A 44,945-nucleotide genomic window follows, 5' to 3' on the forward strand; every position below is an offset into this window, starting at 1 on the left:
GAGCGGCGTGCTCTCCAATAACAAGGGGATTAACCGCCAGGGAGGCGGTTTGTCAGCGCAGGCGCTGACCGAGAAGGATCGCGAGGATATCAAGACGGCAGCCGCGCTCGAGGCCGATTACCTGGCGATCTCTTTCCCCCGCTGCGGTGCCGATGTGCAGTTGGCGCGCGACCTGATGCGGGCGGCAGGTGGGTACGCCAGCATCGTCGCCAAGATCGAGCGCGCGGAAGCGATTTCTTCGTTGAATGAAATTATCGATGCTTCGGATGCCATCATGGTCGCCCGCGGCGATTTGGGTGTGGAAGTCGGCGACGCGGCGGTTCCGGGTTTGCAAAAACGGATGATTCGCGAGGCGCGAGCGAGGAACAAGCTGGTGATTACCGCGACGCAAATGATGGAGTCGATGATCGAAAGCCCTATTCCGACGCGCGCGGAGGTGTCCGACGTCGCCAATGCGGTTCTCGACGGCACCGATGCCGTGATGCTGTCGGCGGAAACTGCCGCCGGCAAATATCCGGTGGAATCCATCGCCGCAATGGATCGGGTGTGCCTCGAAGCGGAAAGAGACTACGACAGCCAGGGCCTGAACAGCTATAACCTGAGGCAACGCTCGAGTGAGTATTTTCATCGCGTGGATGAATCCATCGCACTGGCGACGGTATATACCGCCAACCATCTCAACGTGAAAGCGATCGCCTCTCTTACCCAATCCGGTTCCACGGTCAAATGGATGTCGCGTACCAACACCCAGGTGCCAATTTACGCACTGACGCCGGAAAAGGAGACGCGCAGAAAACTAACCCTTTATCGCGGTGTCTACCCGTTCAGATTCGACCAGGAGAGTCTCGACCGCGATGTAATTTTGCAAGCCGCAGAAGATGAGTTGCGCCGGCGCGGTGCGGCGCAGGACGGCGATCTGATTCTGCTGACGATCGGCGAACCGATCGGCCAGGCTGGCGGCACCAACACCATGAAAATCGTGCGGGTAGGCGAGCACAGCAACGGTAAACTTCAGCGCAGCTGAAGACGTCGAATTTTATTAGGAGAAAGTCATGGCACTCGTATCACTCCGACAATTACTGGATCACGCAGCAGAAAACAGCTACGGCCTGCCTGCGTTCAACGTCAACAACATGGAACAGATTCACGCCATCATGCAGGCGGCGGACGAGGTTGGCAGCCCGGTAATCCTGCAAGGTTCCGCCGGTGCGCGCAAGTATGCAGGCGAGGCTTTTCTGCGTCACATGGTGGCCGCTGCGGTGGAAGCGTATCCGCACATCCCGGTGGTCATGCATCAGGATCACGGGGCCTCGCCCGCCGTATGCATCCAGGCAATCCGTTCCGGCTTCTCCAGCGTGATGATGGACGGCTCGCTGCAAGAAGACATGAAAACCCCGGCCAGTTATGAATACAACGTCGAGGTTACCCGCAAGGTGGTCGACATGGCGCATGCCGTAGGCGTCTCCGTGGAAGGAGAGCTGGGCTGCCTGGGATCGCTGGAATCCGGCATGGCGGGGGAAGAAGACGGCCACGGCGCCGAGGGCAAGCTGGATCACTCGCAAATGCTGACCGACCCGGAAGAAGCCGCCGATTTCGTCAGGAAAACCGGCGTGGATGCGCTGGCAATCGCGATCGGCACTTCGCATGGCGCCTACAAGTTCAGCCGTCCGCCCACCGGCGAAATCCTCGCGATCAATCGGATCAAGGCAATCCACGCGCGCATCCCGAATACGCATCTGGTCATGCACGGCTCTTCTTCGGTGCCGCAGGAATGGCTCAAGATCATCAACGAATTCGGTGGCGGCATCGGCGAGACCTACGGTGTGCCGGTCGAGGAAATCGTCGAGGGCATCAAGCACGGCGTGCGCAAGGTCAACATCGATACCGATTTGCGCCTGGCATCTACCGGCGCGATACGGCGGTTTCTGGCTCAGCCGGAAAACCGCAAGGAATTCGACCCACGCAAGTTTCTGCTGGCCTCTACGGCTGCAATGAAGGATATCTGCAAGGCGCGTTTCGAGGCTTTCGGCTCGGCCGGTCAGGCCAGCAAGATCAAGGCATTGTCTTGCGACAGGATGGCCGAGAGATACAAGAAGGGCGAATTGGCGGCGGTAGTTAAGTAGGAGTTTTGTATCCAGTCTGAAAAAGGCGGCCAAGGCCGTCTTTTTCATGATGTTAAGTCTGTGCAAAAAAGAAAAGCCCGCCGAAGCGGGCTTCATTACATAACTAATTCCGATCAGAAGGTCATGCAGACAGTATAGTTGTTGGCATCGATGATGCCAGATGTCAGGGTAGCAGCTACACCAGTAGTGGCGGTCGGTGTTGCTCGTACGGAACCAGTGGAGGTTTCGCCGTCGTCCAACGTAGTGTCAAGCTGTTTTGCAAATTTGCCAAGGATCCCGTCAGAACAGACTACAAAAGAACCCGGCATGCCAGTTATTTTGGTAAACCCGGATACGCTCTGTATGCCAATCGTGCCGCCATCAGCATTCTTTGGCTGATAGGTATTACCGGCCGCGCAACTTACAGTGGTTGATCCGGGAGCCAATCCTGCAAGCCGGACATGTTGCCAGAAAACACATGACTCATCGGTATCGGTAGCGGTATTCCACGCCCCTTCAATTACGCCATTACCTTGGGTCTCGCTTGCTGTGCTGGCTTTTATGCCACCGACATGAGCTACAGCGTTAGCATCGTCACCCGGTAACGCCTTGTATTTGTCCTGATATCCATAAATAAATACCTGAACATTCTTAAAGTCGGAGGCCATATTTTTAACCTTGGCGCTATTGATCAATTCCTGCCCCTTCAACACGCCCCCCAACAGCAAGCCGATAATCACCAGCACAATGGCCAGCTCGATCAGCGTAAAACCTGTTTGTTTTTTCATTATGCTATCCTTTTCAGCAGTATGTGATGACATCGCCCAAAATGCAGATCGATGGATACATTTAATGCAAGCAAGGCTGATGCCACATTAAGTTAATCTTTTATTGCATTGATTAAATTGTTTTTTTTATAAATAATCATGCGCGGCCAGTATGGCGCTGACCATTTTTCGACATTATTGACAATATCTCGACAACCTTATGCCGCTGAATCGGTTTAATCCCGGCTTGCTATCGATCCCCCAGTACTGGGGAATGGGAACGATGTTGCTGGCATTGCATGCGGTATTGATCAACGGGCCCGCCTGGAGTTGGGCGGATGCATTGTTGATGGTGCATTACGGCTTGTTTCTGCTGTGGCAGCCTATCTGGCGCGGCGAGCAGCGCCTGGATTTCCTGCCGGCATTGCTGTTCGTGGCCGGCGGGGCGGTATTGCTGGGCCTGCTCAGCTGGTGGTTGCTGGCGTTCTGGCTGGCGGTGCTGATCGGCGTGTTGGGGGGGCGGTTGTTTTCTTCGCGCGCCAGGCGCGAGCGGATTGCCAATATGGTAGCCGTTGGCTACCTGCTGACCATGCTGCTGGCATGGGTGGAGCCCCATCTGCTGAAGTTGACGGGGACGCTGTCCTCTGCGCAATGGTTGGTGCAATACGCCTTGCCGGCAATTCCCGTCGGGCTGCTGTTTGTGCGGGACGAACGGGACCGGAGCCCGACGGTAACGCTGGATTTCTTTTATAGCCTGCTGCTTTTTCTGCTGGTAGTAATACTCGTGCTGGGAAGCTTCATTATTGAAACCGTCATCCGGGAAGACTATGTACTGGTTTTAATGCGCGCCATGTTTGCCATAGCCGGGGTGCTGGTTGCCCTGAGTTGGTTGTGGAACCCGCGTGCCGGCTTTACCGGCCTGGGTGCGCTGCTGTCGCGCTATTTGCTGAGCGTGGGCATGCCGTTTGAGAAATGGCTGCAACGTATCGCGCTGCTGGCTGAAACCAGTTCTTCTGCCACGCATTTCCTGCATGCGTCCGCGGAGGAGGTGGCATCGCTGCCCTGGGTGAGCGGCGGCACCTGGCAAACGGACACGTCAGGCGGCAAGTTCGGCGAGACATCGCCGCATGAGGCGACATTTTCTTACCACGGCCTGCGGTTAACGCTATATACCCGCAATACTTTGAGCCCTGCCCTGACGCTGCATATCAAGCTGCTGGCCCAATTGCTGGGCGAGTTTCACGAGGCCAAGCTGCGCGAAGAGCAACTGCGCAGTTCGGCTTACCTGCAGGCGGTGTATGAGACCGGTGCGCGCATGACGCATGACATCAAGAATCTGCTGCAATCGCTGACCACCTTATGTTCCGCTGCAGAGCATACCGAAGATGGCGACCAGGCGCGATTGGTGGCGCTGATGCGGCGGCAATTGCCGCAGCTCACCCAGCGGCTGCAAATCACCATGGATAAATTGCAAACGCCGCAATCCGGTCCAGCCAGCACCATGAATGCCATTACGTGGTGGAATCGCCTGCGACAGCGCTACAGGGATGCAGGCGTGGAGTTTTCGTCGGAGAAGATAATGCCGGGTACAGTATTGCCGGCGGAGCTGTTCGATAGCGTTGCCGACAATGTGCTGCAGAATGCGTTGGAAAAACGCAAGTCGCAGCCGGATCTGAATATTTTGGTGATATTGCATGCTGGAAACGCGCCCGGCTTGAGTATCGAAGACGACGGTGTCGCTATCCCTGCCGCAACTGCCCAGACCTTGTTCAAATCGCCGCTGCCTTCAGCTTCTGGGTTGGGCATCGGGCTTTATCAGGCAGCCAGACACGCCCAGCAGCAAGATTACCAATTGGTTCTGGGGTCCAATCGGCCGGGGGCGGTGAAATTCGAACTTAATCCGCGTTGAGTTAACGGGCGAGGCTGGGCATTTTTCCGCACGGCAAGGTGCCAGCCCAGTCCACGATGCGGGTGAAGGCATCGTCCGCGGCCCCGGCCAGGGCGGCCACCCCGCCGCGGGCATCGGCGGTCGCGGCAGCCCGTTCCGCGCTTGCCAGCAGAGTATGGGTATTCGCCTGCCGGCCGCTACCCTCAATGATTCTGGCGTGCAATCGCACAATGCCGCGGCTGCTGTCAGGCGAGTCGAATATCTGATCGAAAGTTTCCACCGTGATATGCAAGGCACACTGCGCGGAATTGTTCTGCAGCGTGCGCTGTTGGAAATGCCGCGCCAGCAGCTTGGCTGGCGGAGCTATCCAGCGGCTTTCCGTATAAAAAAAGACGCGCGCCGGATTCTGGTACGCCAGCCGATAGCGCATGTCGCTGCCGGCTAGCTCGGCTGCCGCTTCAACATTGGCCAGCCGCAACGGGGAAGTTGTCGGCAGCGCTGCGGATGAGTCGATGCCAAAATCGTAAAGCGCTGCCTGCGGGCCGGCTTTCGGTAGACTGCCGCAGCCGGCCAGAAGCAATAACGTAAGGGTGACTGCTCGCTTCATGGTCGGAATCCTTTTTCTCCCGGTCCCGGCAGCGGCTGCGGCTTGCCGAAAATCATGCTTTGCGGGTTTTGCTCCAACGTTTCCATCAGCCGGTTCAGGCTTTCCGCATCCTGATGCAATTGCTGTGTAAGCTCATGGGCCTGCGGCAGCGTTTCGTTATTGATGGTGTCGCCGAGTTCGGCGCTGGCTTGCTCGATATGCCGGCCAATGCGCTCGAATTCGTCCAGCGACTGCCTGAATTTGATCAATGCGGGCCGGGCCGCGTCCGAGGTTTCCTGCATGCTGGCCGACGCTTTGCGGATCGCTTCAAGAGTATCGGAGAGCTCGCGGGGATGAATCCCGTCCAGCAGGCGTCCGGCCTTATCGGCGGTGATATGCGAGGATCGCAGCAACGGCGCCAGCTCGCGGCTGGAACGTTCCATATTGCTGATGAGGCGTTCGATTTTCTGCGTATTGTTGTCATCCAGCAAACGATTGAAGGTTTTTAGCAGGCGCTCGGTGGTGTCCAGCAAGTGCGCGGTTCTACCAAGGATTTCCTTGCCGGAGTTGATCAGCTGGCTCATGTCGGATTCGCGCAATGGGATTCTGCCGGTGCCTAACGGAGTTTTATCCAATCCGGAGTCGTCGAGTTCGATATAGGAGAGCCCTGTCAGTCCCTGTGAAACAAGTTTGGCAAAACTGCTGCGCGTCAGCCGCATGCGGCTGTCGATGGCGACACGGATCACGATGGCATTGGCGCCGGCTGGGTCTAGCGCAATTTCCCGTACGCTTCCGACATCCACTCCGCGATAACGTACTGCCGCTTGCGGATTCAGGCCGATAACCGGGTAAGCGGAGACGATTTCGTACTCGGTCTCGGCCTTATGCGAGCCGCCAAGCCACCAGAAAGCGACCACCAAGGCCGCGCATAGCAACAAGGCGAACAGGCCGGCAATAAAAGCGTAGGCTCGGTTTTCCATAGGTCCCTAGTTTATTCCAAACGCTGCAGGCGTTGTTTGACCCCTTGAAAGAAATTGGCTACGAAAGGGTGATCTACCTTGCCCAGTTCGACCAGCGGGCAACAGGCCACGATATGCTGGTCCGCCAGCACCGCCACCCGGTCTGCAAGCGCGGCCAGCGTATCAAGATCATGCGTAACAAAAATAACGGTAAGCCCCAACTGGCGCCGCAGGTTTTTGATCAGCAGCACGAATTTCTCGCTGCGGTCGGGGTCCAGACCCGCGGTGGGTTCATCCAGCACCAGCAGTTCCGGTTCCAGCGCCAGTGCACGGGCCAGTCCCACGCGCTTGATCATGCCGCCGGAGAGCTGCGCCGGCAGCAGCCATGCATGCTTGGGCTCCAGTTCTACCAGCGACAGCTTGTGCATGACCAAAAGGTGTATGGTGTCCTCGTCGAACTGGCGTAATTCGCGCAACGGAAAAGCGATATTTTCGAAAACACTCAATGCGGAGAACAGCGCGCCTTGCTGAAACAGCATGCCAAAGCGGTTGCGCGCATGGCGCTGGCCTTCGCGGTCGAGCTGGGACAGGACGGTGCCAAACAGCCGAACTTCGCCGCGAGTGGGTACGGTCAAGCCAACAATATGACGCAGCAGCGTGGTCTTGCCGCTGCCGGAACCGCCGACCAGGGCCATCACTTCCCCATGGCGCACTTCCAGCTCGAGGCCGCGGTGAATGATGGTCGGGCCATACTCGGTCCAAAGATCATGGACTTCGCATATCGGGATATCGGCCTTCACAACCCAACCCCGCGGGTGAGAATGGCAAAAATCGCATCCACCAGGATGACGGCGGTAATGGCGACCACGACTGAAGTAGTGGTGCTGGAGGATAGACTTTCGGTATTGGGCTTCACACGCAGGCCGAAATGGCAGGCGACCAGGGTCACCAGCAGGCCGAACATCAGCGCCTTGAGCATGGACAGCGAAAGATTCACGGGTTTGACCACCCGCGGCAGATGGTCGAGGAAGAACTCGAAGCCTATGCCCAGTTGCAGGTTTGCAGCCAGCATGCCGCCCATCAGCGCCCAGCATGAAGTCCAGAATACCAGCAGGGGTGCGACCAGCGTCAGGCCGACCACCTTGGGCAGAATGAGGCGAAGGATGCGTGAAATGCCCATGGTGGCGAGCGCGTCGATTTCTTCGGTCACGCGCATCACGCCGATCTGTGCGGTCATTGCCGAACCCGAGCGCCCGGCCACCAGCACGGCCATCAGGATGGGTCCCAGTTCGCGGATGATCGCCAGTCCGAGGATGTTGACGATGAAGATATCCGCGCCGAATTTCCTTAGCTGCAACGCCATCAGGTAGCTCATTGCGATGCCTATCATGAAGCCTACCAGGCCGGTCACCGGCAGCGCCAGAACCCCGCCTTTATAGACATTGGCGGAGATCTCCTTCCAGGGAATTTCATGCGGATGGCGCAGCAAGTGCAGCAATTCAAGCGCCAGGGAGCCCAGTAAGCCGATGAAGTCGACCACATGGGAAACGAATGCCAGATCGATATCCCACAAGTGCTGGAAGAATGTTTTTATCCTGCCTTGCCCCGCGCCAATGGTATGGCGCCTGGGCAGCGCCATCAGCATCGCAAACTGTGCCGCCTGCTCCGGCAGCAGTTGCATGCGGCGGTCGATGCGATGGCCCCACCCTGCCAGCAGCATGGCCGCACCGGCGCTGTCAAGCTGTTCGACTTCCGTGAGATCCCAATGCAGGAAAGGATCGGCAAAAAAAGACCGCAACTGTTCGCGCAGATCGGCGAAGTTGTTTTCCACCTGCCGCAGTGACCAGCAGCCGGCAAGCATGACTCGCCGCCCTCCGCCCGGCTGGTCATCGACGCGGAAAGTCGCGTCTGCCATGGGGTATCCTCTTAATTTTTCTGCATTTTAGCCTGTGCCTGGGCGCTAGGCTATAATTTGGCGGTTTTCATTACACAGGTTTGCGCCATGAAAAGCTATCGCAAGGAACTCTGGTATAACGCGCCGACGCGAGTCGCCTTCACCAATATTACCCCACAGATTCGCGAATGCCTCGCCGAGAGCGGCGTGCGCGAAGGCTTGGTGCTGGTCAACGCCATGCACATCACCGCCAGCGTGTTCATCAACGACGATGAGTCCGGCCTGCATCACGATTATGCGCAATGGCTGGAACGGCTTGCGCCGCATGAGCCGGTGAGCTCGTATCGTCACAACGATACTGGCGAGGATAATGCCGATGCCCATATGAAGCGCCAGGTGATGGGGCGCGAAGTCGTGGTCGCGGTTACCGAAGGCCGGCTGGATTTCGGCCCGTGGGAGCAGATTTTTTACGGCGAATTCGACGGCCGCCGCAAGAAGCGAGTGCTGGTTAAGATTATCGGCGATTAAACTCAGCCAGGGCCGGAGCGGTGTCTGGTCAGCCGTTCCACCCCGTGCATTGCCAGAGAGTACACCGCAGGCACTACCACCAGCGTCAGCAACGTTGAGGTGATCATGCCACCGATCACCGCGACCGATAGCGGCCCATTGGTTTCAGCGCCAGCTCCCAGACCCAGCGCCGCCGGGAACAGGGCGAGAATAATGGTGGCGGAGGTCATCAGTACCGGTCTTAAGCGGATAGGGCAGGCTTCCGTCAGCGCGGTATCGATACCTGCCCCTTGTGCGCGGTACTGATTGGTAAGGTCCACCAGCAGGATGGAATTCTTCGCCACCAGGCCGATCAGCAGCACCAGTCCGATCATCGAATAAATGTTCAGCGAGTGCCCCAGTAGCCACAGCGCCAGCACGCCGCCTATGATCGCCAGCGGCTGCGCCAGCATGATGATGAGGGGCTGCAGAAAGGAATTGAACTGGCTGGCGAGCACCATATAAAGCAGGGCCAGCGCCAGCACGAACACGAAGATCATGTTCTGCACCGTTTTGCCGAATTCTTCCGCCTGGCCGACGAATTTGATTCCGTAACCCGGCGGCAGCAGTTGCGTCGCAGTCTGTTTGACCTTATTGACCGAATCGCCCAGTGGAATGGTGGGCGTGGCATAGAAATTGGCGGCATACTGCATGTCGAAGCGGCCGATCACTGCCGCGCCCAGCGTCGGTTTGAAGCTTGCCACCGAATCCAGGCGCACCAGGCCGCCATCCTGGCTGCGCAGGTAGATTTTGGATAAGTCGGCAGGCTGGCCGAATTCGCCGCCCTTGGCCTTAAGGCGAATATCGTAGCGTTCCCCGTCGCCTGGTTCGTCATTATATTTGGCAACATCGATGCCGCCGGTCAGCATGTTCAACGCCAGCGCCACATCGCGCGCCGACAGGCCGAAACTGGCGGCGCGGATGCGATCGGCGGTCATGACCAGTTCCGGCAAATCCAGTTGCATGTCGAGGTCGACCTTGCCCATGCCGGGAATGTCGCCGAGCTTTTCCTGCATGGTTTTGGCCAGCCTGCCGACCTGGCCGAGGTTGGGGCCGGACAGGTTGAACTGCAACGGGTCGCCGCGCTGGCCGCCGACAATGGGGACCGGGGCCGGGAAAGCGCGCACGCCCGGAATCTGCCCCAACTCCACGCGCAGCGTCTTGAGCAAGTCCTGCTGGCGCACGTTGCGTTCGCGGCGGTCTTTCAGCCGCACGAAAGCAAACCCCTGGTTGACCTGTCCCGCCTGTCCGATGCCGATGCCGGTGAAGTAGGTGGCGATTTCCGCATGGTCGCCCAGCACTTTCTCGATTTCAGCCAAACGGCTATTGGTGTAGTCGACGCTGGCGCCCAAAGGCGTCTTCAGGTAGACGATGAAGCGGCCTTCGTCTTCCTCGGGGACGAATTCCTTTTTCACCTGCTGGAAGAACCAGCTGCTGGAGGCGACCACGAGCAGCGTCAGCAGCACGACTTTCCAGCGGTGCTCCAGCGCGAGACCCAGCAGCCGGCGGTAAAAATGATCCAGACCGGCGAAAAATGCATCCAGTGCGTAATAGGCGCGTCCGTGCTGCTGCTCGACTTTCAAATAGCGCGAACACAACATAGGCGTCAGCGTCAGCGAAACGAATAGCGATACCAGTACGCCAAAGGTCACCACGACCGCAAACGACTTGAAGAACTGGCCGATGATGCCGCTCATGAAAATCACCGGAGCGAAGATGGACACCAATGAAAGTGTCGCCGCCAGCACTGCGAATACCACTTCCTTGCTGCCGTTCAGAGCGGATGTGACGGGATCGGGGTCGATTTTTTCGCGGTGGCGGAAGATGTTTTCGAGCACGACAATGGCATCGTCGACGACGACGCCGATCAATAGCAGCAACGCGAGCAGCGTCAAGGTGTTGAAGGTGAAACCGGCGAAATACATCACCGCCACCGCGCCCAGCAGGGACACCGGAATCGCCACGGCGATGATGAGTGTGGAGCGCAGGGAGCGCAGAAACAACAGCACGATGAAAGCTGCCAGCAGCGTGCCGGCGATCAAGTGCTCCTTGAGCGCATTGATGATTTCCTGGATATAAAGTGCATCGTTGGAGGCGATTTCTATGCTCATGCCCGGCGGCAGTTGCGGCCGGATCTCGATGTCCAGCCTGCGTTGTACCTCATCGATGATGGCGACGGTGTTGGCGTTGGCAATTTTCACCAGCCCCAGGCCCACGGTGGGCTTGCCGTTGAAATGGGCGAGTTGCCGGTAGTCGGACAGCCCATCTTCGATTTCTGCAACTTCCTTGAGGCGAATCGGTGCGCCGTCGCGATAAGCGACGATCATCGTACCCAGGTCGTCTAATTTGTGAAACTCCATGTCCAGCTTGAGCAAGTACTCGCTTTTCTGGCCGACCAGGAAGCCGCCCGGCAGCTGCACATGCTCGCGGCCGAACGCATTGAGCAAGTCCTGCGGAGTCACTCCCAGCGCAGCCATGCGGCCCGGCAGCAGGTTGACGCGTATGGTACGGTCGCGGCGGCCGCCGAGGCGGACTTCGCCCACGCCATTGATGGTTTCCAGGCGCTTTTTAAGCACATTGAGAGCATACTGGTTCAGTTGCTGTTGGGTGCGGTCGCCGCGCAAGGCCAGCCACATGATGGGTTGGGCGTTGGTTTCCACCTTGGCCACGACAGGCGGGTCGACGTCATCCGGCAAGCGGCGCAGTATCTGGTTAACCTTGGATTGCACCTCATTGAAGGCCACGTCGATTTTCTTGTCCAGGCTGAACGTGATCGCGACCACCGAGATGCCGGGGCTGGAAGTCGACTGAATATGTTCTATGCCCGGCACGCTGTTGACCGAAGTCTCGATGACATTGGTAATGCTGGCATCGATAATGTCCGGATTGGCGCCCTTTTCGGCGGTGGTGACGGAAATAACCGGAAATTCGATATAAGGAAAACGATCCACGCCTATGCGTTGATAACTGATGACGCCGAGCAGTACCAGTACGCCGGACAGCATGAACGCCAGCACATGGCGGTTAATCGATAATTCCGGCAGCGTCATTGGGCGGCTGCCTGCGTCTTGACCGCAGCCTTGTCGGTAAGAAAGGCTGCGCCGTCAACCGCCACGGTTTCTCCGGCCGCCAATCCTTCGACAATTTCCACCATGCCTTCCTGCCGTAGCCCGGTTTTGACGATGCGTTGCAATGCCGTCCGGTCCTTGATGAGGTATACCACTTCCCCCGCCGGGCGCAGTACCACGCTGGCTTCGGGCACTACCACCGCCTGCGCGTGTTCGCCCAGTACGACGACACCGTTGACGCTGGCTCCTGCTTGCCATCCGGCCTGATCGACCACATCCGCGATGACATCCGCGGCGCGGTTGGAGTTGCCGATCAGCGGCTTGATTTCCCGGATTGTGGTGGTGAATGTCTTGTCCGGCGCGGTCGGCGTACTCAATCTGACGGTCTGGCCGGGATGCAGCTTGGCGCTTATGCTTTCCGGAAAAGGCAGATGCGCGCGCAGCCGCTGGGTGCCTATCAATTGAAATAAAGAATCGCCCACTTTGACGAAGTTCCCAGGCGAGGCAATCTGTTTTTCCACTTGGCCGTCGATCGGGGAGACCACACGCGTTTTGGCGTTGTTATGTTCAATTGCCGCGAGCTGCGCTCTTGCTCCTTCGAGTTGTTGACGCAAGGCGTCCTGCTGCGATGAAGCATCGTCCAATGCATTGCGTGAAATGAAATTTTTCTGCACCAACCGCTGGTTGCGGTCGACAATCTTTTCCTGATTGCTCAGCAACGCTTGAATCCGGCCAATTTCCGCTTGCGCCTCGCGCTTCTGCAAGCTGTAATCCGTAGCGTCCAGCACGGCAATCAGCTGTCCTTTTTTCACCACTTGGCCAGCATGCGCCAATACCTGTACCACGCGTCCCGCCACCTCGGCGCCTACATTGGGATCTATCAGCCCTTCCATCGTGCCTACGGTTTGTTCGGAAATCTCCAGGTGCCGGCCTTGCGCCTGGGCAACGGTAATGATGGTGGCCGGTGGCGCTATCTGCGCTGCGCTATCGTCTTTTTTAGAGCATGCAATCAACGACATTGACATCGCCAGCACTATAGCAATACTTTTCATTCCTTGTTTTCCCGGCGCAGGATGCCGTGCAGCATCAGTTGCAGCATCTTGGCGCTGTAGAGGTGCGGGTCGTCGGCGAAATCGACGTCGGGGAAATGACGTAGCACATCTCGTGCTTCAAAAAAATACACATTGGCTGCGATCAGCATGACGGCCACCATCGCCGGGTCGATATCCCCGCGCAATTCCTGACGGGATTGTCCTTGGCGGATGATTTCCACCAGCTTGGCGAAATTGCGACCGAGCACCTGTTCTGCCAGATCTTTCCCGCGGTCAGGGCCATTAGCCAGCAAATCGCGCAGCACCAGCCGGGCGAGATGGCTGTGGTTCAGGATGGAGTCGAGGTGCCCCGCGGCATAATGCGCGAGCCGTTCCACAAAGTTGCCTTCGCTGCTTTCCAGGGTGTCGAGACGAGTGCAGGATTCCTTGCTGGCGGAGCTGAGCACGGCCAGGTACAGCGCATTCTTGGTGCTGAAATGATGAAAAATATTGGCCTTGCTGACACCGGCGCGGGCGGCGATGGCATTCATCGGCACGGCGTCGAATCCCTGCTCGGCGAACAAGGTTTCGGCTGCGGCCAAGATGCGTTCTACGCTGCTGGGATCGGAGTTGGTGCTGGCGGTTTTTGCAGTTTGCACGGCAAATATTCGAATGGGAATGTTGCCGAATATTGCCATTGACTGACCGGATGGTCAATCGGCGGAAGCGTAAAAGCGCGTGTTGACTGCGAAGCGTACCGGATCTGGCCCGGAAGCGAAATCCCGGGCCAGGAGTGCTTATTAATTATCCAACCAGTTTCTTGAGCCAGCCGAACAGGCCGCCGCCATTGCCGCTTGCGGAGCCTCCGGCGGCAGCATCCACTAGTTCGCGAATTTCGCGAGCGGATACTTCCGGTGCTTTAGAGCCAGTGATTGCGCCACCGACCACCACGATATCGGGACCGGATTTCACTACTTGTTGAACCGTGGATTGCTTGATGCCGCCAGCGACGGATACCTTGACGTTCAAGCCCAAGGCAACCAAAGCGGCCAGGTCGGCGAACGGGGTCTGGCCGGCCAGCTGCTGGTCGATGCCGGTGTGGATGCCGATGATATGAGCGCCCAGCTTGGCTGCTTCGGTAGCACGCGCGGCCTTGTCTTCAACATTGATCAGGTCGACTTGAGCCTGTTTGCCATAGGCATTGGCCACATCGACGACGCCTTTGATGGTGCCCAGGTCGGCGGTGCCGAGCACGGTGCAGATGTCGGCGCCGGCCTTGTAGAACGGTTCGGCTTCGTAATAGCCGGCGTCCATGGTCTTCAAGTCGGCCATGATCAGTTTGTCCGGATGTTGTGCCCTGACGGCTTTGACCAGGGCAAGACCATTGTGCTTGAGATTTGGCGTACCGATTTCAATGATGTCCACATAAGGTGCTGCCTGGCGGGCAAGAGCCAGGGTCTGATCGAAATCCAAACAATCTAATGCAACTTGAACTAATGGTTTTGCCATGGTACATCCTCCGAATGGTTAAGGTTGGTTACAGGCTTATTGATATATTATTTCGGGCGCCTGGGCAGCGGTTAAAAAGTTATATTTCATCCCCGCTTCCAATGCGCTTTTGTGCCCCTGCTACCATTGTAGTCACTTCGCGAAACACGTCAACCTCTGCTATTTTTAATGCTGAAGGCAGCAAAAACAGCGATATTTTCCTCAAGGCGGCAATCGATCAATTCTTTTCCAGTCGAAGTATGGCCCTGGATCTGTCTTGCGGCCGCGAGCAATATCCGAATGTCCGGCGATGCCGCTGATGGGGTAAGCTTGGCGGAGGGCCGAAATCAAGTCATTCAGGACGGAATACTGGATATTTTCAAAGGTAGTGTCATCGCTGCCTTCGAGTTCGATGCCGACAGAAAAGTCATTGCAGCGTTCGCGTCCTTGCCACTGCGACACGCCGGCATGCCATGCACGCTTATCGCAAGAGGCGAACTGGATCAGTTCGCCGTTGCGCCGTATGAAAAAATGGGCGCAGACCCGCCTTTGGTAAATCTCGCGGTAATAAGGATGCTCTTCCGGGTCGAGTCGGTTGGTAAATAATTCGATCACACCTTCTCCACCAAATTGGCCGGGCGGCAGGCTGATGTTGTGGATGACAATCAGGCTGAGCGGCGTGTGCGGCGGGCGGTCGTCGCAATTGGGTGAAGCGATATGGCGGGCCTGGGGCGCCATTCCGTGTTCATCGATGCTGATGGTGGTCATGCGTCAGCGCGGGTTATCCATTAAAATCCGGATTCAGTATAAACCATGGTGCTTTTATGATCTTTCTGGAACTGCTGTTGATGCTACTGGTGATTCTGGTGGCCGCGGAAGTCTTCACCAATGCGCTGGAGCATCTGGGCGAAAAGCTCAAGATTTCAGACGGCGTGACCGGCTCGCTGTTCGCGGCTATCGGAACCGCCTTGCCGGAAACGCTGGTGCCGATCCTGGCGTTGATGGCGGGTACCTCCAACGTTCAAACCAATGAGGAGATCGGCGTCGGAGCCATTCTTGGCGCGCCCTTGATGCTGTCCACGCTCTCCATTTCCCTGCTGGCCTTCGCGGTGTTATCCCGGCGCGGCACAAAAGGCGAATTTACCCCGGAAAGAACCGGCTTCATCCGCGACCTCAACTTTTTTATCGCGGCTTTCGCATTCTCTACGCTGGCCTTGTTTATACCGCATACGCTGCTGGCGATGCGCGCTGCGCTCGGTTTTACGCTGGTTCTGATCTATTTTATCTACATCATGCTGACCCTGCGTGCTTCCAGCGCATTGGTCGAGGACGGGCACGGCACCGAAGCGGACGCCCCGATGCTGTTATGCCGCGCCGGCCTGCCCAATAATATTATCGTGATCATCGCACAGCTTGTCGTCGGGCTCGCCCTGCTGGTGGCGGGGGCCAGGGGCTTCATTCATGGCGTGGAGCAGGCCGCGCATTTGCTCGGGATATCCGCGCTGCTGCTGTCCCTGCTGATCATTCCCATCGCGACCGAGTTGCCGGAAAAGGTCAACAGCATTCTCTGGATCCGCAAGCAGAAAGATACCCTGGCCTTCGGCAATATCACTGGTGCCATGGTTTTCCAGGGCACCCTGTTGCCGGCTATCGGCATCATGCTGACGCCTTGGGAGCCGCGGCGAGAAGTACTGGCGGGCGTGGTCATCACGCTGTTGGGGGCGATATGGCTGCGATGGATGGCCTCGAAAGGCAACCTCAAGGTGTGGCATGTGTGGATTAACGGCGCCATGTATGTGACTTATCTTGGCGTTGCGCTGGCTTGATGTTGCTCGAACGGCGGCGGTTCAGTCCCCTTTGCCCAGCCCCAGTTTGGCTAGGCGGTAGCGTAGCGCGCGGAAGCTGACGCCTAGCAATTTGGCTGCCGCCGTCCTGTTGTGGCCGGTTTTTTGCAATGCGTCCAGGATGACCTGTTTTTCCAGGTTTTCCAGGTATTCCGGCAAGGGTAGCTCGCCCGGCACCATTGCCCCCCCTGATTTGGATGGCGAGCTGCCGTCCAGGCATAAGTCTTCCACAGTAATGGCTTGGCCATCGCATAATGCCAGCGCGCGTTCCAGCACATTCTCCAGTTCGCGCACGTTGCCCGGAAACGGATGCCGCATCAAGGCCGCCTCTGCCGTTTTATCCAGCACCGGCAGAGGAATGCCGAGCAGCCCGGCCTGCTTCTCCAGCATCCTGGAGGCCAGCGTCGGGATATCCTGCGGCATCTCGCGCAATGCCGGCATTTTCAGTTCGATCACGTTGAGCCGGTAATAGAGATCCTGGCGGAAATGGCCGTTCTCCAGCATTTGCGTCAGGTTGCGATGAGTCGCACTGATAATGCGTACATCTACCGGATCCTCCTGCGTGCTGCCGATCTTGCGCACCTTTTTTTCCTGAATGGCGCGCAGCAGCTTGACCTGCATCGGCAAAGGCAGATCGGCGACTTCGTCGAGGAATAGAGTACCGCCGCCCGCTGCCTGAAAAAAACCTTCGCGATCTTGCTGGGCGCCGGTAAAGGCGCCTTTGCGATAGCCGAAAAACTCGCTTTCAATCAGATTTTCCGGGAGCGCCCCGCAATTGACGGGCACAAAAGGGCCTTCACGGCGGGGGCCGCTGCTGTGGATCAGGCGCGCGGCCAGTTCTTTGCCGGTGCCGGATTCGCCGCAGATATGCACCGGTGCCTGGCTGCGTGCCAGTTTCTCGATCATCGCGCGTGCCTGGCGTATGGGCGGCGACTCACCCAATAGAGCCTGTTGTTCGGCTTCGGCAGTTTCCGGGACGGTGAGCCGCAACGCGGATTCTATCAATGGGCGCAGTTGCTTGAGCGATATCGGTTTGGACAGATAATCGAATGCGCCGGCCTTGAGCGCGGCAACGGCGTTTTCGGCGCTGCCATAAGCAGTAATCACTGCCACCGGCAAGCCCGGGTGATGCTGGCCGATATGGCGCACCAGATCCAGCCCATCGCCGTCTGGAAGGCGCATGTCGGTCAAGCAAAGGTTATAAGACCGGTTTTTCAACAGCGTTCTGGCCTCGGTAACGCAGCTGGCGCTATCGGCGGTAATGCCCATGCGCTCGAGCGTCAATATCAGCAATTCGCGGATATCGGCCTCGTCGTCTACGATCAGGCAGGTTGCCTGCATCATCATATTTCTCTCCTGGCGTGTATGCGAAATACGGCTCCCCTGGAGGAGGCGATATATTCTATCCAGGCACCGTTGGCTTCGCATAACTCGCGGGCAATATATAGCCCAAGGCCGGTACCGCTGGGTTCGGTGGTAAAAAAAGGTTCGAACAGGTGCGCGAGCGACTCGCTGCTTACGCCCGGGCCGTCATCTGCAACATCGAGTTGTATGCGAGTGCCGTTCGACCCGAGCATAAGCCGCAAACTGCCCGCGGATTTGCCGGAATGACGCCAGGCATTGCGGCAAAGATTCCACAATATCTGTTGCAGATGGCTCGGATCGAACAGGAAATCCGGCAAGCCGGACATCGAGCTCAGCGCAAAGGAGTCTTCCGGGATGCCTTCCATCTGACAGAACTGGGCATGAAACTCCGGCAGAAACGAGGCGGCTTTGATCAGCCTGGGTCTGGCCCTGTCGCGGCGATTGAGTTGCAGGACATCCTGCACCATGCCGTCCAGGCGTTGCACATTGGCGCCGACGATATTCAGCAGGCGCAACTGGGTGGCGTCTGCGCTGGTGTCTTCCGACAATAGCTGGGCGGCATGGCTGATGGCGCTCAAGGGATTGCGAATTTCATGTGCGATGTTGGCGGTCAACCTGCCGAGCGCGGCCAATTTCAGTTGTTGCGCCTGCGATTGCAGTTGGCTCATGTCGCCAATAAACACTACCGCCCCTTGTTCGCGCCCCGCTCCCACTTGCGCAAAGCGCAGCTGCAGGTCCCGGCCGGCAATAGCGAGCTTGTGATTGTTCTCGCTGTCGAGCTTGCCGGACATCCAGTCCCGCAACAGTGCCGATAGCGCCGGTGCGCAGTCGTCGAGCAAGGTATTTTCCCGGACGGAACCTGGCATCGCGAGCAAGGCCCGCGCTTGATCGTTCAATTGGCGCAGATGCAACTGCTGGTCGACGACCAGCACGCCGTCCGGCATATCGCGGATGATCAGCTGATTCACTTCGGCCAGGTTTGCCAGGTCCACGCCGCGCTGCGAAGCCAGCGCCTCGCTTTCCTCCGTCCGGCGGGCGAGGCTGTGGGCCAGCAGCGCCGTGGCGAAGAAGCTCAGGCTCAGCATTACCGCATGCGTGTAATCCGGAGACTTGTCGATTTCGGTCAGCAACTCCCATGATTGCTCGAGCAAAATGGCGATGGAGGCGACGGCGGCATAAAACAAGGCCAACCGCCCCTGGCTGACGAGGCTGGCGGCGGCGATCGCGATCACCAGCAGCAGCCCGAAGCCGCTTCTTACGCCGCCGCTGGCATACATCAGCGTCGTAATGAACAGAATGTCGCCGACCACCTGCAGCGTGAGCTGGCGGTTGAAGCGCGGCCAGCGTATTTTGACGGCGATGGTGGAAGCGGCCCCGGCCAGCAGATAAACGGCTGCGGTCGAGCCAAACAGGCTGACGTTATATTCAGCCCACGAAGGACGCGCAGACATGACGGCCCATGTCGTCAGCAATAATCCGGCAACGGCAAGTCGGTAAAGATTGAGAAAGAGCAGGGATCGCCAGTAGCCGTCCGGTCGCGTGCCAGGGGTGGGGGTCATTCTTGCTTGCGTTGCAGGAAATGGGCTTCGCAACAATAGTGCAATCGATTGCTCAGGATGGCTTCGCTTTCCGGCAGATGAACTCCGCATATGTCGCAACGCACCATATTTGCAGATTTTTCGGCCGGCGGCGCACGGTGGGTCGAAGTCCGGCGGTGTTTCAGAATGCCGATAATCAGCCATGCCGCCAATACCAGGAGTAAGAGTTTCAGCATGCGCTGATTGTACCTAAAACGTATCCAAAAATCGCTGACCTGCTGTTATGATTGGGCCGATATGGCAACTCCCAAGGAACTGTCGGATTTTCTCGCGCAAGCAGAGCGGCGTGCCTACAAGCAGGCCGCCTATGCGGTTCGGGATAATCATGCGGCGCTGGACATTGTGCAGGATGCGATGATGCGACTGGCGGAAAAATACGGGGCGCAGCCGGCCAATGAATTGCCGATGCTGTTCCAGCGCATCTTGCAGAATGCGATCCGCGATTATTTTCGGCGGCAGAAAGTACGCAATCTGTGGACGACGCTGCTGTCGTCGTTCTCCGGCGGTAATGATGGAGAGGATGAGCACGACCCGCTGGAAACGCTCGCGGGTGATGCCGGCGACAGCAACGATCCGGAAGTCCAAGTCGGGCGTTCACAAACGCTAACCATTATCGAGCACGCGTTGCAAAAGCTGCCGGCGCGTCAACGGGAAGCCTTTCTGCTGCGTTACTGGCATGATATGAATGTCGCTGAAACGGCGGCGGCAATGGGCTGCTCCGAGGGGAGCGTAAAAACCCATTGTTCGCGCGCCGTGCATGCACTTGCCTCAACCTTGCGGACGGAGGGAGTGGAATTATGATAAACGAAACGGAATTTGCCCAAAAAATCGTAAGCGTGCTCGAGAGCGGCACGCAATCCATCGATGCCGCAACTGCGGCGCACCTTGCCGCGGCACGTCAGCAGGCGGTTGCGGCTATGGCTCAACCTGTCCATGCCGCGACATTGCGGCCGATCCTGGCAGGATGGCATCATGTTGTGGAATTTTCCCATCTGGGAGGCTACCGGTTCTGGCTACCGGTACTGTTGCTGCTCGTGGCGCTGGCTGCGGCCGTAAGCTCGACATTAACGACCAACGGCCACGAGCCCATCGATACCGATGCGCTGTTGCTGGCATCCGAATTGCCACCCGAAGCATATGCCGATAAGGAGTTTGTTGCATGGTTAGAACATTCGTCGCAGCTGTGATTCTGCTTTGTGCGGCTATATTCGCGCACGCCGAGAGCGAGCCCAAATGGACGCAGCTAAGCGATGAGCAGCGCCAGGTACTGGCGCCCCTCAGCACGGAGTGGGATGCCTTGCGGCCGTGGCAGCGTGAAAAAATGCTGGACATCGCCCGCGATTACCCAAGAATGTCCAAGGATCAGCAACAGCGGGTACAAAAGCGGCTGACGGACTGGAGCCGCATGACCCCTTACGAACGCGAAGGGGCGCGCAAGCAATATCAGCAGTTCCGAGCATTGCCGCCGGACAAGCAGGAAGAGTTGCGCCGCAAATGGCGTGAGTATCACGATCTTTCCGACGCGGAACGGCAAAAGTTGCGCAATTCTCCGCCTACGCCGGCACCTGAAGACGATCTCGGCAACTGATCCGTTGAGGTTTCCCAGTATCCTGCGGCGAATTGCGGCCGGCGCCTATGACGGGCTGCTGCTGCTCGCCGTCCTTTTCGTCGCTGCCTTCATTTTTATTTTTCTGTTTGGCAGCGCGGTAGATGCGCCGCGCCGTTATGCATTCCAGGGTTATCTGTTGGCCGTTATGGCCGCGTATTTTGTCTGGTTCTGGACGCATGGAGGCCAGACGCTCGCGATGCGGACCTGGCGTATTCGTCTGTTGACTGCCGGGGGTGCAGAAGTCGGCATTAAGGTCGCGTCAATGCGCTTCCTGCTGGCCTTTACGGGACTGGCTTTATTCGGTGCCGGCTGGTGGTGGGCATTGTTCGATCGCGAGCAGTGCTTTTTGCATGATCGCCTGGCCGGCACGCGCCTGGTGCTGGTCTAGCGCTTCTCCATCCATACCAGCATTGCCATCCCTCCCATCAGAAACAGCAAGGTGGGCAGCGTGGCGCTCACGATCGGCGCCCAGTCGTTCAATAAGCCGAGGTGCACGAACAGACGATTGAATACCTGGTAACTGATGCCTATCATGATGCCGGCGAATATTTTCGCCCCTATGCCACCGGTGCGTTGTTGCAGAAAGCCGAATGGCAGCGCAAGTATCACCATCACCAGGCAGGCGATCGGATAGACCAGTTTTGACCATAGGGCGATTTGCTGGCGCGTGGTTTTTTGATGGTTGTCGCTCAGGTGCTTGATGTAGAAATACAGATTCCACGCGGCCATTTTTTCCGGCACTACCAGCAGTACGTTCAGCAATTCGGGTTTTATGACCGATTGCCAGTAAGCCTGATCGTAATGTGCGATCCGGATTTTCTTTTCCGCAAAACTGGTTTGCGTGACGTCGCGCAGATTCCAGCGCTCCTTTTCGTAAAATCCGCTTTTGGCATTGTTGACGACGCGCAAGCGAAAATCGGGGTCGAACTCGTAAATGTGGATGTCGTGCAAACTGGCGTCCGGCAATACTTCTTCGATATTGACGAAGCTGGTTCCGTCCTTGACCCACAAGCCGGAGCGGAATTCCTGTGCCACCACGTCGTTCTTGGCCTGCAGACGCATTTTCTGCGCGGTTTTTTCGGTAATCGGCGTTACCAGTTCGCCGATCAGGAACGTGAGGACGGCAAATATGGCGCCGATACGCAGCAGCGCCAGCCCGATGTTGGCTCGGGACACGCCGCTGACGCGCATTACGACCAGCTCGGAATGCCGCGCAAACTGTGCCAGTGAATACAATGCGCCGAGCAGTACCGCGACCGGCGTTACTTCATAAATATGGCCGGGGGCGGACAGCAGCACGAAAAACAGCACCATGCCCAGATGGTAATTGCCATGCCCCAGGCTATCGAGTTCCTGGATCAAGTCGAAGAAAGAGAACATCGCCAGCAGCCCAAGCGTAACCAGCAAGGTGCTGCTGAGAATTTCCTGCGCCAAATAACGGTTGATGATTCTCATCGCAACAGCCACCGCGGCAATAGCGGCAATAAAAACAGTCGCCTATAGAACAGGTAGACGAACAGCAGCAATACCGCAATATGGGCGGGCCATAGGCCGACCAGCGGTGTGAGCTTGCCGCGGACTACCCAGGATTGGAGAATCGACAACACGTTGTTGTAAATAATGTAAACCAGCAAGGCCAGAATCAGGTTGGCCGAGCGCCCGGCACGCGGGTCGACAAAGGATAACGGAATCGCGAGCAACACCAGTAAAAAAGCGGAAATCGGCATCGATAGCCGCCATTGCAATTCGGCATTGTTGTCCGGCGTATGCTCCTGGAACAGCTCCGGGCTGGATTTGGATTTTGGCGAAGGCGGTTCCTGTTTGGCTTCCGCCGGCTCAATTCTCAACATATAGCGCTCGAACTCCATGATCCCGTATTCGGGGGTATTGGGCGTGCCCTCATACCTCCGGCCATTGATCAATGTCAAAAACGTGTCGCCATTCTTGTCGGTGTCGTGCGAACCTTCCTTGGCGACAATAATCCCCAGTTTTTGATGCTGTATGGATTGCGCGAAGATATTATTGATTTTATTCTGCAACAAAGAAAAACTTTCCACGAAGTATACGCGCTCGGCATTTTTCGATTCCTTGAATACCCCCGGCACCAATGTCGAAAGCTCGTCCCGGCGTTCCATCTGCTCGCGGAAGTCGTTGCCTTTTTGGGTCGCCCATGGCACGACAAACAGGCTCAACAGGGCGATAATCGCGATCACGGGCAACGCGAAAGTGAGCAATGGCCGGATCAGCGCATAAACGCCCTGGCCCGAGGTGAACCATATCACCATTTCGCTGTCGCGATGCCAGCGTGACAGCGTCATCAGCACTGCAATGAATAAGGTCAGCGCCAGCAGCAGCGGCAGGAAGCGGAGCATGCTGAAACCCAGCAGTGCAGCGATGGCGTCGCTGGCCACGCCGCCGCGCGCGGCGAGCCCTAGATAATAGGTGATTCTTTGCGCCACCATGATTCCGAGCAGTACCAGAAAACTGCTCAATGCGGTAACAAACAGTTCTTGCAGCAGGGAACGTTTAAAAATCATCGGGGTTTTGACGTTGTCGGGAAAAACGGTGGATAATCTGGAAAAATGTCCATGAATCTTACAAAGGCTTATTTACGATGGAATTTAGCATAAAAAACGGTAATCCGGAAAAGCAGCGCAATGCCTGCGTCATTGTCGGCGTATTTGAACATCGCAAATTGTCCGATGCCGCCGCCGCCATTGATCGTGCCGCAGACGGTTATCTGTCCGCGATACTGCGTCGTGGCGACATGGATGGCAAGTTGGGTTCCACGTTGCTGGTGCACAATGTGCCCGGCACGCTTTGCGAGCGCGTACTGTTGGTGGGCTGCGGCAAGGAGCGTGAATTCCAGGAGCGCGCCTACCGGCAGGCGGTGCAGGCTTCGATCCAGGCTCTGGATGGAACCGGGGCCGGCGATGCGGCGAGTTTCCTGGCCGAACTGTCGGTCCGGCGCCGCGATCTGGGCTGGCGTGTCGAGCAGATGGTGGAGGTGACCTCGGGCTCGGTTTATCGTTTCGCGCATCCCGCCTGCAAAAAGCCGGAGGAATATCGCGGACTGTCCCGCCTGGTTATCAATGTGCCGCAGCGCAACGACTTGAAGCGCGTCGACATGGCGCTCAAGCGTGGCCTGGCGATTGCCGGTGGTGCGCGTCTGGCGAAGGACCTGGGCAATCTGCCCGGCAACATATGCACTCCCGCTTATCTTGCCGAGCAGGCGGGCGAACTGGCGCGGAGCTACGGTTTGCAGCTTGAAGTGCTGGAGCGTGCCGACATGGAAAAGCTCGGCATGGGTTCCTTGCTTTCCGTGGCGCGGGGCAGCCGGCAGCCACCCAAGCTCATCGTTTTGCAGTACCGCAAGGGTAAGGCCAGCCAAAAACCGGTGGTGCTGATCGGCAAGGGCATCACTTTCGACGCGGGCGGCATTTCGCTAAAACCGGCCGGCGAAATGGACGAGATGAAGTATGACATGTGCGGCGCCGCGAGCGTGCTGGGCGCCCTGAAAGCGGTCGCCGAGCTCGGCCTGCCGGTCAATCTGGTGGTCGTGATCCCGACTTGCGAAAACTTGCCGGACGGCGATGCCAACAAGCCGGGCGATATCGTCACCAGCATGTCGGGTCAGACCATAGAGGTGCTCAATACCGATGCCGAGGGCCGGCTGATCCTGTGCGATGCGATGACCTATGCCGAACGTTTCGAGCCGGAAACCGTCGTGGATGTCGCCACGCTTACCGGTGCTTGCGTCATCGCGCTGGGCCATCATGCCACGGGGCTGTTCGGCAACGAAGACGGATTGGTGAAGGAGCTGGCCAATGCCGGCGATGAGGCCTTCGACCGCGCCTGGCCGATGCCGCTGTGGGATGAGTATCACGAGCAGCTCAAGACCAATTTTGCCGACGTGGCCAATATCGGCGGCAGGCCGGCAGGCAGCATTACCGCGGCATGTTTTCTGTCCCGGTTTGCCAAGAAGTTCGACTGGGCGCATCTCGATATCGCCGGCACCGCCTGGAGGTCCGGCAAGGACAAGGGCGCGACCGGCCGTCCGGTGCCTTTGCTGACGCATTTTCTGCTGAAGCGTGCCAGTTGCCATTAATGACGCAGATCGATTTCTACTTCAACACCAGCGATAAGTACCGCCTCGCCGCCAGACTGGGCGCAAAGTCGCTGGAGCAATGCACGCGGATGTTCTTGCTGACCTCCGACCCCAGGGCGACCGAGGAGGTGGAAACCCTGTTGTGGACCTGTCAGCAGACCGGCTTTCTGCCGCATTGCCGCAGCCGGCATCCGCTGGCGGCGGAAACGCCGCTGATCGTGGACCACGACAGTTCGGTAATGGTCCACGACGATATTCTGCTCAACCTGTGCGAGTCGCATCCGGCTTTTTTCAGCCGCTTCCGGCGACTGATAGAAGTGGTTGGGCTGGATGAGGAAGACAGGACTGCGGCGCGGCTCAGGTACAAGTTTTATCGTGATCGCGGGTATGAAATCCATCGCCACGACATGACGGGAAAGAGTCTATGACCAATGTTCTGCCGGAGCGCGACGACGATCGCTTCGAGGAGGTGCTGGAAAGGCTGGATGCGCTGGTGCGACGCGGACAACCGGAATCCGATCCGCCGCCCCCGCCTCCGGCCGTATCGGAAGCTTCGATCCCGGTGTTGACCGAAGTATATCGGCCGGAGCTGGAAGAGGCTGTGCCGCATGAGCCGGCATCCGAGGATGCCGCGTTGCCGGAGCTGTCTGCGGAAGAAAAGCTGGAGCAGGCGATGGACGCGGCTCTGCCCGTCATGACGGAGGTGCTGGAAAATGCGCTGGCACAAACAGTGCGGCCGGCGCTGAATAAAGCGCTGGATCAGGCCATTGCGGAGTTGTGTCCGCAGATGGAGGCGTTATTGCGCCAGCGCCTGCAGCAGGCCCTGGCGCAGGAAGATCAGACCGAGATATAGCGCGCAGCGGTGAGCGCAGCCTCGTAATTCGGCTCGTTGGTAATTTCCGACACCAGCTCCGCATACAGGACTTTGTCGTTTTCATCCAGCACGATGACCGCGCGGGCACATAAGCCGGCCAGCGGATAATCGGTAATCATCACGCCGTAATCCTTGTTAAAGTCCCTCCCGCGCATGGTGGAAAGCGTGACGACGTTCTGCAGGTTTTCCACGGCGCAAAACCGCCCCTGCGCGAACGGCAGGTCCGCCGAGATCACGATCAACACCGTATTCGGCAGCAGGCTGGCGATTTCGTTGAACTTGCGGGCGGAGGTGGCGCATACCGGCGTGTCCAGGCTGGGGACGATATTGAGGATCTTGCGTAACCCCGCGAATTGGCTGAGGGATACGTCATTGAGGTCCTTGTCCACCAGCATGAAGCTGCGGGCAATATCTCCGACTTTAGGGAACGTGCCCCCCACATTCAATGGTTCGCCTTTGAGGGTTACGGTAGTCACGGTTTAACCTCCTTTGATTGAACGAAAAGTCGAGTTGAAGTATGCCTTTCTGCGACTTGCCTTGCAAGCCGCGAATAGAGCGCACTCAACTTAATACTCCCTGCTTTCCTTGTAGGATCAATATGTCGAGCGTGAGGCGGTTTCCCGGATTGCACAATATGCATGAAATTAAAGTCCATAGGGAATTTAACGATAAACATGAGTAAGTAGCGATAGCTGCCTGATTTTTATGATGACAAGCCAATTTGTTTTGGCTATGATGAGCCGATTCATCTGGGGAGGCTTCCAATGCGGCATTTTCGATTACTGTTTTGCGGCCTGCTTGCATTATCGTTAATGCCATTGCCCGCAGAGGCTGTCCGTAATTCCGATCGTCCCGCTGCCGCTAAAAAAACGCTGCACAAGAAAAAAACCGCCAATCCCAAGCGCATTATCAGTACCCTGCGTTCCGACGGTGCTTATCGTGCGCGCGCCGTCGCGTTCCATCCCAACAGCGGCGATGAGTCCGTATTCGTAACCCCCGGCGGCGAGTTGCGTCTTGCTTCTTCCAAGGCGCTGATTGTCAATCAGAATACCGGCGAAACGCTGTATGCCAAAAGTACCGGTGTATCGACGCCGATCGCTTCGGTGACCAAGCTGATGACGGCGATGGTGCTACTGGACCAGCATTTACCTATGGATGAGGTCGTCGCCGTTGGCGACGGCGATGTGGATACACTGAAAGGCACCGGTTCGCGGCTGCGTGTAGGCACGCAGTTGTCGCGTCGCGACATGCTGCAGTTGGCGCTGATGTCTTCCGAAAATCGCGCGGCATCGGCGTTGGCCAGGACCACCCCCCAAGGCATGGCGGCTTTTGTTTCGGCGATGAATGCCAAAGCGGTCGAACTGGGCATGACGCGTACCCGGTTCGTCGATCCGACCGGCTTGAACAGCGAAAATGTCTCCACTGCGGAAGACCTTGTGAAAATGGTCAAGGCTGCTTACCAGTATCCGGAGATCCGCAGCATCACGACTACGCCTGAGTACGATGTGAACGTGAACGGCTACCGCCGTCCGGTAGAGTTCCGCAACACCAATATCCTGGTGCGTAACGGCAGCTGGGATATCGGACTGTCCAAAACCGGTTACATCAATGAAGCGGGACGCTGCCTGGTGATGCAGGCCCAGATTGCCGATCAGCCGCTGATTATCGTGCTGCTGGATTCGTGGGGTAAATATACGCGAATCGGCGATGCGCAGCGCATCCGCAAGTGGATGGAAAGCAGCACTCTCGGCAGCCGGCGCGCTGCCGGGTCGGTCGGCTAAGCGGCCTTCTTCTTCGCCGCCGATTTGCGAGCGGCGGGTTTTTTACCTTTACCTGTTCCCTTGCTGTCCTTCTCGGCCTTGGCTGCGAGCAGTTCCAGCGCGCGGTCCAACTCCAGCGCGTCCACGCTTTCGGTCTTGCCCAGCGTAGCCCGGACTTTCCCATGCTGTACATAAGCGCCGTAGCGGCCGTCGTAGATCGCCACTTCCCCGCCGTCTTGCGGATGGTTGCCCAGCACGCGTAGCGCATTCTTGCCCTTGGCCATTGCCAGCACTTCCAGTGCGCGCGGCAGGTCGATGGCGAACACGCTGTCGGTTTTGGGAATGGACTTGAAGTTGCCGTCGTGGTTCAGGTACGGGCCGAAGCGGCCGATATTGGCGACGATCTTCTTGCCGGTATCCGGGTGGTGGCCAACCTCGCGCGGCAAGGCCAGCAATTGCAGCGCGGCGTTCAAATCCACGCCTGTCGCCTTGAACTCGGGCGGAACGCTCATGCGCTTGGGCTTGGCCTTGCCTTCCGCCTCGCCCAGTTGCACATACGGGCCGTAAGGGCCGACCAGCAGGCGTACTTCCTTGCCGGAATCCGGGTCCAGGCCGAGCACGACCGGGGTATTCTCTTCGCCGCCGTTGCCATCCATGTTGCGGGTGTAGTCGCATTCCGGGTAGCCGGTGCAGCCGATGAAGCTGCCGCGCTTGCCCAGGCGTTTGTTGAGCGGCTTGCCGCACTTGGGGCAGGCTTCATCCAGTATTTCGGTGCCCGGACGCTCCACCTCGCCCTTGCTTTCGATCTGCCCTTTGAGTCCTTGCCAGAAATCGTCCAGCACCGGAATCCATTCGCGTCCGCCTTCGGCGATCTCGTCCAGTTCGTTCTCCAGTTCGGCGGTAAAGCCGTAGTCGACGTATTTGGTGAAATGCTCGGTGAGAAATTTATTGACTACGCGGCCGACGTCAGTCGGCGTGAAGCGCTTTTTGTCCAGCAGCACGTACTCGCGGTCCTGTAGCGTCGAGATGATGCTGGCATAGGTGGAAGGACGGCCGATGCCGTATTCTTCCAGCACCTTCACCAGGCTGGCTTCGGTGTAGCGCGGCGGCGGCTCGGTGAAATGCTGCTCGCCGAAAATCTTGTCGATATCCAATGTTTCGCCGACTTCCAGCACCGGCAGCTTGCTTTCGCCCTCCTCTTCGGTGTCGTCGGCGCCTTCGGTATAGACGGCGATAAAGCCGGGAAAAACCAGCGTCTGGCCGGTGGCGCGGAAAACATTGGCGTCGCCGCCGACGGTGATGTCGACGCTCACTGCGTCGAATCTGGCAGGCGCCATCTGGCAGGCCAGTGCACGTTTCCAGATCATGTCGTAGAGCTTGAACTGTTCCGGCGTCAGGTGCGCGCGCAGGCTGGCCGGCGTGCGGCCGATGTCGGTGGGGCGGATCGCTTCGTGCGCTTCCTGTGCGCTCTTGGACTTGGTCTTGTACATGATCGGCGATTTCGGCAGGTATTCCGGCTCGAAATTGCGCTTGATGTGGTCGCGAATCTGCATCACCGCTTCCGCCGCCAGGCTGAACGAATCGGTACGCATATAGGTGATCAGGCCCACGGTGCCGCTGCCGATATCCACGCCTTCATACAGCTGCTGGGCAATGCGCATCGCGCGCGACGTGGTAAAGCCCAATTTGCGCACCGCTTCCTGTTGCAGGGTGGAAGTGGTGAACGGGGCGGCCGGGCTGCGCTGCTTCTGCTTCTTCTCGACCCGTGTCACCAAGGCCTTGCCGGCGCTGGCGGCCAGCAGCTTGCCGACCACTTCCTGTTCCTGTGCGGCGCTGGCGATGTCGAACTGCTCCAGTTTCTTGCCCTGGTATTGCACCAGTCTGGCGTCCACCAGTTGGCGCTGCTTGCGGGCATTGAGATGTATCGTCCAGTATTCGCGACTGACGAAAGCCTCGATTTCCAGTTCGCGCTCGACGATGAGCCGCAGCGCCGGGCTTTGCACGCGCCCGGCGGAGAGCCCGCGGCGGATTTTCTTCCACAGCAGCGGCGACAGGTTGAACCCCACCAGATAGTCCAGCGCGCGCCGTGCCTGCTGTGCATTGACCAGCGGCATCGCGATCTCGCGCGGGTTGTCCACCGCGTGCTGCACCGCGGATTTGGTGATTTCGTGGAATACCACGCGGCGGATGGGCTTGTCCTTGAGCAGTTTCTTCGACTTGAGGATTTCCGCGATATGCCAGGCGATGGCTTCGCCTTCGCGATCCGGGTCGGTCGCCAGCAGGATTTCGTCGGATTGCTTGACGGCCTTGGCGATCGCATCGACATGCTTGGCGTTGCGGTCGATCACCTCGTATTTCATCGCATAGCCGTGCTCGGTGTCGACCGCACCGTTCTTCGGAATCAGGTCGCGCACGTGACCGTAGGAGGCCAGCACCTGATAGTCCTTGCCAAGATACTTGTTCAGTGTCTTGGCCTTGGATGGCGACTCGACGATCAGCAACTTGGACATGGATTGGGCAAAATGGATGGCGAAGCGGCAGATAATAAGAGCAAAGCTTCCGTGAGGGCAAGAGGGCGGGAGTATCGCTACACATAAAAAAGGTGGTTTATGATGCGGTAAATGCAAAACATCCTATCCCGCAGGCTGCTGCTCGGCATGGCCGTATTGTTGGCGGCAATGGCGCTGGAATTCGGCTGGCTGCATCTGTTGCAGCCGCTGGAAAACCGCCTGCTGGATACTTTCGTGCGGTGGCAGGCCCGAGTGCCGGACGCAGATCCCGATATCGTCATCGTCAATATCGACGAACGCAGCCTGGCAAATTTTTCCGATTCGCTGGGGCGCTGGCCATGGCCGCGCTCGGTGCATGCCGAGCTTGTCGAAGGCCTGGAAAAACAGCATCCGCGCGCGATCGTGTTCGACGTGCTGTTCAGCGATCCTGACCTGGCGCGCAAAGAAGCGGACGACTATTTCGCCCAAACCATCCGCGCTACCGACAATACTTATTTCCCTATGCTGCGCCTGGAAGACGGCGACCCTGCCGCCGGCCTGTCGCTGGCGCAGTTCGGCCCGCAGCTGGGCATCACGCCCGGCCCTGCCGCCAAGCCGGATGCCCGCGTGGCGATGGTATTGCCGCTGCCGGCGATGCTTGAAACCGGGCGGCTGGGCATACACAACGCGCTGGCCGACGACGACAAGGTGGTGCGCCGGTTCTACCTGAGCATGGACGCGCAGGGTTGGCGCATCCCCGCGCTGCCCGCGCGCGTGGCGCAGGGGTTGGGCTATGCGTTGCCGGCGGAGGACGTGATTGCGCTGCACTGGCGGGGTCCTGCCCTTGCCTTCCGCTACGTTTCTTATTGGGATGTCTATCAGGACATGCAGCGCAAGCAGCCGTTGCGGCCCACGGACGAGTTCCGCGGCAAGATCGTCATCATCGGCGCCACCGCGACCGGGCTGCACGATATCCGCGCGACGCCGGTGGATGGCTTTTACCCCGGCGTGGAAATCCTGGCGACGGCCATCGACAACCTCAAGCGCGGAAATCCGATGCGCCAGGCGCCAGGCGTCTGGGCGCCATCCCTGGCCGTGTTGCTGGCGGCGATGGTGACGCTGTTGTTCGCGCGCTACCGCCATCCGCTGTTCATCGGGCTGGGTCTGTTCGGCGGCACCGGGCTGCTGCTGGCCGGCAGTTATGTTGCGGTGGGGCTGCGCTGGCTGGTGCCGGTGCTTTCCCCGCTGGCCTTCGCTTGGGCGCAGTATGCCGCGCTGGCGCTGCGGGAGTACCTGGCGGAGCGGCGCAGCCGCATGCAGGCGGTGAGCACCTTCGGCCGGTTTCTCGATCCGCGCGTGGTCGAGTTGCTGGTGGGGCGCGGTGAAACAACCGCTTCACTGAGCGGGCAAAGCCGCGAAATCAGCGTATTGTTTTCCGATATCCGCGGTTTCACGACATTGTCCGAAGCCAATCCGCCGGAAGTCGTGGTCGATCTGTTGAACCGCTATTTCACGCAGCAAGCGGAAGTGATTTTCGAGCAGGAGGGCACGCTGGATAAATATATCGGCGATGCTATCATGGCATTTTGGGGCGCGCCCGCCGAGCAGCCGGATCACGCGCTGCGGGCGGTGCATGCGGCGCTGGCGATGAGCGAACGGCTGGAGGCTTTCCGTAAAAGCGCGGGCGCATTGGGGCAGGAGCTGGAAATCGGCATTGGCATCCATAGCGGGCCGGCGGTGGTGGGTTTTATCGGCGCCACCAGTCGCCAGGATTACACCGCGATCGGCGATACCGTGAACCTGGCGAGCCGCATCGAAGGGCAGACCAAAGGCATCGCGCGCATTCTGGTTTCCGAGGAAACCCGGCGTTTATGCCAACTGGACGCCGGCTGTCCGTTCGAATTCGTCGATTGCGGCAGCTACCAGGTCAAGGGCAGGGCGCAGCCGGTACATTTATTCGAACCCAGGAAAAGAACATGAACGCAGGGCATTTGAAAATCGCGGTGATAGCCGCGGCGCTGTGCTGGTTCAGCGGCATGGCTGGCGCGGGCGAAACGGCGCAGACCCTGGCCGGTACCGAGCTCAAGAGCGAACCCTTCATCGACGCGGGCACCGTGGCGACGCTGCCGGCCGGCAGCGCGGTGGAAATCGTCAAGCGCCAGGGCGGCTGGATGCAGGTCAAATCCGCCGGCGGCGATAGCGGCTGGCTCAAGATGACCGGCGTCAAGCTGGGCGGCAGTGCCGATGCCAAGGGCGACAGCGGCTTGGGCACCTTGTGGAACGTGGCGCGCAGCGGGCGCTCCGGCAGCACCGGCGTCACCGTCGCTACCGGCGTGCGCGGCCTCAGCCCGGAAGACCTGAAAAACGCCAAGCCGGCACCGGAGGCGGTGAAAAAGCTGGATAGCTTCGCCGCCGCCAAAAAAGATGCCGAAGCTTTTGCCGGCAAGGCCGCGTTGCGGCGCCAGACCATTGACTATATTGCCGATGCTGGAAGCGGTAATGCTGCATCGGGAGGGGGACGGAAATGAGCAGGCGCCTGTTGGCTGGAGTGCTGGGCATGCTGCTGGGCTGGGCGCTGAACGCCGCGGCATTCGAGCTTAACATTAATAAGCTGGTGGACGTGATCGGCAAGACCAAGGATCTGAAGCCGGTGGACGACAGGGGCGAGGCCGAGATTGGCAGCGGCGTTGCCGCCAACCTGCTGGGCGCGGTTCCGCTGGTGCAGGATGAAAAGCTGCAAGCCTATGTCAACCGGCTCGGCTTGTGGCTCGCGCTGCAAACCGAGCGTGCCGACCTGCCCTGGCGCTTCGGCGTGCTGGACAGCGACAGCATCAATGCGTTCGCCGCGCCGGGCGGCTATGTGTTCGTCACGCGCGGCCTGCTGCTGCGCATGCGCAGCGAAGCGGAACTGGCGGGAGTGCTGGCGCATGAAATCGGCCATGTGCTCAAGCGCCATCACTTGCAGGCGATCCAGAAGAATGCGCAGACCGGCATTTTGGCCGACCTCGTCAGCCTGGCGGCGGACAATGCCCAGCGCGGAGATCTGGCGCAGAAAGCCATAAGCGCCGGCACCGAACTGTATGTGCGCGGTCTGGACAAGAACGACGAGTTCGAAGCCGACCGCATCGGCGTGGTGCTCGCCGCGCGTGCCGGTTACGATCCGTATGGCCTGCCGGCGGTATTGCAGACGCTGGAAGCGATGAACGCGCAGGACAGCAGCCTGGCGCTGATGTTCAAGACCCATCCCGCACCGGCGCAACGCCTGCAATTGCTGGATGCCGCGATGACCGGCAAGCTCGAGCGCTATGCCGCGCAGCCGCAGATGGCGGAGCGGTTCGAGAAAACGGTCGGCGATTACATCCGCCGCGTGCGGTAGAGTATTCGCCTATTCTCCGTCCGGGTGGCGAACAAAGGTGATGTGCGTGCCGTTCGCGTGCGCCAGGTTGAGGGCCGCGCCGGCTTCGTGTCGCTCCGTATCGAATAGCGGATCTTCATCGTCGGGTGCGGAGGCGGAAAGCGAGGCGAAATCGTACAGCCCGGTGTCGGCAAGATGCGACGGGGTGACGTTGGCCAGCGCCCGGAAAATCTTTTCGCTGCGACCGGGATATTCGCGTTCCCAGGCTTGCAGCATGTCTTTTACCTTCCGGCGCTGCAGATTCTCCTGGGAACCGCACAGATCGCAGGGAATGATGGGGTACGCCATTTGCCGCGCGTAGGCCGCAATGTCTTTTTCCGCGCAATAGGCCAGCGGGCGGATCACCACATGCCGGCCGTTGTCGGTCGCCAGTTTCGGCGGCATCGCTTTCATTTGTCCGCCGAAGAACATGTTGAGGAACAGCGTTTCGACGATGTCGTCGCGATGGTGACCGAGCGCGATCTTGTTCGCCCCCAGTTCCTTGGCGCTGCGGTAGATCACGCCGCGCCGCAGCCGCGAACACAGCGAGCAGGTGGTTTTGCCTTCCGGTATTTTTTCCTTGACGATGGAGTAGGTGTCCGCCTCAACGATGCGATATTCGATGCCCAGCGATTCCAGATAGCGCGGCAGCACGTCGGCGGGAAAGCCGGGCTGCTTCTGGTCGAGGTTTATCGCGATGATACGGAAATCGACAGGCGCGCGTTTTTGCAGCGCGAGCAGTATCGTCAGCAGCGTATACGAATCCTTGCCGCCGCTGAGGCAAGCGAGCACGGTGTCGCCGCCCTCGATCATGTTGAAGTCGGCAATGGCTCTGCCGACCGCGCTTTGCAGGCGTTTCTGCAGGCGCAGGAAATTGTTGGAATGGGTAACGGGTGTAGACATAATTCAAATTACAGACTAAGCGAACGGCCGCCATCGACGGCGAGAACCTGGCCGGTGACGAAGGGCGCATCCCGGGTCAGGAAGCGTACCGCGCGCGCGACGTCTTCCGGTTCTCCCAGCCGTTTGAGCAGCGTCTGCGACACCACTCTCTGACGATAGACTTCGTCGAACTGCGGATTGTCTTCCGGCCACAGCACCGGTCCGGGCGCGACAGCATTGACCCGCACGTCGGGGGCGAGTTCCAGTGCCAGCGATTTGGTCAGCGCCACCAGGCCGGCTTTGGCGATGCTGTAAACCACGTAGCCTTTCTTCGGCCGCTCCACGTGCATGTCGGTAATGTTGACGATGCAGCCATGCTGTTTGCGCAATTCCACGGCGGCGGCCTGCGACAGCAGCAGCGGAGCCTTGAGGTTGGAACCCATCAGGTCTTCCCATTCGGCCTCGCCGATCTCGCCCAACTCGGTGGGGTAGTAGCTGGAGGCGTTGTTGATCAGCACGTCCAGCCTGCCGAAATGGGCTATCGTCTCTTGTACCAGGCTGGACAGTATGGCGACGTTGAGCAGATCGCCCTGAATGATCGCGGCGGATTGCGGGCGCCGCAGGTTGAGCTCGGACTGCAGCGCCCGCGCCTCGCCTGTCGAAGTGCGGTAATGGATCATCAGTCTCGCGCCGCCGGCGTGCAGCATGCGGCAAATGGCCGCCCCGACGCGCTTGGCGCCGCCGGTGATGAGCACGACTTTGTCTTGCAGAGGGGTGTCCAAAGCGGGATTCCAGAAAAACGGATAGGCTATAATGTAGCATAAGCTATGTCCGCCCTACCTCAACCATCCCCCGACGCGCTTGCCCATAGCGCTGCCCTTGACGCCGTGATCCGCAGCGAAATCGAAGCGGCCGGCGGCTGGCTCCCCTTCGACCGCTACATGGAGCTGGCGCTGTATGCGCCCGGGCTCGGCTATTACAGCGCCGGCCTGGAAAAATTCGGCGTGGCCGGAGATTTTGTCACCGCGCCGGAAATATCCGGCCTGTTCGGCCGCTGCCTGGCGCGCCAGGCCAGGCAAGTGCTGGAGGTTACCGGCGGGGACGTGCTGGAGCTCGGCGCCGGCAGCGGCAAGCTGGCGGTCGATATGCTCGCCGAACTGGATCGGCAGGGATGCCTGCCGGAGCGCTACCTGATTCTGGAGGTGAGCGCATATCTGCGCGATACGCAGAAAAAAAGAATAAATTCCAGCCTTTCTGGGCATGTGGCGCAGAAAGTGGTGTGGCTGGACGCGATGCCGGACAGTTTTTCCGGGCTGGTCGTGGGTAACGAGGTGCTGGATGCGTTGCCGATATCGCTGGTGGCATGGCAGGAATCCGGGCTCTGCGAGCGTGGTGTGGCGGTGCGGGACGGACGTTTTACATGGCAGGACAGACCGTTGACGGCGGGTCCCTTGTTCGGTGTTGCGCGCGAACTGGCATTGCCGCCGGGGCATGTCAGCGAGGTCGGCTTGGCTGCCGGCGGTCTGATCGCCAGCTTAAGTCGAATGCTGGAGCGCGGCGTGGTGCTGATGCTGGACTACGGCTTTCCGCGCCGCGAGTATTACCATCCGCAGCGTGCGCAGGGCACGCTGATGTGCCATTACCGCCATCAGGCGCATGACGACCCTTTGCTCTATCCCGGCCTGCAGGATATTACCGCCCACGTCGATTTTACCGCTGCCGCCGAGGCCGCGGTGGCCAACGGAACCGCATTGCTGGGCTACGCCAGCCAGACCCAGTTCCTGATCAATTGCGGTATCACCGATTTTCTCGCCGAAGTGTCGCCGCGTGACGCTGCCGCTTATCTGCCGCTCGCGGCTCAGGCGCAGAAACTGCTCTCGCCGGCCGAAATGGGCGAGTTGTTCAAGGCGATCGCGTTCGGCAAAGAATACAACCATGCGCTGCTGGGCTTTGTGCGTGGCGACAAGAGGCATACCTTATGAACGAACTTCAAAGACGCCCCATCCGCAGTTTCGTGCTGCGCCAGGGCCGCATTTCGGAAGCGCAGCAGCGCGCGCATCAACAACTGCAACCGCGCTATTGCATTGCTTATGACGCTGCCGTGCTGGATCTGCAAGCCGTTTTCGGCCGTGCCGCCCCCAAGATTCTGGAAATCGGTTTCGGTATGGGTGGCGCCACTGCGCGCATCGCGGCGGCGCATCCTGAAAACGATTACCTGGGCGTGGAAGTGCACACTCCCGGCGTGGGCGCGCTGATGCACCTGCTCGATGCCAACGTCGTCGGCAATGTCAGGATCATCCAGCACGATGCGGTCGAGGTGCTCAATCATATGGTTGCGCCGGGCACGCTGGACGGTATTCATATCTACTTTCCCGATCCGTGGCCGAAGAAGCGCCATCACAAACGCCGCTTGATCCAGCCGCCGCTGGTGAGCCTGCTGGCTTCCCGGCTCAAGCCCGGCGGCTATCTGCATCTGGCGACGGACTGGCAGGAGTATGCCGAGTGGATGCTGGAGGTGCTGCGCGGCGAGCCGCTGCTGGTGAACACCGCGCAAGATTACGCGCCCAAGCCGGAATACCGGCCTGAAACCAAGTTCGAGCGGCGCGGGCTAAACCTCGGTCACGGAGTCTGGGATTTAATGTTCCGGCGCAACTGATCCTGTTCCTGGCCCTTCGGACAACCAGGGCGCTATTACCTTCTCGGCTTCTTCCACGCCCTGTTTTTTCAGGCTGGAGAACAGCTGCACGGTGCAGTTGCCCCAGCCGGTCTGCAGTTCTTTGCGTACCTCGGCCAGGGTTTTCATCGCTTCGCTGCGCGACAGCTTGTCGGACTTGGTGAGCAGCACATGCACCGGCTTGGCCGTAGGGCAGAACCAGTCGAGCATCTGGCGATCCAGCGGCGTCAGCGGATGGCGCGAATCCATCACCAGCACCAGGCCGCGCAGGCTGGGGCGGGTGGCGAGGTAGCTGGACAGCACATGCTGCCAGTGCTTGCGCATCGCTTCGGGCACCTTGGCGTAGCCGTAACCCGGCAAATCCACCAGATAGGCGCCACTGCCCAGCGTAAAGAAATTGATGAGCTGGGTGCGTCCGGGCTGCTTGCTGACGTAGGCCAGCCGGTTGTGGTTGGCCAGGGTGTTGATCGCACTGGATTTCCCGGCATTGGAGCGGCCGGCAAAAGCGACTTCCACGCAGCCGTCTTCGGGCGGCAGTTCATGCAGATAGTGGGCGGAGGCGAAATACGCGGCATTCTGAAAAAGTGGCATAGCTTGGTAAAATAACTATTCTGGCAAAAATAGTACCATGCAGGGCTTGCGCTAATAAGATAAAATTGCGCCAATTTCTGAAATTTCACTGAGGAGCATGTATATGAAGTTCCCCGCATTTGCGCTCATCGTCGCCGGTTTGCTGGGCGCGGGCATGGTATCCGCGGCCGAGGCGCCCAAGGCCGAAGCCCCCAAGACCGACGTCAAGACCATAGTCACGACCGTGTGCGCAGCCTGCCACAATGCCGACGGCAACAGCATCGTCACCACCAATCCGCGCCTGGCGGGACAGCATCCCGAGTATCTCGCCAAGCAGCTCAACAACTTCAAGTCGGGGGATCGCAAGAATCCGGTGATGAGCGGTATGGCGGCCATTCTTTCGGCCGATGATGTAATCAAGGTGGGTGAATATTTCGGTGCGCAGGTTGCCAAGCCCGGCAACGCCAAGGAAAACGGCCCCGGCTCGGCAGGTGAAAAGATTTACAAGGGCGGCGTTCCCGGCAACGGTGTGGCTGCCTGTGCGGCCTGCCACGGCCCGACCGGCGCCGGCATCCCAGCGCAATTTCCGCGCCTTGCCGGCCAGCATTCCGACTATGTGATCGCCCAGCTCAAGGCGTTCCGCGCCGGTGAACGCGCCAATGATCCGGCCAAGATGATGCGCATGATCGCCGCCAAGATGTCCGACCAGGATATCGCCGCGGTGGCCGACTATATTCAGGGTCTGCACTAGACTTCACTGACTTTATCTGATGATGCAGGGGTGGCGCAGGCCACCCCTGTTTGCTTCTGAATTTTGAAAAACCATACCCACAGCTTTCCCCGCGAGTTATACGATTTATTCAGCTCGATGCGCTTTGCGGTCACGCTGCTGACGACACTGGGCATCGCGGCTATCATCGGCACCGTGCTCAAGCAGAACGAGCCGTATACCAATTACATCATCCAGTTCGGCCAGTTCTGGTTCACCGCTTTCGAACGCATCGGGCTGTTTGACGTGTATCACAGCGGCTGGTTTATCGCCATTCTGGCCTTCCTGGTGCTGTCCACCAGCCTGTGCGTGTACCGCAACACGCCGCTGATGCTGCGCGAAATCCGCGCCTGGCGCGAACACGTCACCGAGTCTTCGTTGCGCCTGTTTTCTCATCAGGCGGAATACCGCATGGCACTGCCCAAGGACGAGGGCCTGCGGCGGCTGCAAGGCTTCCTGGTCGCCAATGGCTTCCGGTTCCGCACCATCGAGCAGAGCGGCGAGGTGCTGATTGCCGCCAAGGCGGGCGCTTACCAGCGGCTGGGCTACACCCTGACCCACGTCGCGATCGTCGTGATCTGCATCGGCGGGCTGATCGACGGCAACCTGCCGTTCAAGATGCAGGAGATGCTGGGTTGGAAAAAAGTGGAAACGCGCGATATCGCCGCCAGTGCCGTGCCGCCGCAAAGCCGCCTGTCCGTTTCCAACCTGTCGTTCCGCGGCAATATGACGGTCCCGGAAGGCTCGCGCGGCGACGTGGCGTTTCTGCGCATGCGCGACGGCTACCTGGTGCAGGAACTGCCGTTCGCCATCGCGCTGAAGAAATTTCGCATTGAGCACTACCCCACCGGCCAGCCCAAGTCGTTCGAAAGCGATGTGGTGATTCTCGACCCCGCGCGCAAGGAGCCGTTCAACGCCACCATCAGCGTCAACCACCCGCTTGTTTACAAGGGCATCGCCATCTACCAGTCGGATTTCCAGGACGGCGGGTCCAGCCTGTCATTCGACGCCTGGCCGCTGGCGGGCGGGCAGGCCAAGCCGTTCAAGGTGGACGGCAGGATCAACGGAACCGTATCCCTGAACCAAACGCAGCTGACGCTGGAACTGGACGACTTCCGCCTCTTCAATGTGCTGGATCTCAGCCCGGACGGCAAGGGCAAGCCGCGCAACGTCGGCCCCAGCGTGACCTTCAAGCTGCGCGATGCGCAGGGCCAGGCGCACGAATACCTTAATTACATGCAGCCAATGCAGCTGGAAGGCCGTTCTTATCTGGTTTCCGGCATGCGCGCCACGCAGCGTGAAAATTTCCGCTACCTGCGCTTGCCGCTGGATGAGGACGGCTCGATCGAGGCTTACATGGGCTGGCGTGCTCTGATGTCGGACAAGGCGCAGGCCCCGGCCATCGCCCAACGCTTATCGGGCCGGATGTTGCAGGGTTCTGCCATCAATGTGGCCATGCGCGGCAGGTTCGAGGATAGCGTGGTGCAGCTGCTCGGCCTGTTTGCCCAGGGCGGTTTCAACAGCGTCGCCGAATTCATCGAGAAATCGGTGCCCGCCGCGGAGCGGGAGAAAGCAGCGCAGACTTATATCAAAATCCTTGAAAACATCGCCTTCGAGGCCTACGCCATGAGCCGCGAGGCCACCGGCAAACCGGCGCCGGTAGCGAATGCAACGACCCTGGCCTTCATCCGCGACAGCCTCAATTCCGCCAGCGATGCGTTTTTCTACGGCGCGCCGTTCTATCTGCAACTGACTTCGTTCGAGCACCGCCAGGCCAGCGGCTTCCAGCTCACCCGCTCGCCCGGCAAGAACCTGGTCTACAGCGGCTCAGTCTTGCTGGTGCTGGGTATTTTCGCGATGTTTTACGTGCGGGAACGGCGCATCTGGCTGCTGGTCAAATCCGACACGCAGCGCCTGCTGTTCGCGATGTCGGGCGCGCGCAAGAGCCGTGATTTCGATGCCGAGTTCGAGCGTTACAAGGGCCGGCTGCAGCAACTGATGGAGAATTGAAATGGAACTGACGCAACCTTACGCCGATCCGCAACCCTTTTTAAAAACCCTGTCCTGGGTGGATTGGGCCTATGCGCTGCTGTTGCTGGCGGGCGGCGTGTTCGCGCTGAACCGCTACGGTGTTTACATGGATGCCTACGAGAAGGGCTTCCTGTTCGGCGCGGTGGCCGGGTTCAGCTGGCTGGGCTGGTTCTGGAAGCCGGTGCGGCCATTGATCGTGGGCATCGCAGGCTTGAGCCTGTTCGGGGTCACGCAGTATCACGCCGATCTGGCGCGGGCCAACCAGGCGTTTTTCCTCAAGTTCCTGTTCGCGAGCCAGTCCGCGGTGATGTGGATGAACGTGCTGTTCGTGCTGGCGATGCTGACCTACTGGGCGGCGCTGTTTTCACGCTCGCAATTCACCGGCAAGGTCGCGAGCAGCCTGACCTGGAGTGCCGTGCTGATGGGTTTCACCGGCCTCATGGTGCGCTGGTACGAGTCCTACCTGATCGCGCCGGACGTCGGCCATATACCGATCAGCAACCTGTACGAAGTGTTCATCCTGTTCTGCCTGATCACTTCGCTGCTCTATCTCTACTACGAAAGCCGCTTTCAGACGCGCCAACTGGGCGGTTTCGTGCTGCTGGTGGTGAATGCGGGCGTGGGCTTCATCCTGTGGTACACCTTCGACCGCCAGGCCAACGGCATCCAGCCGCTGGTGCCGGCGCTGCAATCCTACTGGATGAAGATCCACGTCCCCGCCAATTTCATCGGCTACGGCGCGTTCTCGCTGGCGGCTATGGTGGGCAGCGCCTACCTGCTGGCGCAGCGCGGCATCCTGGCTTCACGCCTGCCGGCGCTGGAAGTGCTGGACGACCTGATGTACAAGGTGATCGCGGTGGGCTTCGCATTCTTCACCATCGCCACCATCCTCGGCGCGATGTGGGCGGCGGAAGCCTGGGGCGGCTATTGGTCGTGGGACCCCAAGGAAACCTGGGCGCTGATCGTCTGGCTCAACTATGCCGCCTGGCTGCACCTGCGGCTGGTGAAGGGCTTGCGCGGGCCGCTGCTGGCCTGGTGGGCGCTGATCGGGCTCTTGGTGACAACGTTCGCTTTTTTGGGCGTCAACATGTTCCTGTCGGGGCTGCATTCTTACGGGCAGCTATGAAGCGGTTTGCGGAGTGGTCAGCGTAGAAATTTATCGGACAGCTCAAACAGGCTGATGACGATCTCGAACAGAATCAGCCCGATGACATACCACTCCAGCTTGTGCAGCTGCTTGTTGTCCCACACGTCGGCCAGGGTTTGCGCGGTATCCGAAATAAGGCCCAGCTTGCGGTCCAGCGCGGCCTGGCGCTCCTGCAGTTCGAATTCGTCCTCTAGGCTGGCATAAAGTCCGCCGAGATGCGGAAAATCCCACAGGATTTCCGGCTTGTCGCCAATCTCGGCGCGCCCCACCATGCGGTGTTCGATCAGCAGCATATGGCCGATTTTGGATAGCAGGGTTTTGGAGTCCGCGCTCACCTTGCCGTGCGTCGCCAGTTGCTGCGCCAGCGGCTCGATCTTGTCGAATTCGCCTGCGACTTTTTTCTCGTAGAGCGATAGCACCAGATTCTTGCTCAAGGCATCGGCGATGACCTGTACCTTTTCCAGAGAAATTTCGTCCAGTGATACAGCCCCGCTCTGCACGCCCAGGCTGGGTTTGCCGCAGTGGATTTCCAGTTCCTCTATCTCCGGGGCGGTGTAGGGGTTGGTAATCAACGGCTTCAGCGTTTCAATGAAGCGCACTTCATCCAGACTTTTCACCCCGAACAGCACCACCACGCCGTAGCGGAACAGCACGGCTACACCGCCCTCGACATCCACTTCCAGCGTCAGCGGCGTAGTGGCAAGGCAGTCGGCGATTTTGAACGCCCTTAGATCCAGTCGATCGCCCAGCAGCAATGCACGGGCTTTCAAGTCTTGCCGGGTTTTGAGCTGCAGCTCCACGAATCAATCCCCTTCAAATGTGCACAGCGCATGGACTTTGTAGCCTTTGGTTTCCAGCCGTGCCCGTCCGCCCACATCCGGCAGGTCGACGATAAAGGCGCACTCTACAACCTCGCCGCCCAATTTCTCGATCAGGCTGGCCGCGGCCTCCGCTGTACCGCCGGTGGCGATGAGGTCATCGACCAGCAGGACTTTTTCACCCTTTGCAATCGCATCCGCATGGATTTCGATGCGGTCACGCCCATATTCCAGTTCGTAATCGTGGCCGACGGTTTCGGCTGGCAGCTTGCCGGGCTTGCGGATCGGCACCAGCCCCACGCCCAGCCGGTACGCCAAAGGCGCACCGATGATAAAACCGCGCGATTCAATCGCGGCAATCTTGTCGATTTTCTGTCCTATGTAACGGTTCACCAACTCGTCGATGGCAATGCGAAAACCGAGCGGGTCTTTCAGCAGAGTGGTGATATCGCGGAACTGGATACCCTGCTTAGGATAGTGCGGAATGGTGCGGATGCGGGATTTGATGGGCATTTAAGTCGTCACATCCCAAGGGTTGAACAATGAAGCCCCGCTAGCTTCCATGTCGCGCGTGTTGCGGGTAACAACAGTGAGTTGGTGATGCAGCGCGGTGGCAGCGATCAAGCCGTCCAGCGGCGGCATCGGCTTGCCCCGACTTTCCAGTTGCGCCTGCATTTCGCCCCAGCGCAAAAAAATGTCGGTATCCGCAGGCAGTATCCTCGCGCCGAAGCGTTCGATCACGCTTTCCGCCAGCCAGTTACGCAGAAAGCGCTTGCGCTTGCCATCTTCCAGCTTTTCCACGCCACGCTTGAGTTCGCCCACGGATGGCGCGGCCAGGTATAGCGCCAATTCGTCCTGTTGCGCAAACCACGAGACGACGCCCGGATGCGGTGCAGGCTTGGTCAGTTCGGAAATCGCACAAGTATCCAGCAGGAATTTCACAGATCAATATCCCGCGGCAGTTCGCGGCTGCGCGTAATATCCAGCTCAACCGCATATTCCGCAGGAACCTGCAACGCTTCAAGCAGGCTGTTTTTCGGCTTCTGCATGCGGCGATATTCTTCTATCGAGAGAATCACCACCACCTCGCGGCCATGGCGCGTCACCGTCTGCGGGCCATGGATCAAGGCTTCGTCCACGACTTCGCTGAAACGGTTTTTTGCTTCCTGCAATTGCCAAGAGGGATTCATGGGGAATCTCCTAATCTGTCCAGACTGGACAGATTATAGATGTGCGCGGCAAATTTCAAGCGAAAATATGAGTTGTCGTAGGTTGGTACTGAGCAAAGTCCAACAATCGCAGTAAGCGCTGGACTATTAAGTCCAGCGAGCTAGCCAGTTCGTTTCCCGGCTATCTGGCGACAAAGGTTTTGTATGTGCTCCGTGACAAATAGACGCTCGGATTCCGAAAGCGGTGTAAGCCAGTGAGCAATTTGTACCGCTTGATCAATTGGGTTGCCGGTCGCCGAAGATAACAATTCAGCAATCGAGATACCCAAAATATGCGCCATCTCATCCAATCGTTCCAAAGAAGGCAAAGCCAGTCCACGCTCAAAACGAGAAATTGTTTCCGTCTCGACTCCGAGTTTCTCCGCCAGCTCGGCTTGTAACCAGCCAAGCTCCTTGCGCCTCTCTGCAACACGCCTGCCGAGCCGGCCCCCTAATGCGCTTTGAGTTCGTGCTTTTCTTGCCATCGTCATCACGCCTAATAAACATGACTTTGATGGTTGCCTGTCAACGGAATATGTGGAATGACGTTTTATGTTGTTAATAGTCGTTTAAAATCATAAAATAAAAATGAGTACCGAGTTTGTGACAATATTTGGCTCACCGCAGAAAAAATTGCCGTCGGAGAAACCATGCCACGTCCATCTGAAGTGAATCCACATAATTTCAAAACTGAAGAAATTGTGTACAGCCTCAACGGCTTCTCTGTCGCTTGGGGCATATGGGAGGATGGTTCACACCGTCTCGCAATGCGATGGGACGGCGAAGGCGAAGACAAGGGATACCCAAAGACTTTTGGCAATCCAGTTTGGTTCATGCTACCTGCCGAACTGAGCCTGCCAATGCTAAAGATGCTGGATGCTTACAACCCTTCTCACTGTGGCGCACCAAAAACCTAATATTGCAGTCGAGTAGGCGGTGCAAAAAGCGTAGCGTTGGGCTAAAGCGGTCGTTTCTCAACCTAATTCTTACCTGGACAGAGGAAGCTTAAATGAGATTTCTGAACATAATATTGGTTGTGCTTTCACTAACGGCTTGTTCCTTTTTTCCAAAAGAGGACAACCGTAGCATAGATGATTTGGTTACTCGTTTTGGCAACTCTGGCTTGCAAGTGACAGGACTATCCCCAAAAATCATGCCCGGTTTGGTCGGTGCGATTGAGGTTGTCGGTATCAGTATAAACGGAGCGGAAGTTGAAGTCGGCAGATATGATCCAAAAAATGAGTCCGGAAAACTCACTCTAGCCAAAATTAAAAATGAGAAGCAGCTAACGGTTATGGGGGTGACAGTACCTGCCGTAGTTAATGGGGCATTTGTATTAAGAGCGTCTAACAAAATGAGGAGACAAGATTCAACAGTGGCGCGGGTTGGCCGATAACCTTCTGGAATAAAGCCGAAGGAGGAGCCATGCCGAAGCCACTGGTGGACGACGAATTATGGAACATCATCGAACCTTTG

The 44,945-nt window shown here is 58.7% G+C and carries 48 protein-coding genes; 23 read left to right on the top strand and 25 right to left on the bottom strand.

Translation table 11 applies throughout. The features are described 5' to 3' along the window. Positions 1-1,024: pyruvate kinase (gene pyk / locus VGK14_RS12865; protein WP_331509491.1), on the top strand; the 1,024-nt coding region annotated here is incomplete at its 5' end. A 28-nt stretch (positions 1,025-1,052) separates the two neighbouring features. Then, positions 1,053-2,123 (top strand): class II fructose-bisphosphate aldolase, encoded by a 1,071-nt coding sequence (fba, locus tag VGK14_RS12870; protein ID WP_331509492.1) that lies wholly within the window; start codon positions 1,053-1,055, stop codon positions 2,121-2,123. A gap of 113 nt (positions 2,124-2,236) precedes the next feature. Here the strand turns inward: fba and VGK14_RS12875 are convergent, their stop codons facing one another. Beyond that, a complete protein-coding gene (locus VGK14_RS12875) occupies positions 2,237-2,890 on the bottom strand; it encodes a prepilin-type N-terminal cleavage/methylation domain-containing protein (protein WP_331509493.1) in 654 nt (217 codons plus the stop codon). Positions 2,891-3,116: 226 nt separating this feature from the next. Between VGK14_RS12875 and VGK14_RS12880 the strand changes: the two genes are divergently transcribed. Continuing rightward, positions 3,117-4,778, top strand: coding sequence for a sensor histidine kinase (locus VGK14_RS12880; protein ID WP_331509494.1), 1,662 nt, complete (start codon positions 3,117-3,119; stop codon positions 4,776-4,778). Position 4,779: 1 nt separating this feature from the next. Here VGK14_RS12880 and VGK14_RS12885 read toward each other — a convergent pair whose 3' ends face one another. From VGK14_RS12885 to VGK14_RS12900, 4 genes are read right to left on the bottom strand one after another with little or no spacing between them, the layout of a single operon-like run. Continuing rightward, complete coding sequence (locus tag VGK14_RS12885; protein WP_331509495.1) at positions 4,780-5,364, bottom strand: hypothetical protein; 585 nt, start codon at positions 5,362-5,364, stop codon at positions 4,780-4,782. After that, positions 5,361-6,323, bottom strand: coding sequence for an MlaD family protein (locus VGK14_RS12890; protein WP_331509496.1), 963 nt, complete (start codon positions 6,321-6,323; stop codon positions 5,361-5,363). Before VGK14_RS12890 ends, VGK14_RS12885 begins: the two co-directional genes overlap by 4 nt. 11 nt (positions 6,324-6,334) lie before the next feature. Next, entirely contained in the window at positions 6,335-7,102 is a 768-nt protein-coding gene (locus tag VGK14_RS12895) for an ABC transporter ATP-binding protein (RefSeq protein ID WP_331509497.1), read from the bottom strand. Beyond that, positions 7,099-8,217, bottom strand: a complete 1,119-nt coding sequence (locus VGK14_RS12900) for an ABC transporter permease (protein ID WP_331509498.1) — start codon at positions 8,215-8,217, stop codon at positions 7,099-7,101. The genes VGK14_RS12895 and VGK14_RS12900 overlap by 4 nt, the downstream gene beginning before the upstream one ends. Positions 8,218-8,304: 87 nt before the next feature. On the opposite strand from VGK14_RS12900, the gene VGK14_RS12905 reads away from it, so the two are divergent. Further along, positions 8,305-8,724: a secondary thiamine-phosphate synthase enzyme YjbQ gene (locus tag VGK14_RS12905; RefSeq protein ID WP_331509499.1), complete on the top strand. Its 420-nt coding sequence runs from the start codon at positions 8,305-8,307 to the stop codon at positions 8,722-8,724. A gap of 2 nt (positions 8,725-8,726) precedes the next feature. Here VGK14_RS12905 and VGK14_RS12910 read toward each other — a convergent pair whose 3' ends face one another. The 5 genes from VGK14_RS12910 to ampD form a co-directional block, all read right to left on the bottom strand. Next, the gene (locus VGK14_RS12910; protein WP_331509500.1) at positions 8,727-11,792 is read right to left on the bottom strand and encodes an efflux RND transporter permease subunit; all 3,066 of its coding nucleotides are present in this window, start codon (positions 11,790-11,792) and stop codon (positions 8,727-8,729) included. After that, positions 11,789-12,862, bottom strand: a complete 1,074-nt coding sequence (locus VGK14_RS12915; protein WP_331509501.1) for an efflux RND transporter periplasmic adaptor subunit — start codon at positions 12,860-12,862, stop codon at positions 11,789-11,791. Before VGK14_RS12915 ends, VGK14_RS12910 begins: the two co-directional genes overlap by 4 nt. Next, entirely contained in the window at positions 12,859-13,500 is a 642-nt protein-coding gene (locus tag VGK14_RS12920) for a TetR/AcrR family transcriptional regulator (RefSeq protein ID WP_331509502.1), read from the bottom strand. The genes VGK14_RS12915 and VGK14_RS12920 overlap by 4 nt, the downstream gene beginning before the upstream one ends. Positions 13,501-13,645: 145 nt before the next feature. Further along, positions 13,646-14,350: a 3-hexulose-6-phosphate synthase gene (gene hxlA / locus VGK14_RS12925; RefSeq protein ID WP_331509503.1), complete on the bottom strand. Its 705-nt coding sequence runs from the start codon at positions 14,348-14,350 to the stop codon at positions 13,646-13,648. Positions 14,351-14,551: 201 nt separating this feature from the next. Further along, positions 14,552-15,097 carry a 1,6-anhydro-N-acetylmuramyl-L-alanine amidase AmpD gene (ampD, locus tag VGK14_RS12930; protein ID WP_331509504.1) on the bottom strand — a complete coding sequence of 182 codons (546 nt, stop codon included), beginning with the start codon at positions 15,095-15,097 and terminating at the stop codon, positions 14,552-14,554. A 56-nt stretch (positions 15,098-15,153) separates the two neighbouring features. Between ampD and VGK14_RS12935 the strand changes: the two genes are divergently transcribed. Beyond that, positions 15,154-16,155: a sodium:calcium antiporter gene (locus VGK14_RS12935; protein WP_331509505.1), complete on the top strand. Its 1,002-nt coding sequence runs from the start codon at positions 15,154-15,156 to the stop codon at positions 16,153-16,155. Positions 16,156-16,176: 21 nt separating this feature from the next. On the opposite strand, the gene VGK14_RS12940 is transcribed toward VGK14_RS12935, so the two are convergent. From VGK14_RS12940 to VGK14_RS12950, 3 genes are read right to left on the bottom strand one after another with little or no spacing between them, the layout of a single operon-like run. Further along, positions 16,177-17,520: a sigma-54 dependent transcriptional regulator gene (locus tag VGK14_RS12940; RefSeq protein ID WP_331509506.1), complete on the bottom strand. Its 1,344-nt coding sequence runs from the start codon at positions 17,518-17,520 to the stop codon at positions 16,177-16,179. After that, complete coding sequence (locus VGK14_RS12945) at positions 17,517-19,097, bottom strand: sensor histidine kinase (protein ID WP_331509507.1); 1,581 nt, start codon at positions 19,095-19,097, stop codon at positions 17,517-17,519. The genes VGK14_RS12940 and VGK14_RS12945 overlap by 4 nt, the downstream gene beginning before the upstream one ends. Next, a complete protein-coding gene (locus tag VGK14_RS12950; protein WP_331509508.1) occupies positions 19,094-19,312 on the bottom strand; it encodes a PP0621 family protein in 219 nt (72 codons plus the stop codon). The genes VGK14_RS12945 and VGK14_RS12950 overlap by 4 nt, the downstream gene beginning before the upstream one ends. Positions 19,313-19,373: 61 nt before the next feature. On the opposite strand from VGK14_RS12950, the gene VGK14_RS12955 reads away from it, so the two are divergent. From VGK14_RS12955 to VGK14_RS12970, 4 genes are read left to right on the top strand one after another with little or no spacing between them, the layout of a single operon-like run. Beyond that, positions 19,374-19,937, top strand: a complete 564-nt coding sequence (locus tag VGK14_RS12955) for an RNA polymerase sigma factor (protein ID WP_331509509.1) — start codon at positions 19,374-19,376, stop codon at positions 19,935-19,937. Then, entirely contained in the window at positions 19,934-20,323 is a 390-nt protein-coding gene (locus VGK14_RS12960) for a DUF3619 family protein (RefSeq protein ID WP_331509510.1), read from the top strand. The genes VGK14_RS12955 and VGK14_RS12960 overlap by 4 nt, the downstream gene beginning before the upstream one ends. Beyond that, the gene (locus tag VGK14_RS12965; RefSeq protein WP_331509511.1) at positions 20,296-20,724 is read left to right on the top strand and encodes a DUF3106 domain-containing protein; all 429 of its coding nucleotides are present in this window, start codon (positions 20,296-20,298) and stop codon (positions 20,722-20,724) included. Before VGK14_RS12960 ends, VGK14_RS12965 begins: the two co-directional genes overlap by 28 nt. Continuing rightward, complete coding sequence (locus VGK14_RS12970) at positions 20,636-21,133, top strand: RDD family protein (RefSeq protein ID WP_331509512.1); 498 nt, start codon at positions 20,636-20,638, stop codon at positions 21,131-21,133. Before VGK14_RS12965 ends, VGK14_RS12970 begins: the two co-directional genes overlap by 89 nt. Here VGK14_RS12970 and lptG read toward each other — a convergent pair. Both lptG and lptF read right to left on the bottom strand, forming a co-directional pair. Continuing rightward, positions 21,130-22,200 (bottom strand): LPS export ABC transporter permease LptG, encoded by a 1,071-nt coding sequence (lptG, locus tag VGK14_RS12975; protein ID WP_331509513.1) that lies wholly within the window; start codon positions 22,198-22,200, stop codon positions 21,130-21,132. The two genes, VGK14_RS12970 and lptG, sit on opposite strands and share 4 nt — an antisense overlap. Next, complete coding sequence (gene lptF, locus VGK14_RS12980) at positions 22,197-23,282, bottom strand: LPS export ABC transporter permease LptF (RefSeq protein WP_331509514.1); 1,086 nt, start codon at positions 23,280-23,282, stop codon at positions 22,197-22,199. The genes lptG and lptF overlap by 4 nt, the downstream gene beginning before the upstream one ends. 77 nt (positions 23,283-23,359) lie before the next feature. Here lptF and VGK14_RS12985 point away from each other — a divergent pair, with 77 nt between their 5' ends. Genes VGK14_RS12985 through VGK14_RS12995 form a run of 3 tightly spaced genes read left to right on the top strand, consistent with a single transcriptional unit; the run spans position 23,360 to position 25,706 of the window. Further along, positions 23,360-24,853: a leucyl aminopeptidase gene (locus VGK14_RS12985; protein ID WP_331509515.1), complete on the top strand. Its 1,494-nt coding sequence runs from the start codon at positions 23,360-23,362 to the stop codon at positions 24,851-24,853. Next, the gene (locus VGK14_RS12990) at positions 24,853-25,281 is read left to right on the top strand and encodes a DNA polymerase III subunit chi (protein ID WP_331509516.1); all 429 of its coding nucleotides are present in this window, start codon (positions 24,853-24,855) and stop codon (positions 25,279-25,281) included. Before VGK14_RS12985 ends, VGK14_RS12990 begins: the two co-directional genes overlap by 1 nt. Next, positions 25,278-25,706, top strand: a complete 429-nt coding sequence (locus tag VGK14_RS12995; protein WP_331509517.1) for a hypothetical protein — start codon at positions 25,278-25,280, stop codon at positions 25,704-25,706. Before VGK14_RS12990 ends, VGK14_RS12995 begins: the two co-directional genes overlap by 4 nt. Here the strand turns inward: VGK14_RS12995 and tpx are convergent. Then, complete coding sequence (gene tpx, locus VGK14_RS13000; RefSeq protein ID WP_331509518.1) at positions 25,691-26,203, bottom strand: thiol peroxidase; 513 nt, start codon at positions 26,201-26,203, stop codon at positions 25,691-25,693. The two genes, VGK14_RS12995 and tpx, sit on opposite strands and share 16 nt — an antisense overlap. 336 nt (positions 26,204-26,539) lie before the next feature. Between tpx and pbpG the strand changes: the two genes are divergently transcribed. Next, complete coding sequence (pbpG, locus tag VGK14_RS13005; protein ID WP_331509519.1) at positions 26,540-27,508, top strand: D-alanyl-D-alanine endopeptidase; 969 nt, start codon at positions 26,540-26,542, stop codon at positions 27,506-27,508. On the opposite strand, the gene topA is transcribed toward pbpG, so the two are convergent. Next, positions 27,505-29,997 carry a type I DNA topoisomerase gene (topA, locus tag VGK14_RS13010; RefSeq protein ID WP_331509520.1) on the bottom strand — a complete coding sequence of 831 codons (2,493 nt, stop codon included), beginning with the start codon at positions 29,995-29,997 and terminating at the stop codon, positions 27,505-27,507. The two genes, pbpG and topA, sit on opposite strands and share 4 nt — an antisense overlap. A gap of 111 nt (positions 29,998-30,108) precedes the next feature. Here topA and VGK14_RS13015 point away from each other — a divergent pair, with 111 nt between their 5' ends. The 3 genes from VGK14_RS13015 to VGK14_RS13025 are packed head-to-tail and all read left to right on the top strand — an operon-like array spanning position 30,109 to position 33,352. Further along, complete coding sequence (locus tag VGK14_RS13015; protein WP_331509521.1) at positions 30,109-31,956, top strand: adenylate/guanylate cyclase domain-containing protein; 1,848 nt, start codon at positions 30,109-30,111, stop codon at positions 31,954-31,956. Beyond that, the gene (locus VGK14_RS13020) at positions 31,953-32,504 is read left to right on the top strand and encodes an SH3 domain-containing protein (RefSeq protein WP_331509522.1); all 552 of its coding nucleotides are present in this window, start codon (positions 31,953-31,955) and stop codon (positions 32,502-32,504) included. The genes VGK14_RS13015 and VGK14_RS13020 overlap by 4 nt, the downstream gene beginning before the upstream one ends. Beyond that, complete coding sequence (locus tag VGK14_RS13025; RefSeq protein ID WP_331509523.1) at positions 32,501-33,352, top strand: M48 family metalloprotease; 852 nt, start codon at positions 32,501-32,503, stop codon at positions 33,350-33,352. The genes VGK14_RS13020 and VGK14_RS13025 overlap by 4 nt, the downstream gene beginning before the upstream one ends. Before the next feature lie 9 nt (positions 33,353-33,361). Here the strand turns inward: VGK14_RS13025 and ttcA are convergent, their stop codons facing one another. Both ttcA and VGK14_RS13035 read right to left on the bottom strand, forming a co-directional pair. Continuing rightward, the gene (gene ttcA / locus VGK14_RS13030) at positions 33,362-34,273 is read right to left on the bottom strand and encodes a tRNA 2-thiocytidine(32) synthetase TtcA (RefSeq protein WP_331509524.1); all 912 of its coding nucleotides are present in this window, start codon (positions 34,271-34,273) and stop codon (positions 33,362-33,364) included. 8 nt (positions 34,274-34,281) lie between these two features. After that, positions 34,282-35,034, bottom strand: a complete 753-nt coding sequence (locus tag VGK14_RS13035; protein WP_331509525.1) for a pteridine reductase — start codon at positions 35,032-35,034, stop codon at positions 34,282-34,284. A 45-nt stretch (positions 35,035-35,079) separates the two neighbouring features. On the opposite strand from VGK14_RS13035, the gene VGK14_RS13040 reads away from it, so the two are divergent. Beyond that, positions 35,080-36,234, top strand: a complete 1,155-nt coding sequence (locus VGK14_RS13040) for a class I SAM-dependent methyltransferase (protein WP_331509526.1) — start codon at positions 35,080-35,082, stop codon at positions 36,232-36,234. Continuing rightward, the gene (gene trmB / locus VGK14_RS13045; protein ID WP_331509527.1) at positions 36,231-36,908 is read left to right on the top strand and encodes a tRNA (guanosine(46)-N7)-methyltransferase TrmB; all 678 of its coding nucleotides are present in this window, start codon (positions 36,231-36,233) and stop codon (positions 36,906-36,908) included. Before VGK14_RS13040 ends, trmB begins: the two co-directional genes overlap by 4 nt. Here trmB and yihA read toward each other — a convergent pair. After that, entirely contained in the window at positions 36,888-37,517 is a 630-nt protein-coding gene (yihA, locus tag VGK14_RS13050; protein ID WP_331509528.1) for a ribosome biogenesis GTP-binding protein YihA/YsxC, read from the bottom strand. The two genes, trmB and yihA, sit on opposite strands and share 21 nt — an antisense overlap. Before the next feature lie 103 nt (positions 37,518-37,620). On the opposite strand from yihA, the gene VGK14_RS13055 reads away from it, so the two are divergent. From VGK14_RS13055 to ccsB, 3 genes are all read left to right on the top strand, one after another. Beyond that, a complete protein-coding gene (locus VGK14_RS13055; protein WP_331509529.1) occupies positions 37,621-38,247 on the top strand; it encodes a c-type cytochrome in 627 nt (208 codons plus the stop codon). 117 nt (positions 38,248-38,364) lie between these two features. Then, positions 38,365-40,275: a cytochrome c biogenesis protein ResB gene (locus tag VGK14_RS13060; protein WP_331509538.1), complete on the top strand. Its 1,911-nt coding sequence runs from the start codon at positions 38,365-38,367 to the stop codon at positions 40,273-40,275. A gap of 1 nt (position 40,276) precedes the next feature. Then, positions 40,277-41,422: a c-type cytochrome biogenesis protein CcsB gene (ccsB, locus tag VGK14_RS13065; protein WP_331509530.1), complete on the top strand. Its 1,146-nt coding sequence runs from the start codon at positions 40,277-40,279 to the stop codon at positions 41,420-41,422. A 17-nt stretch (positions 41,423-41,439) separates the two neighbouring features. Here the strand turns inward: ccsB and VGK14_RS13070 are convergent, their stop codons facing one another. The 5 genes from VGK14_RS13070 to VGK14_RS13090 all read right to left on the bottom strand — a co-directional run bounded on the left by VGK14_RS13070 (position 41,440) and on the right by VGK14_RS13090 (position 43,954). Beyond that, positions 41,440-42,243 (bottom strand): RMD1 family protein, encoded by an 804-nt coding sequence (locus tag VGK14_RS13070; protein WP_331509531.1) that lies wholly within the window; start codon positions 42,241-42,243, stop codon positions 41,440-41,442. Between the two features lie 3 nt (positions 42,244-42,246). Continuing rightward, complete coding sequence (locus tag VGK14_RS13075) at positions 42,247-42,774, bottom strand: adenine phosphoribosyltransferase (RefSeq protein ID WP_331509532.1); 528 nt, start codon at positions 42,772-42,774, stop codon at positions 42,247-42,249. Continuing rightward, positions 42,775-43,203: a type II toxin-antitoxin system VapC family toxin gene (locus VGK14_RS13080; protein ID WP_331509533.1), complete on the bottom strand. Its 429-nt coding sequence runs from the start codon at positions 43,201-43,203 to the stop codon at positions 42,775-42,777. It lies immediately after the preceding gene. Continuing rightward, the gene (locus VGK14_RS13085) at positions 43,200-43,451 is read right to left on the bottom strand and encodes a type II toxin-antitoxin system Phd/YefM family antitoxin (protein WP_331509534.1); all 252 of its coding nucleotides are present in this window, start codon (positions 43,449-43,451) and stop codon (positions 43,200-43,202) included. The genes VGK14_RS13080 and VGK14_RS13085 overlap by 4 nt, the downstream gene beginning before the upstream one ends. 140 nt (positions 43,452-43,591) lie before the next feature. Next, positions 43,592-43,954 (bottom strand): helix-turn-helix transcriptional regulator, encoded by a 363-nt coding sequence (locus tag VGK14_RS13090; RefSeq protein ID WP_331509535.1) that lies wholly within the window; start codon positions 43,952-43,954, stop codon positions 43,592-43,594. 165 nt (positions 43,955-44,119) lie between these two features. On the opposite strand from VGK14_RS13090, the gene VGK14_RS13095 reads away from it, so the two are divergent. After that, a complete protein-coding gene (locus tag VGK14_RS13095) occupies positions 44,120-44,386 on the top strand; it encodes a hypothetical protein (protein ID WP_331509536.1) in 267 nt (88 codons plus the stop codon). A gap of 92 nt (positions 44,387-44,478) precedes the next feature. Continuing rightward, positions 44,479-44,865 (top strand): hypothetical protein, encoded by a 387-nt coding sequence (locus tag VGK14_RS13100; protein ID WP_331509537.1) that lies wholly within the window; start codon positions 44,479-44,481, stop codon positions 44,863-44,865. Positions 44,866-44,945: the final 80 nt, after the last annotated feature.

Origin of the sequence: Novimethylophilus sp. (assembly GCF_036504375.1) — a bacterium.
Classification (GTDB): Bacteria; Pseudomonadota; Gammaproteobacteria; order Burkholderiales; family Methylophilaceae; genus Novimethylophilus.

Excerpts from the sequence above, each read along its gene's own strand:
- VGK14_RS13100 (WP_331509537.1), top strand. The coding sequence starts at position 44,479 with ATGAGATTTCTGAACATAATATTGGTTGTGCTTTCACTAACGGCTTGT.
- VGK14_RS13015 (WP_331509521.1), top strand. The coding sequence starts at position 30,109 with ATGCAAAACATCCTATCCCGCAGGCTGCTGCTCGGCATGGCCGTATTG.
- VGK14_RS13085 (WP_331509534.1), bottom strand. The coding sequence starts at position 43,451 with ATGAATCCCTCTTGGCAATTGCAGGAAGCAAAAAACCGTTTCAGCGAA.
- VGK14_RS13055 (WP_331509529.1), top strand. The coding sequence starts at position 37,621 with ATGAAGTTCCCCGCATTTGCGCTCATCGTCGCCGGTTTGCTGGGCGCG.
- VGK14_RS12995 (WP_331509517.1), top strand. The coding sequence starts at position 25,278 with ATGACCAATGTTCTGCCGGAGCGCGACGACGATCGCTTCGAGGAGGTG.
- VGK14_RS13020 (WP_331509522.1), top strand. The coding sequence starts at position 31,953 with ATGAACGCAGGGCATTTGAAAATCGCGGTGATAGCCGCGGCGCTGTGC.
- VGK14_RS12885 (WP_331509495.1), bottom strand. The coding sequence starts at position 5,364 with ATGAAGCGAGCAGTCACCCTTACGTTATTGCTTCTGGCCGGCTGCGGC.
- VGK14_RS12875 (WP_331509493.1), bottom strand. The coding sequence starts at position 2,890 with ATGAAAAAACAAACAGGTTTTACGCTGATCGAGCTGGCCATTGTGCTG.
- VGK14_RS12965 (WP_331509511.1), top strand. The coding sequence starts at position 20,296 with ATGGTTAGAACATTCGTCGCAGCTGTGATTCTGCTTTGTGCGGCTATA.
- VGK14_RS12940 (WP_331509506.1), bottom strand. The coding sequence starts at position 17,520 with ATGATGATGCAGGCAACCTGCCTGATCGTAGACGACGAGGCCGATATC.
- lptF (WP_331509514.1), bottom strand. The coding sequence starts at position 23,282 with ATGATTTTTAAACGTTCCCTGCTGCAAGAACTGTTTGTTACCGCATTG.
- trmB (WP_331509527.1), top strand. The coding sequence starts at position 36,231 with ATGAACGAACTTCAAAGACGCCCCATCCGCAGTTTCGTGCTGCGCCAG.
- topA (WP_331509520.1), bottom strand. The coding sequence starts at position 29,997 with ATGTCCAAGTTGCTGATCGTCGAGTCGCCATCCAAGGCCAAGACACTG.
- VGK14_RS12905 (WP_331509499.1), top strand. The coding sequence starts at position 8,305 with ATGAAAAGCTATCGCAAGGAACTCTGGTATAACGCGCCGACGCGAGTC.
- hxlA (WP_331509503.1), bottom strand. The coding sequence starts at position 14,350 with ATGGCAAAACCATTAGTTCAAGTTGCATTAGATTGTTTGGATTTCGAT.
- VGK14_RS12915 (WP_331509501.1), bottom strand. The coding sequence starts at position 12,862 with ATGAAAAGTATTGCTATAGTGCTGGCGATGTCAATGTCGTTGATTGCA.
- VGK14_RS12985 (WP_331509515.1), top strand. The coding sequence starts at position 23,360 with ATGGAATTTAGCATAAAAAACGGTAATCCGGAAAAGCAGCGCAATGCC.
- VGK14_RS12945 (WP_331509507.1), bottom strand. The coding sequence starts at position 19,097 with ATGACCCCCACCCCTGGCACGCGACCGGACGGCTACTGGCGATCCCTG.
- VGK14_RS13025 (WP_331509523.1), top strand. The coding sequence starts at position 32,501 with ATGAGCAGGCGCCTGTTGGCTGGAGTGCTGGGCATGCTGCTGGGCTGG.
- VGK14_RS12900 (WP_331509498.1), bottom strand. The coding sequence starts at position 8,217 with ATGGCAGACGCGACTTTCCGCGTCGATGACCAGCCGGGCGGAGGGCGG.
- ampD (WP_331509504.1), bottom strand. The coding sequence starts at position 15,097 with ATGACCACCATCAGCATCGATGAACACGGAATGGCGCCCCAGGCCCGC.
- VGK14_RS13040 (WP_331509526.1), top strand. The coding sequence starts at position 35,080 with ATGTCCGCCCTACCTCAACCATCCCCCGACGCGCTTGCCCATAGCGCT.
- VGK14_RS12890 (WP_331509496.1), bottom strand. The coding sequence starts at position 6,323 with ATGGAAAACCGAGCCTACGCTTTTATTGCCGGCCTGTTCGCCTTGTTG.
- ccsB (WP_331509530.1), top strand. The coding sequence starts at position 40,277 with ATGGAACTGACGCAACCTTACGCCGATCCGCAACCCTTTTTAAAAACC.
- VGK14_RS13090 (WP_331509535.1), bottom strand. The coding sequence starts at position 43,954 with ATGGCAAGAAAAGCACGAACTCAAAGCGCATTAGGGGGCCGGCTCGGC.
- VGK14_RS13075 (WP_331509532.1), bottom strand. The coding sequence starts at position 42,774 with ATGCCCATCAAATCCCGCATCCGCACCATTCCGCACTATCCTAAGCAG.
- ttcA (WP_331509524.1), bottom strand. The coding sequence starts at position 34,273 with ATGTCTACACCCGTTACCCATTCCAACAATTTCCTGCGCCTGCAGAAA.
- VGK14_RS12910 (WP_331509500.1), bottom strand. The coding sequence starts at position 11,792 with ATGACGCTGCCGGAATTATCGATTAACCGCCATGTGCTGGCGTTCATG.
- VGK14_RS13095 (WP_331509536.1), top strand. The coding sequence starts at position 44,120 with ATGCCACGTCCATCTGAAGTGAATCCACATAATTTCAAAACTGAAGAA.
- VGK14_RS12950 (WP_331509508.1), bottom strand. The coding sequence starts at position 19,312 with ATGCTGAAACTCTTACTCCTGGTATTGGCGGCATGGCTGATTATCGGC.
- fba (WP_331509492.1), top strand. The coding sequence starts at position 1,053 with ATGGCACTCGTATCACTCCGACAATTACTGGATCACGCAGCAGAAAAC.
- VGK14_RS12960 (WP_331509510.1), top strand. The coding sequence starts at position 19,934 with ATGATAAACGAAACGGAATTTGCCCAAAAAATCGTAAGCGTGCTCGAG.
- yihA (WP_331509528.1), bottom strand. The coding sequence starts at position 37,517 with ATGCCACTTTTTCAGAATGCCGCGTATTTCGCCTCCGCCCACTATCTG.
- VGK14_RS12990 (WP_331509516.1), top strand. The coding sequence starts at position 24,853 with ATGACGCAGATCGATTTCTACTTCAACACCAGCGATAAGTACCGCCTC.
- lptG (WP_331509513.1), bottom strand. The coding sequence starts at position 22,200 with ATGAGAATCATCAACCGTTATTTGGCGCAGGAAATTCTCAGCAGCACC.
- VGK14_RS12935 (WP_331509505.1), top strand. The coding sequence starts at position 15,154 with ATGATCTTTCTGGAACTGCTGTTGATGCTACTGGTGATTCTGGTGGCC.
- pbpG (WP_331509519.1), top strand. The coding sequence starts at position 26,540 with ATGCCATTGCCCGCAGAGGCTGTCCGTAATTCCGATCGTCCCGCTGCC.
- VGK14_RS12955 (WP_331509509.1), top strand. The coding sequence starts at position 19,374 with ATGGCAACTCCCAAGGAACTGTCGGATTTTCTCGCGCAAGCAGAGCGG.
- VGK14_RS13060 (WP_331509538.1), top strand. The coding sequence starts at position 38,365 with ATGCGCTTTGCGGTCACGCTGCTGACGACACTGGGCATCGCGGCTATC.